General features: G+C 63.8%; 53 protein-coding genes, 1 pseudogene and 2 riboswitches. Of the genes and pseudogenes, 39 read left to right on the forward strand and 15 right to left on the reverse strand.

What is annotated here, in order from left to right; translation table 11 throughout:
• From RIF85_RS02505 to RIF85_RS02515, 3 genes and pseudogenes are all read right to left on the reverse strand, one after another.
• Positions 1–253 (reverse strand): annotated as a pseudogene (locus RIF85_RS02505) (ABC transporter substrate-binding protein); the annotation flags it as partial.
• An 84-nt stretch (positions 254–337) separates the two neighbouring features.
• Positions 338–2,065, reverse strand: coding sequence for a lipid II flippase MurJ (murJ, locus tag RIF85_RS02510; protein WP_309070334.1), 1,728 nt, complete (start codon positions 2,063–2,065; stop codon positions 338–340).
• A gap of 70 nt (positions 2,066–2,135) precedes the next feature.
• Positions 2,136–2,615 (reverse strand): NUDIX hydrolase, encoded by a 480-nt coding sequence (locus RIF85_RS02515; RefSeq protein ID WP_309070384.1) that lies wholly within the window; start codon positions 2,613–2,615, stop codon positions 2,136–2,138.
• Between the two features lie 223 nt (positions 2,616–2,838).
• Here RIF85_RS02515 and RIF85_RS02520 point away from each other — a divergent pair, with 223 nt between their 5' ends.
• Together RIF85_RS02520 and RIF85_RS02525 are read left to right on the forward strand one after the other, a co-directional pair.
• Entirely contained in the window at positions 2,839–4,284 is a 1,446-nt protein-coding gene (locus RIF85_RS02520) for a CCA tRNA nucleotidyltransferase (RefSeq protein WP_309070335.1), read from the forward strand.
• Positions 4,281–4,928: a histidine phosphatase family protein gene (locus RIF85_RS02525; protein WP_309070336.1), complete on the forward strand. Its 648-nt coding sequence runs from the start codon at positions 4,281–4,283 to the stop codon at positions 4,926–4,928. Before RIF85_RS02520 ends, RIF85_RS02525 begins: the two co-directional genes overlap by 4 nt.
• On the opposite strand, the gene RIF85_RS02530 is transcribed toward RIF85_RS02525, so the two are convergent.
• A complete protein-coding gene (locus tag RIF85_RS02530) occupies positions 4,925–6,085 on the reverse strand; it encodes a DUF418 domain-containing protein (protein ID WP_309070337.1) in 1,161 nt (386 codons plus the stop codon). The two genes, RIF85_RS02525 and RIF85_RS02530, sit on opposite strands and share 4 nt — an antisense overlap.
• Positions 6,086–6,217: 132 nt before the next feature.
• Here RIF85_RS02530 and RIF85_RS02535 point away from each other — a divergent pair, with 132 nt between their 5' ends.
• From RIF85_RS02535 to RIF85_RS02570, 8 genes are all read left to right on the forward strand, one after another.
• Entirely contained in the window at positions 6,218–6,937 is a 720-nt protein-coding gene (locus tag RIF85_RS02535; RefSeq protein ID WP_309070338.1) for a hypothetical protein, read from the forward strand.
• 441 nt (positions 6,938–7,378) lie between these two features.
• Positions 7,379–7,705, forward strand: coding sequence for a hypothetical protein (locus tag RIF85_RS02540; protein WP_309070339.1), 327 nt, complete (start codon positions 7,379–7,381; stop codon positions 7,703–7,705).
• 244 nt (positions 7,706–7,949) lie between these two features.
• The gene (gene mshA, locus RIF85_RS02545) at positions 7,950–9,197 is read left to right on the forward strand and encodes a D-inositol-3-phosphate glycosyltransferase (protein WP_309070340.1); all 1,248 of its coding nucleotides are present in this window, start codon (positions 7,950–7,952) and stop codon (positions 9,195–9,197) included.
• A gap of 47 nt (positions 9,198–9,244) precedes the next feature.
• Complete coding sequence (locus RIF85_RS02550) at positions 9,245–10,012, forward strand: phosphatase (RefSeq protein ID WP_309070341.1); 768 nt, start codon at positions 9,245–9,247, stop codon at positions 10,010–10,012.
• A 121-nt stretch (positions 10,013–10,133) separates the two neighbouring features.
• Positions 10,134–11,825 carry a formate--tetrahydrofolate ligase gene (locus tag RIF85_RS02555; protein ID WP_309070342.1) on the forward strand — a complete coding sequence of 564 codons (1,692 nt, stop codon included), beginning with the start codon at positions 10,134–10,136 and terminating at the stop codon, positions 11,823–11,825.
• A gap of 65 nt (positions 11,826–11,890) precedes the next feature.
• The gene (tdh, locus tag RIF85_RS02560; RefSeq protein WP_309070343.1) at positions 11,891–12,934 is read left to right on the forward strand and encodes an L-threonine 3-dehydrogenase; all 1,044 of its coding nucleotides are present in this window, start codon (positions 11,891–11,893) and stop codon (positions 12,932–12,934) included.
• Between the two features lie 10 nt (positions 12,935–12,944).
• Positions 12,945–14,144: a glycine C-acetyltransferase gene (locus RIF85_RS02565; RefSeq protein ID WP_309070344.1), complete on the forward strand. Its 1,200-nt coding sequence runs from the start codon at positions 12,945–12,947 to the stop codon at positions 14,142–14,144.
• Positions 14,145–14,266: 122 nt separating this feature from the next.
• A complete protein-coding gene (locus tag RIF85_RS02570) occupies positions 14,267–15,160 on the forward strand; it encodes a polysaccharide deacetylase family protein (protein ID WP_309070345.1) in 894 nt (297 codons plus the stop codon).
• Positions 15,161–15,201: 41 nt separating this feature from the next.
• On the opposite strand, the gene RIF85_RS02575 is transcribed toward RIF85_RS02570, so the two are convergent.
• Positions 15,202–15,693 carry a DUF2306 domain-containing protein gene (locus RIF85_RS02575; RefSeq protein WP_309070346.1) on the reverse strand — a complete coding sequence of 164 codons (492 nt, stop codon included), beginning with the start codon at positions 15,691–15,693 and terminating at the stop codon, positions 15,202–15,204.
• Between the two features lie 29 nt (positions 15,694–15,722).
• On the opposite strand from RIF85_RS02575, the gene RIF85_RS02580 reads away from it, so the two are divergent.
• Positions 15,723–16,394 (forward strand): MerR family transcriptional regulator, encoded by a 672-nt coding sequence (locus RIF85_RS02580; RefSeq protein ID WP_309070347.1) that lies wholly within the window; start codon positions 15,723–15,725, stop codon positions 16,392–16,394.
• A gap of 15 nt (positions 16,395–16,409) precedes the next feature.
• On the opposite strand, the gene RIF85_RS02585 is transcribed toward RIF85_RS02580, so the two are convergent.
• Entirely contained in the window at positions 16,410–17,414 is a 1,005-nt protein-coding gene (locus RIF85_RS02585; RefSeq protein WP_309070348.1) for a putative sulfate exporter family transporter, read from the reverse strand.
• 102 nt (positions 17,415–17,516) lie between these two features.
• Complete coding sequence (locus RIF85_RS02590) at positions 17,517–18,602, reverse strand: inositol-3-phosphate synthase (RefSeq protein ID WP_309070349.1); 1,086 nt, start codon at positions 18,600–18,602, stop codon at positions 17,517–17,519.
• A gap of 206 nt (positions 18,603–18,808) precedes the next feature.
• Between RIF85_RS02590 and RIF85_RS02595 the strand changes: the two genes are divergently transcribed.
• From RIF85_RS02595 to RIF85_RS02625, 7 genes are all read left to right on the forward strand, one after another.
• Positions 18,809–20,278, forward strand: coding sequence for a hypothetical protein (locus tag RIF85_RS02595; protein ID WP_309070350.1), 1,470 nt, complete (start codon positions 18,809–18,811; stop codon positions 20,276–20,278).
• Complete coding sequence (locus RIF85_RS02600) at positions 20,275–21,369, forward strand: peptidoglycan bridge formation glycyltransferase FemA/FemB family protein (RefSeq protein WP_309070351.1); 1,095 nt, start codon at positions 20,275–20,277, stop codon at positions 21,367–21,369. Before RIF85_RS02595 ends, RIF85_RS02600 begins: the two co-directional genes overlap by 4 nt.
• 2 nt (positions 21,370–21,371) lie before the next feature.
• Positions 21,372–22,817, forward strand: coding sequence for an NAD(P)/FAD-dependent oxidoreductase (locus RIF85_RS02605; RefSeq protein WP_309070352.1), 1,446 nt, complete (start codon positions 21,372–21,374; stop codon positions 22,815–22,817).
• Between the two features lie 78 nt (positions 22,818–22,895).
• Positions 22,896–22,999, forward strand: a riboswitch (glycine riboswitch).
• Positions 23,000–23,103, forward strand: a riboswitch (glycine riboswitch). It abuts the riboswitch before it with no gap.
• Positions 23,104–23,153: 50 nt separating this feature from the next.
• Entirely contained in the window at positions 23,154–26,000 is a 2,847-nt protein-coding gene (gene gcvP, locus RIF85_RS02610; protein ID WP_309070353.1) for an aminomethyl-transferring glycine dehydrogenase, read from the forward strand.
• A gap of 9 nt (positions 26,001–26,009) precedes the next feature.
• Positions 26,010–27,122 (forward strand): glycine cleavage system aminomethyltransferase GcvT, encoded by a 1,113-nt coding sequence (gcvT, locus tag RIF85_RS02615; protein ID WP_309070354.1) that lies wholly within the window; start codon positions 26,010–26,012, stop codon positions 27,120–27,122.
• The gene (locus RIF85_RS02620; RefSeq protein WP_309070355.1) at positions 27,119–28,492 is read left to right on the forward strand and encodes an L-serine ammonia-lyase; all 1,374 of its coding nucleotides are present in this window, start codon (positions 27,119–27,121) and stop codon (positions 28,490–28,492) included. Before gcvT ends, RIF85_RS02620 begins: the two co-directional genes overlap by 4 nt.
• Positions 28,493–29,254 carry a methylenetetrahydrofolate reductase gene (locus RIF85_RS02625; protein WP_309070356.1) on the forward strand — a complete coding sequence of 254 codons (762 nt, stop codon included), beginning with the start codon at positions 28,493–28,495 and terminating at the stop codon, positions 29,252–29,254.
• A gap of 8 nt (positions 29,255–29,262) precedes the next feature.
• Here RIF85_RS02625 and RIF85_RS02630 read toward each other — a convergent pair whose 3' ends face one another.
• Positions 29,263–30,432 (reverse strand): RtcB family protein, encoded by a 1,170-nt coding sequence (locus tag RIF85_RS02630; protein ID WP_309070357.1) that lies wholly within the window; start codon positions 30,430–30,432, stop codon positions 29,263–29,265.
• A gap of 122 nt (positions 30,433–30,554) precedes the next feature.
• Here RIF85_RS02630 and RIF85_RS02635 point away from each other — a divergent pair, with 122 nt between their 5' ends.
• From RIF85_RS02635 to RIF85_RS02645, 3 genes are all read left to right on the forward strand, one after another.
• Positions 30,555–30,788, forward strand: coding sequence for a hypothetical protein (locus RIF85_RS02635; RefSeq protein ID WP_309070358.1), 234 nt, complete (start codon positions 30,555–30,557; stop codon positions 30,786–30,788).
• A gap of 164 nt (positions 30,789–30,952) precedes the next feature.
• Positions 30,953–32,635 (forward strand): ATP-binding cassette domain-containing protein, encoded by a 1,683-nt coding sequence (locus tag RIF85_RS02640; protein WP_309070359.1) that lies wholly within the window; start codon positions 30,953–30,955, stop codon positions 32,633–32,635.
• A 98-nt stretch (positions 32,636–32,733) separates the two neighbouring features.
• Positions 32,734–33,909: an MFS transporter gene (locus RIF85_RS02645; protein ID WP_309070385.1), complete on the forward strand. Its 1,176-nt coding sequence runs from the start codon at positions 32,734–32,736 to the stop codon at positions 33,907–33,909.
• Between the two features lie 77 nt (positions 33,910–33,986).
• Here RIF85_RS02645 and RIF85_RS02650 read toward each other — a convergent pair whose 3' ends face one another.
• Positions 33,987–34,406: a hypothetical protein gene (locus RIF85_RS02650; RefSeq protein ID WP_309070360.1), complete on the reverse strand. Its 420-nt coding sequence runs from the start codon at positions 34,404–34,406 to the stop codon at positions 33,987–33,989.
• Positions 34,407–34,648: 242 nt separating this feature from the next.
• Here RIF85_RS02650 and RIF85_RS02655 point away from each other — a divergent pair, with 242 nt between their 5' ends.
• The 3 genes from RIF85_RS02655 to RIF85_RS02665 all read left to right on the forward strand — a co-directional run bounded on the left by RIF85_RS02655 (position 34,649) and on the right by RIF85_RS02665 (position 37,143).
• Positions 34,649–35,242, forward strand: a complete 594-nt coding sequence (locus RIF85_RS02655; RefSeq protein WP_309070361.1) for a hypothetical protein — start codon at positions 34,649–34,651, stop codon at positions 35,240–35,242.
• An 81-nt stretch (positions 35,243–35,323) separates the two neighbouring features.
• Entirely contained in the window at positions 35,324–36,313 is a 990-nt protein-coding gene (locus RIF85_RS02660) for an ATP-binding cassette domain-containing protein (RefSeq protein WP_309070362.1), read from the forward strand.
• Entirely contained in the window at positions 36,310–37,143 is an 834-nt protein-coding gene (locus tag RIF85_RS02665; protein WP_309070363.1) for an ABC transporter permease, read from the forward strand. The genes RIF85_RS02660 and RIF85_RS02665 overlap by 4 nt, the downstream gene beginning before the upstream one ends.
• Positions 37,144–37,204: 61 nt before the next feature.
• On the opposite strand, the gene RIF85_RS02670 is transcribed toward RIF85_RS02665, so the two are convergent.
• Both RIF85_RS02670 and RIF85_RS02675 read right to left on the reverse strand, forming a co-directional pair.
• Complete coding sequence (locus RIF85_RS02670; RefSeq protein WP_309070364.1) at positions 37,205–37,831, reverse strand: response regulator transcription factor; 627 nt, start codon at positions 37,829–37,831, stop codon at positions 37,205–37,207.
• On the reverse strand, positions 37,828–38,970 hold the full coding sequence (locus RIF85_RS02675; RefSeq protein ID WP_309070365.1) for a sensor histidine kinase: 1,143 nt from the start codon (positions 38,968–38,970) through the stop codon (positions 37,828–37,830). Before RIF85_RS02675 ends, RIF85_RS02670 begins: the two co-directional genes overlap by 4 nt.
• A gap of 189 nt (positions 38,971–39,159) precedes the next feature.
• On the opposite strand from RIF85_RS02675, the gene RIF85_RS02680 reads away from it, so the two are divergent.
• The 12 genes from RIF85_RS02680 (at position 39,160) to dnaB (ending at position 50,099) form a co-directional block, all read left to right on the forward strand.
• The gene (locus tag RIF85_RS02680; protein ID WP_309070366.1) at positions 39,160–39,777 is read left to right on the forward strand and encodes a heme-binding protein; all 618 of its coding nucleotides are present in this window, start codon (positions 39,160–39,162) and stop codon (positions 39,775–39,777) included.
• Between the two features lie 223 nt (positions 39,778–40,000).
• Entirely contained in the window at positions 40,001–40,987 is a 987-nt protein-coding gene (locus RIF85_RS02685; RefSeq protein WP_309070367.1) for a hypothetical protein, read from the forward strand.
• Positions 40,988–41,111: 124 nt separating this feature from the next.
• Entirely contained in the window at positions 41,112–42,071 is a 960-nt protein-coding gene (locus RIF85_RS02690) for an ABC transporter ATP-binding protein (protein WP_309070368.1), read from the forward strand.
• 2 nt (positions 42,072–42,073) lie between these two features.
• Positions 42,074–42,964: an ABC transporter permease subunit gene (locus tag RIF85_RS02695; protein WP_309070369.1), complete on the forward strand. Its 891-nt coding sequence runs from the start codon at positions 42,074–42,076 to the stop codon at positions 42,962–42,964.
• 34 nt (positions 42,965–42,998) lie between these two features.
• Entirely contained in the window at positions 42,999–44,255 is a 1,257-nt protein-coding gene (locus RIF85_RS02700) for a sensor histidine kinase (protein WP_309070370.1), read from the forward strand.
• Positions 44,252–44,935, forward strand: coding sequence for a response regulator transcription factor (locus RIF85_RS02705; protein WP_309070371.1), 684 nt, complete (start codon positions 44,252–44,254; stop codon positions 44,933–44,935). Before RIF85_RS02700 ends, RIF85_RS02705 begins: the two co-directional genes overlap by 4 nt.
• A gap of 27 nt (positions 44,936–44,962) precedes the next feature.
• Positions 44,963–46,243, forward strand: coding sequence for a M18 family aminopeptidase (locus RIF85_RS02710; protein WP_309070372.1), 1,281 nt, complete (start codon positions 44,963–44,965; stop codon positions 46,241–46,243).
• Between the two features lie 178 nt (positions 46,244–46,421).
• Positions 46,422–46,727, forward strand: coding sequence for a 30S ribosomal protein S6 (gene rpsF / locus RIF85_RS02715; protein ID WP_309070373.1), 306 nt, complete (start codon positions 46,422–46,424; stop codon positions 46,725–46,727).
• A 53-nt stretch (positions 46,728–46,780) separates the two neighbouring features.
• Positions 46,781–47,329 carry a single-stranded DNA-binding protein gene (locus RIF85_RS02720; RefSeq protein WP_309070374.1) on the forward strand — a complete coding sequence of 183 codons (549 nt, stop codon included), beginning with the start codon at positions 46,781–46,783 and terminating at the stop codon, positions 47,327–47,329.
• Between the two features lie 100 nt (positions 47,330–47,429).
• Positions 47,430–47,669: a 30S ribosomal protein S18 gene (rpsR, locus tag RIF85_RS02725; RefSeq protein WP_005273147.1), complete on the forward strand. Its 240-nt coding sequence runs from the start codon at positions 47,430–47,432 to the stop codon at positions 47,667–47,669.
• A 15-nt stretch (positions 47,670–47,684) separates the two neighbouring features.
• Positions 47,685–48,134, forward strand: a complete 450-nt coding sequence (gene rplI, locus RIF85_RS02730; RefSeq protein ID WP_309070375.1) for a 50S ribosomal protein L9 — start codon at positions 47,685–47,687, stop codon at positions 48,132–48,134.
• Between the two features lie 588 nt (positions 48,135–48,722).
• Positions 48,723–50,099, forward strand: coding sequence for a replicative DNA helicase (dnaB, locus tag RIF85_RS02735; RefSeq protein WP_309070376.1), 1,377 nt, complete (start codon positions 48,723–48,725; stop codon positions 50,097–50,099).
• Positions 50,100–50,112: 13 nt separating this feature from the next.
• Here the strand turns inward: dnaB and RIF85_RS02740 are convergent, their stop codons facing one another.
• Positions 50,113–50,682 carry an MOSC domain-containing protein gene (locus RIF85_RS02740; protein ID WP_309070377.1) on the reverse strand — a complete coding sequence of 190 codons (570 nt, stop codon included), beginning with the start codon at positions 50,680–50,682 and terminating at the stop codon, positions 50,113–50,115.
• Between the two features lie 103 nt (positions 50,683–50,785).
• Between RIF85_RS02740 and RIF85_RS02745 the strand changes: the two genes are divergently transcribed.
• Positions 50,786–51,985, forward strand: coding sequence for a CHAD domain-containing protein (locus RIF85_RS02745; protein ID WP_309070378.1), 1,200 nt, complete (start codon positions 50,786–50,788; stop codon positions 51,983–51,985).
• Here RIF85_RS02745 and RIF85_RS02750 read toward each other — a convergent pair.
• Positions 51,982–52,269 carry a ubiquitin-like small modifier protein 1 gene (locus RIF85_RS02750; protein WP_309070379.1) on the reverse strand — a complete coding sequence of 96 codons (288 nt, stop codon included), beginning with the start codon at positions 52,267–52,269 and terminating at the stop codon, positions 51,982–51,984. The two genes, RIF85_RS02745 and RIF85_RS02750, sit on opposite strands and share 4 nt — an antisense overlap.
• Positions 52,266–53,375 carry an exo-alpha-sialidase gene (locus RIF85_RS02755; protein ID WP_309070380.1) on the reverse strand — a complete coding sequence of 370 codons (1,110 nt, stop codon included), beginning with the start codon at positions 53,373–53,375 and terminating at the stop codon, positions 52,266–52,268. Before RIF85_RS02755 ends, RIF85_RS02750 begins: the two co-directional genes overlap by 4 nt.
• A gap of 184 nt (positions 53,376–53,559) precedes the next feature.
• Here RIF85_RS02755 and RIF85_RS02760 point away from each other — a divergent pair, with 184 nt between their 5' ends.
• A complete protein-coding gene (locus RIF85_RS02760; RefSeq protein ID WP_309070381.1) occupies positions 53,560–54,438 on the forward strand; it encodes a DUF4031 domain-containing protein in 879 nt (292 codons plus the stop codon).
• On the opposite strand, the gene RIF85_RS02765 is transcribed toward RIF85_RS02760, so the two are convergent.
• Positions 54,425–54,859, reverse strand: a complete 435-nt coding sequence (locus tag RIF85_RS02765; RefSeq protein ID WP_309070382.1) for a GNAT family N-acetyltransferase — start codon at positions 54,857–54,859, stop codon at positions 54,425–54,427. The two genes, RIF85_RS02760 and RIF85_RS02765, sit on opposite strands and share 14 nt — an antisense overlap.
• Before the next feature lie 6 nt (positions 54,860–54,865).
• Between RIF85_RS02765 and RIF85_RS02770 the strand changes: the two genes are divergently transcribed.
• On the forward strand, positions 54,866–55,122 hold a 257-nt coding region (locus RIF85_RS02770), incomplete at its 3' end, for a helix-turn-helix domain-containing protein (protein ID WP_309070383.1).

The following is a 55,122-nucleotide window of genomic DNA, read 5'->3' on the forward strand; positions in this document are numbered from 1 at the left end:
GGTACGTGCCGGCGTCGGTGATTCCAAGATCGAGCACCTGGATGTTTCCTGGCCGCTCGCCGGTGGCAACTTCTCGCGCGCTGGTAGCAACCTGGCCGGCATTGGAGGGCGATGCCACGAGTATGCTTACCGGCCGATTCAATACCTGATCGACGCCGTCCAGCACCAGGTCCTTCTCAGCAGAGGACAGTACATAAGCGGTGACCTTATAGCGGCCGCCCAGTACTGAACCAACATCTACTGCTTCTGGCACGTGTTCCTCCCGGATGTGGATACTTTGTACCAATGCTACCGGTGACTCCCGGGCCAATTTGCGTCTATGCCCCGGTGTCGCCCTCTAGCGCCGTTTGAAGCGAGACAGGAGCGGAGCAAGGAAGTCACTCAGCTCTGTGACTCGCAGGACCTTCAGCATGGTTACGTATACGGCCACCATCAGGGGACCTGCCACCAGAAGTACGACGGTGGCACTGCCGACAGACTGCCACACGAATCCATTGGGCTGGTAGCCACCGAAGAGCCAGAGGATGCCGGCGCCGACAGCGGCTGATACCAGCCCGGCGATGCTAAGCCGCACGTGGACGTCGTAGATGTGTCCGGCCCCGTAGCTCCCGATCTGCCGCACAAGGAAAAAATGACTGACGATGACGGCGATGATGTTGCCGACCGTGAAGCTCAGGGCAAGCATCGGGACGATCAGGGCTGGTTCGAACAGGCTCGCCGTGAGAGCCAGGGCTACCCCTGCCACAGAGAGAATGAGCTGGACCTTGAGCGGGGTGATCGCATCTTCAGCGGCGTAGAACACCCGGTTCATGAAGAAGTTGGCACTGAGGAAGGGTGCACCAACGGCAAGAAGGGTGATGATCAAGGCGTTGAGGGCACCGCCTTCGCGGATGCCACCGGAGAAGACCATGCCGAGGGGCGCTGCCAGTGCCAGAAGGGCTGCAGCACCGAAGACAGTCGCAACGCCGATGGTCCGCAGGCCAAGCGAAAGAGTTTCCTTCGTGGTTTGCAGATCGTTCTCGGCATGCGCCGCGGCGAGGCGGTTGAACATGACGGTGGCCAGGGAAAGAGCGATCACCGAATGCGGCAGGACGTAGACAAGCGAACCGATATCCAGGTTGGTGAGGCCGGCGATGTAGGTGTCGTCGGGGAGGTCGGTTCGTGCCTCGGTAGCGATGGTGGCAACCCACTGGTTGACCATGTACAGGCCGTTGCCGATCAGCATCGTCACGATGGTGATGGAAGCCAGGCGGCCGGTTTTCCCCAGCCCGACACCGCGCCACCTGAACCTGGGACGGAGGCCGAGGCGCAGGCGGCGCAGCGGCACGATGAGCACGAGCGCCTGGACGATGATTCCGAGGGTGGTTCCTCCCGCGAGGAGCAGGGTATGCGTGGGCGTCCACGTGTCCGGGGTGTGGCCCGTAGTCCGTTCAGCGCCCATCAGGGTGATGAAGGCGATGAGGAACCCGATGGAGACGATGTTGTTCACCACAGGAGCCCACATGTAGGGACCGAAGGATCCGTTGGCGTTGAGGACCTGTCCGATGATCGAGTACAGGCCGTAGAAGAAAATCTGTGGCAGACACCAGTAGGCAAAGACCGTCGTCAAGGCCAGCGCATCCCCGGATACATTCGTCAGCAGATCCGCAAGGAAGGGCGCCGCCAGTGTGATGAGTACCGTCAGGACGAACAGGACGATGACCGAGAGCGTCATGAGCCGGCTTACGAAGTCCGCTCCACGGTCCTCCTGCTGGCTGGCACGGATGATCTGCGGCACCAGCACCGCATTGAACACACCGCCTGCGATCATCAGGAAGATATAGGTCGGCAGGTTGTTGGCCGCGGGAAAGAGGTCCGACACCGCACCGGCTGTGCCGATCGCCGTTGCGAGGAGCGCCACCCGAACGAGGCCGAGTATGCGCGACACCAGCGTGCCTGCAGCCATGATTGCGCTGGAGCGTGCGGTTGAATCGGTGGGCGGAACTTCGCCCGCCGGGGTGGGACGGCGGCTGGGAACCACGCCCGCATCCTGGACGGGTATTGAGGCGGTGTTGGTATCAGACATCGTTACTCATCGTCTCACCAATACGCTCCCACGCCGGTCACCCGCCGTCGGTGCCCGGGAGGCAACCCACTTACAGGTACTGCGGAAGCACCTCTCGGGCAAGGTCGGCGATCCGGCGCTCATTCGGGAACGAGAGCTTGCGGCCAAGATCCGCGAGGGGAACCCACGCCACATCCACGGCCTCATGATCGGGATCGTTCTCGATGGTGAGGTGTCCACCGGTCGAGACCAGCAGGAAGTGATGAACCGTCTTGTGAACGCGGTGCCCGCTGACGGTGAACCAGTAGTCGATGCTGCCCAGCGCTGCAAGGACACGGCCGCGAATGCCTGTTTCCTCTTCGATCTCACGCACCGCTGCCTGCTCGTTGTTCTCCTGGTTTTCCGGGTGCCCCTTGGGCAGGCACCACTCGAGGCGTCCACCCCGGTTCAGACGGGCGATGATCGCGACATTGAGCAGGTCGGTTGACGTGTCGACGACGATTCCGCCGGCCGATACTTCCTCCACTGTCGGAAGCGTCTGGTGGATCATGGGCGCGCTCGTCCGGCCCATTGACGCTGTCAATGGGGTGCGCTTGGGGGCGCTGGGAACGGGTCGGTCCATGTCCCCACTCTAACGACCTTTGCGGGGCGATGATGACGTGACGCCCGGGGCGGACGCGGCGGCGCGGAACGTGCGGCGTGTTGCCGTGCGCGAGCCGACGATTGGGGACGGATGCCCATCCTTGCTTCCCCGTAATGGTGTTTGGGCTGATCTCTGGCACGCTTAAACCACTATGGTGCACCTGTTGGAAAACTCCCCGCTGACCGCCCCGCTTCCGGCGGTGGTCACCGAGCTCGGTCGTCTCTTCGCCGATGCCGGCCACGAACTCTCTCTGGTGGGCGGCCCGGTCCGCGACCTTTTCCTTGGGCGCTCCTCGCCGGACCTGGATTTCACGACGGACGCCGACCCGGACCAGACCATCGCTGTCATTCGCCGCTGGGCTGACGCTTTCTGGGAGATCGGCCGGGAATTCGGCACGATCGGCCTTCGCAAGGACTCGTTCACGATCGAGGTCACCACCTACCGGGCGGAAGCCTACGATCCATCCTCCCGCAAACCCGTGGTGGCGTTCGGTACGAACCTGGAGGATGACCTTCTCCGCCGGGACTTCACGATCAACGCCATGGCGCTCCGGCTTCCCTCGTTGGAACTCGTGGACCCCTACGGCGGCGTCAAGGACCTCCACGCCGGCCTGCTGCGCACCCCGGGTGCGCCGTCGTCGTCGTTCTCTGATGATCCGCTTCGGATGATGCGCGCGGCGAGGTTCGCATCCCAGCTGGGAGTGGAAGTTGCTCCGGAGGTGCGTGGAGCCATGACGGCAATGGCCGAGCGCATCACCATCATTTCCGCGGAGCGGGTGCGTGACGAGCTGACGAAGCTGATCAACGGGGCGCACCCCCGCCGCGGGATCGACATCATGGTGTCCACCGGATTAGCCGACCACGTTCTGCCGGAGGTGCCCGCGCTTCGCCTCGAGATGGACGAGCACCACAGGCACAAGGACGTCTACCAGCACTCCCTGACCGTGCTGGAGCAGGCCTGTGAGCTGGAAACCGACGATGACGGTGCGGTGCCGGCTCCCGACTTCGTGCTGCGGTTCGCTGCACTGATGCACGACGTCGGCAAGCCGGCTACGCGGCGCTTCGAACCGTCAGGTGCGGTGAGCTTCCGCCACCACGACGTCGTCGGAGCGAAGCTAACGGCGAAGCGGATGAAGGCGCTTCGCTTCGACAATGACACGATCAAGGCTGTGGCCCGCCTCGTGGAACTGCACATGAGGTTCTACGGATATGGCGAGGCGGGCTGGACTGACTCAGCGGTCCGCCGCTACGTCTCCGACGCCGGCCCCCACCTTGAGCGGCTGCACCGGCTGACGCGCTCGGACGTGACAACCCGCAACCGCCGAAAGGCTGAGCGGCTCGCGTTCGCGTATGACGACCTCGAGGGACGCATTGCTGCGCTCGCCGAGCAGGAAGAACTGGCGGCCATACGGCCAGACCTGGACGGAGAACAGATCATGGCCCTTTTAGGCATCCGGCCGGGTCCCGTCGTGGGGCGGGCCTACCGCTACCTGCTGGAGGAGCGAATGGAGCACGGCCCGCACACCCCGGACGAGGCTGAGGCGAAACTGCGCACCTGGTGGTCCAGCCAGCCCGAAGCCGCCGGGGATGAGTCGTGAGCCAGCCGGGCGCCGCTGCCGCCGACCTCACGCCCGCCGGCACGCCGCTGCCGAACCTTTGGCTCCTGCGACACGGCGAGACCGAGTGGTCGCGGGACGGCAACTACACGGGACTCACGGACCTTCCGCTGACCGAGGGCGGGGAGCAGCAGGCCCGCGACGCCGCCGGCCGGCTGACCGGCGTCGACTTCGACGTGGTCTTCACGTCGCCGCTGCAGCGTGCCCGGCGGACAGCAGAGCTGGCGGGCTTCCCGAACGCGGAAGTACTGCCGCACGCTCATGAATGGGACTACGGCGACAACGAAGGCCGCAACAGCGTGAAGGTGCGCGAGGAGAATCCCGGGTACCTCATCTGGAAGGACGGCGCGCCGAACGGCGAGACGCTCGCCGAGGTGGGAGCTCGCGCCGACAGAATCATCTCCCGCGTCCAGGCGGGCTGCGGAACGCCCGCGGATCAGGATCCGAACGCCGTTCCCGTCCGCAACGCACTTCTGGTCGCGCACGGGCACTTTCTTCGCATTCTCACCGCGCGCTGGCTGGAGTTCGACGCCGTTGAAGGACGGCGCTTCATCCTCGGTACCGCTGCGGTCTGCGCCCTCGGCTGGGACAAGCACACGCCGGCCATCCTGCGTTGGAACATCTAATTCCGCACAGCCTGTGCCCTGCGCGCGCCGTAAGTGATGCGGCGCATCAGCCACTCCATCGGACCCATTGAGACCCGTGAGAGCAGGATCCGGCTGAAAACCAGCTGGGCTGCATAAATAACGACGGCGATGCCTGCCACCGCGGCGGCGGGCAGCTGGTCCGATAGACGCAGCCCGTAGGCCGTGAAGAGGAAGGCCATGATCAGCGATTGCATCAGGTAGTTGGTGAGCGCGATGCGGCCGGCGGGGGCGAGGAAGTCACGGAACCTGCCTCCCGTCGTCGTGCGGAAGAACAGCAGGAGGAGGCTGACATATCCGGCCGTCAGCAAGGGCGCGGTGAGCGTCGAGATCCCGACCGCTAGAACGCTGAACTGCTCAGCGTCCACATAGTTGGTGAGGTAGGCCTGGATCGCCCCGGCGGTGAGGCCAACCGGGAGGGCTACTGACGCCGTCGTCGTGAGAGCGCGGCGGGAAAGCTGCCCTGAGAGGAGTCCAACCCTTCCGGCTGCGAGACCGAGGTAGAACATCGCCAGGGAGAGGGGGCCCTGGAACAGCACGACTCCGGCAACGTTGTTCAGGAAATTGTCGACGTTGGCGAAGAATGCGGAGCCTGGGCTCTGCACGAGCGCGTCTGCGTCGACATCGAAACCCACCGGCGGGAGGCCTACCGAGGCTACGGCGACGAAAAGTCCCACCACCAGAATGGCCGATCCGACGATTCCGATCAGGGCACTGCCCGCGATGACGGCTGCGGATGTCCGGATGGAGTACGTCGCCAGCAGAATGAAGCCCATCAACGCGTACGTGAGCAGGATGTCTCCGAAGAACAGAAAGGTCCCGTGCAGCAAACCGAGGACAAGCAAGGCGGTCAATCGGCGCGACATCCGCTGAACCGGGGAGGCGGACGCAGCAACGGCCGCTTGCCACTGCAAGACGAAGCTGTATCCGAACAGGAAAGAAAAGAGCAGATAGAACTTTGCTTCGAACAGCGCTGCGACGGTGAACCGAACCGTCACATCGGCAGGAGAGTCGTGGGCGGGGCTGATTTCGCCGGCGACGGTGAACGGGTCGGCGAAGTACCAGATGTTGACCATGAGGATGCCGCCAAGCGCGAAGCTGCGCAGCGCATCCACCTCGCGAAGGCGCTTCAGCTTCACCGGTGCTTCCTTACGCCCGTCCGGAACTCTCATATCACTCTCATATTGGCCCACTAGAATCGATCTTCATCACGAGATACCGGGAACCGGTTGATTATTCGGCGGCGCCGTCTTGTGAAGGTCTCAGGAGGTATGGCAATCGTAATGGGAAAGCTGATTTCGACGCTCGGGTGGGCCGGCGCCGCCCTGCTGGCGGTAGGGGCGATTATTGATGCTTTCTCGCCTGTCTTCGAAGGTGGGGGACGCATCTCCGCGGCCTTTTTCATGATCCGCGACATGACTTACGCGTCCAGGGAAGACAGTGTGTGGACCTGGTACTCCGTGCTCTTGCTTGCAGCGGTAGGTGTGGTTTTTGCGACTCTGGCGTTGATTCGCCGGTCAAACGGTGAAAGTTCCATCCCCTACTTCTGTTTCGCGGTGGTGGCAGCAGGCATGTCAATCGACGAAGCCACCCTGTTCCATGAGAAGTTTGCGATCGCCGCCCGGTTGATGGGGTTGTCCCTGCCATTTACATTCAGTTGGCTCATCATTGGCATCCCTTTCGCAGTCACCGCGGGTGTGATCCTTCTGCTGCTTGCCCGGCGAATAGATGCCACGCTGCGCCGTCGGCTCATCGTTGCGGGGGCTGTTTTTCTCCTGGGGGCTGTCGGGTTCGAACTGCTGGGTGGAATCATCGTGAACTTCTCTGACAATCTCGCGGCGCCCGGGAGTCGATTGCTGTACCAGTTCGTCGCCATGCTTGAAGAGGGTTTGGAGCTCACCGGATCGCTGATTGCGCTATGGGCTGGCTTGAAAGCCGTCGACTTACAGTGGATCGCGCAGCGCCTGAGTAGGAAGCACGCCGTCTCCTGAGCGGCCCGGGGTGCTAAGGGAAGCCCGACCTTTGACAGCGTAATCGCCCCGCAATTTTCGCGCCAAAAAGATTTCAGATATTCCCCGAAAAGAGCTAGGCGAAGGGCCTTCCTTTGCGGTAGCTTTGAGAAGTGGCATTGGGAGATCTCAATCTCCCGGCTTTTTGCACAGTCCAGGTAAGCGCTAGATAGAAGTGGAGGTGGGATTCGGTGATTAACTTTCTCGGCGGCATGATGGCCGCGCGAACCCGCCCAGCCTCCGCCGTCGCAGCGCACTAATTTCCTGCTGAAACTGGCACTTCTCTCCTAATTACTTCTGCGAGAAGTTTCTTTCACTACTTGTGTGCCAGGCGTAGTCCGCCTCTCTTTTTCGTGCCCCCTTTAGGGGATGTGCTTTTACGCGCCATTTCCACTTCATGCACCACAATTCCAGGAGATATCCATGCCTGCTTCTCAGGTCCTATCTGTCCCCATTTCCACAGAACGCACCGCGACGCAGGTCGACGAACAGCCGCGTTCTCAGGGGGAATTCATCATGTCAGGCAATCTCACCCGCCTCGACGGCAGGGCAGGCGATCCCAGCCCTGAAGCGATCGATTCTGCAGCGGTGATGCCCGACTTCATGCAGCGAAAGGAGGTGTACCTCATGATCAAGAAACTCCGCGAAAGTGTTTCCTTCTGGAAGCGAATACAGGAATTGTCGGTCGATAGCGCCTGGGACAACGCCCAGTCCTACGCCCTGCCACAGCATCACCTGTTCATCAAGTAGCAGCGTCCATGCGGCTGTGTAGCTGCGTCCTGTCGATCCGCGAAGGAGGGTCCGATGCAAGTCATCGATCCCATTCCAGGAGAAGCCCGCGCTTCCCAGCGCGGGCTTCCGCCTTTAACGGAGCAGCAGCCCCAATTCGCCGCACCTGTCACGGAATGTAGCGGCTGTTGTGCGCGTTATATGGTCAAAGATGGTTAGCGGGCAAGAGCAGGTGTGCCCTTAAGTGACAGTGAAGGGAGGGTGCGTGGCCCCCGTGAAGCGCGTTGCGATGCTGTCGCTTCACACATCGCCCTTCGACCAGCCCGGTGGCGGAGACGCCGGCGGGATGAATGTCTATGTCCGGTCAGTGGCGCTCGAACTTGCGAAGGTCGGCATCAACGTCGAAATCTTCACGCGTGCAGCCGCCGACGGGCAGCCCCACATTGAGGAACTTGGCCCGGGTGTCCTGGTGCGCCACCTCATTGCCGGGCCTACCCGACGGGTGCCCAAAGAAGTGCTGCCCCAGCTATCCGATGACCTCGCGGACGCTATAGCGGACGCCACGGACCTCCTTGCCGACGGGCATTTCGACGTTATCCACTCGCACTATTGGGTGTCCGGGATAGTGGGCCTTACCGTTGCGAAATCACTCAAGTTGCCGCTGGTGCACTCGATGCACACCATGGCAAAGGTAAAGAACCTCAGGCTCCATGCCGGCGGCGTGATGGAACCCGAGTCCCGTATCGCCGGTGAGCACTCCATCGTCGACGGCGCCGACCGCCTCATCGCCAACACGAGTACGGAGGCTGCCGAACTCGAGTCACTCTACGGAGCCGCCGCCGAAAAGGTCGATATAGTCGCTCCGGGCGTCGACCTCGATGTCTTCCACGCACTGCATCGCCCCGCTTCCCGGGAGCGTCTCCAGTTCCCGGCCGAGGCGTTCCACGTGGTCTTCGCCGGCAGGATTCAGAAACTGAAAGGTCCGCACCTGCTCGTGGAGGCTGCCGCGGATCTGCTCGCCAGGCGCCCTGACATTCCGCTGCAGGTCAGCATTATCGGCTCAGGCAGCGGGCCGGAGGCGCTGGAACTCCAGCCGCTGATCGACCGGCTTGGACTGCACGACGTCGTCAGGCTCTACCCTCCCGTCCTGCCCGCCCAGCTTGCGCACTGGTTCCGTGCAGCCGATGTCGTGGCCATGCCCTCCTACAGCGAGTCCTTTGGTCTGGTTGCCCTGGAAGCCCAGGCCTGCGGTACGCCCGTGCTCGCAGCCAACGTGGGCGGGCTGCCCCAGGCCATCAGCGATGGACGCACCGGCATCCTGGTGGATGGTCACGGTGTTGCCTTGTGGTCAGCCGCCCTGGAGGTCCTGCACGACGACGGCGACATGCGCCGCACGCTCGGCGCCCACGCTGCGGTACACGCGCTCGCCTTCGGGTGGCAGCGCACAGCACTGTTCACAGCGCAGAGTTACCGCACCGCCGTCGAGCAGTATGAGGCCGCTCCCGCCCTCTGAACCGCGAAGGCGGCCCGCGAGCCCCCGGGTGTGCCTACGATGGAGTGGTGAATGCCGCCGAAGAACTCGCCAGTTATCTCGACTCTGTAGGTATCACCGGTAAGGTTGCCACGCCCCGACAGGACAACCTGCGGCACATGCGGCTGTTCCTTGAGGGCAATGAGCACCTCGAGTTCGGCGTGCGGCTCACACGTGAGTGGACGTTCGACGAGGTGTTCGACCTGATGCACGAGCGCGTCGGCACCAGCGCCGACCCTGCACTGCTCGAGGGTCAGGACACCATCGACGCCGGTAAGTGCGTTGCGGCGCTCGACCGTTTCGCGGACCGGTTGGGGGATGCTGTTCGCGCGAAGGGTCGCATTCTGTTCGCTACCGGCCATCCCGCCGGCCTGCTGCCCGTTCATGCTGCGCTCGCTTCCGCCGCTGAGCGGGGCGGAGCCACAGTGGTGCGGGTGCCGGAAGGCCAACCGTTCCGGGACGGTGACATTCGGCAGCTCTTCGGCGTCCTGGCATGGCACCAGTACGGCGGACTCGTCCACACCCATTACCCGGAGCCGATGAGGCTCAGCCTCGAATTGTTGGCCTCGCAGGGTGCGCTGCCGCCACAGCTGGTGGTGGCCGATCACGGCTGGGCCGGACATGCCGCGTCCGAAGGAATACCGACCCTGGGGTTCGCCGACTGCAACGATCCCGGCCTGTTTGTCTCCGAAGCGCAGGGACAGCTCGAGGTTGCGGTTCCCCTGGACGACAATCTGTGTCCGGGGCTCTATGAGCCGATGACCCGGTACATTCTCGAGCGGGCGGGACTGTCCTGACTGATGGCGACGAACGCATGTGATGCGCGGCATAACCGTCGCTCGCCCCGCTGGTAGATTGGTCGTGAGCTCACACCCGAGCCGCCCATAGTCCTGCCAGCACCCCGGAGGGATTCAGACGATGACGTCTATCCACGCCCCAGTGTCCGACCTCGACATTGCACGAGCCGCCCGCATGCGCCCCATCGAGGACATTGCAGCGACGGCGGGTATTCCTGCTGAGGCGTTGGAGTTGTACGGGCGGTACAAGGCAAAGATCGATCCCGCGCGATTACCTCGCGTCCCGGGCAAGGCGCCGGCAAGGGTGGTGCTGGTGAGCGCCATGAGCCCCACGCCAGCCGGGGAGGGCAAGTCCACCTGCACGGTGGGACTAGCTGACTCCCTGGCGAGGGCAGGTCAACGCGTGATGGTTGCGCTCCGTGAACCTTCCCTGGGTCCGGTGATGGGTATGAAGGGTGGCGCCACCGGGGGCGGCTACTCGCAGGTCCTGCCGATGGAGGACATCAACCTCCACTTCACCGGCGACTTTCACGCAATCACCAGTGCCAACAACACCCTGATGGCTCTGGTGGACAACTCGATCTACCAGGGCAATCCCCTCAATATCGATCCCCGCAGAATCACGTTCAAACGCGTGCTCGATGTCAACGACCGCGCGCTGCGGGAGGTGGTGATCGGACTCGGGGGTCCCGCGCAGGGGATCCCGCGCCAGGACGGGTTCGACATCACGGTGGCCTCGGAGGTCATGGCAGTGTTCTGTCTCGCGACCGACCTTGCCGACCTGAAGCGACGGCTCGCCGCGATGACTGTCGGTTACACGTATGACAGGAAACCCGTGACCGTGGCGGACCTCGGGGTTGAGGGTGCCCTGGCGCTCCTGCTGAAAGACGCGATCAAACCAAACCTAGTGCAAACAATCGCCGGCACGCCCGCGCTGGTACACGGTGGGCCGTTCGCCAACATTGCGCACGGCTGCAACTCGGTGATTGCCACCCGGACAGCCCGGGAGATGGCGGACGTTGTCGTAACTGAGGCCGGGTTCGGTGCTGACCTTGGCGCTGAGAAGTTCATGGACATCAAGGCGAGGTCGGCGGATGTGGCGCCGGACGCCGTCGTACTTGTGGCGACCATCCGCGCGCTGAAGATGCACGGAGGCGTGGCGAAGGATGATCTACGGGCGCCGAATGTCCCGGCGCTTGAGCGCGGAGTGGTCAACCTGCAGCGGCATGTGACGAACGTGCTGAAGTTCGGAATCACGCCCGTGGTGGCGATCAACAAGTTCGCTACGGACTCCGATGAGGAACTGGCCTGGCTGTTGCAGTGGTGTGCCGGCAAAGGTATCAGTGCTGCCGTTGCGGACATCTGGGGTGAGGGCGGTGGCGGTCCCGGCGGAGATGAGCTCGCCGCGAAAGTCCTGGAGGCCCTGGAGGCCCCCCGGTCGTTCCGTCACCTCTATCCTTTGGACCTTCCGGTGGACCAGAAGATCCGCACGGTGGCCCAGGAAATCTACGGGGCCTGTGACGTCGAATTCGCTCCTGCAGCGTTGCGCCGCCTGGCGGAGATCCGCGCCAACGGGTGGGACCGGCTGCCGGTCTGCATGGCGAAGACCCAGTACTCCTTCTCCGATGACGCCACTCTGCTGGGTGCGCCCGAGGGCTTCACTCTCCATGTGCGCGACCTGATGCCGAAGACCGGCGCCGGGTTCATCGTGGCCCTCACGGGCGCCGTCATGACCATGCCCGGACTGCCCAGGGAGCCGGGCGCCCTGCGCATGGACGTCGACGACGACGGCGGCGCAGTAGGTCTGTTCTGAGTAACACCGTCTCCGGCTCCATCCCGTCGGTACCCCACCTCGCGAACCTGACGAAAGGACTTTGAGTGAAGGCGCTCTATAAAGCCGGTTCCCAGACCGGTTTTGACCTCGTCGACAGACCGGAGCCCGTCCCCGGTATCGGGGAGGTGAAGATCCGCGTGCTGACCACGGGAATCTGCGGAACAGACCTCCACATCGAGTCATGGGACGCCTGGGCGGCTGGGATCATCCGGGCACCGCTGATTCCGGGTCATGAGTTTTACGGCGAGGTGGTTGAGCTTGGTGACGGTGTCCACGATGTGCGGGTGGGAGACCGGGTATCCGGTGAGGGCCACATTGTGTGCGGTATCTGCCGCAACTGCCGGGCCGGACGCCGTCAGATGTGTATCAGGACCGTCAGCGTCGGTGTGCAGCGTGACGGCGCCTTTGCTGAATTCGTGGTCCTTCCCGAAACCAACGTCTGGGTGCACCACGACGGCGTGACGCCCGAGTTGGGTGCGGTCTTCGACCCGTTTGGGAACGCTGTTCACACCGCGTTGAGCTTCCCCCTGGTCGGCGAGGACGTTCTCATCACCGGCGCAGGACCCATCGGGCTGATGGCCATTGCCGTAGCCCGTCATGCGGGTGCCCGCAATATCGCGATCACGGACGTCTCTGAGCCGCGCCTTGATCTCGCCAGATCCATCGGGGTCGATCTCGCCGTCGATGTGAGCAGGATGAGGATCACGGAGGCGCAGCGGGAACTGCACATGGTGGAAGGCTTCGACGTCGGGCTTGAGATGTCCGGACACCCCACTGCATTGCCCGAGATGATCGACAACATGAACCACGGCGGCCGGATTGCGATGCTTGGGCTGCCCGCGCAGGACATCACCATCGACTGGGGGAAGGTCGTCACGCACATGCTCACCCTGAAGGGCGTGTACGGGCGGGAGATGTTCGAAACCTGGTATGCGATGAGCGCCATGCTGCAGTCCAATCATCGGCTGCGTGATGCTGTGGCGAGTGTAGTGACGGACGTGCTGCCGGCGTCGGACTGGCAGAAAGGTTTCACGATCGCGCGCAATGGGCGCAGCGGCAAAGTCGTACTCGACTGGTCGTCAATTTAGGGAGTTGGGAATGTTTGCTTCAGTCAAGGATCAGTTGCAGTCAGAGCTGCAGGAGATTCGGGATGCCGGTCTGTACAAGCGGGAAAGGACCATCTCGTCTCCGCAGTCCAGCGCGATCCGAGCCGCCCTCGGGAACGGTGAAGGAGCGCGGGTTCTGAACTTTTGCGCCAACAACTACCTCGGCCTTGCCGATCACCCCTCGATCATCGAATCCGCGAAAGGCGCGCTCGACGACCGCGGCTTCGGCATGGCGTCGGTGCGTTTCATCTGTGGAACCCAGGACCTGCACCTGGCGCTCGAACAGCGGGTCTCCCGGTTCCTCGGGACCGATGACACCATTCTCTTCAGTTCCTGCTTCGATGCGAACGGCGGAGTGTTCGAATCACTGCTGGGCGCTGACGACGCCGTGATCTCCGATGCCCTGAACCACGCCTCAATCATCGACGGGATCCGGCTGAGCAAGGCGCAGCGGTTCCGCTACGCGAACCGCGATATGGCGGATCTGGAAGCGAAGCTGCAGGAAGCCTCCGGCGCCCGCCGCCGGCTCGTCGTCACCGACGGTGTCTTCTCGATGGACGGTTACCTTGCTCCGCTGCAGGAGATCTGCGACCTGGCAGAGCGGTACGACGCCATGGTGATGGTGGACGACTCACACGCCGTCGGATTCATGGGCACCACCGGCGCCGGAACACCCGAGCATGCCGGTGTATCCGATCGCGTCGACATCTATACCGGTACCTTCGGTAAAGCCCTCGGTGGAGCATCGGGCGGCTATGTGTCCGGACGCCGCGAGATCGTTGAACTGCTCCGGCAGCGAGCGCGGCCGTACCTGTTCTCCAACTCGCTCGCCCCGTCGATTGTCGCAGCCACTCTGACGGCGCTGGACCTGGTGCAAAACAGCGCGGATCTTCGCGTGCGGCTGAGCGAGAACGCGGCGCTGTTCCGGAGGCGGATGACCGAGGAGGGCTTCGACCTGCTGGAGGGCGAGCATCCCATCATCCCGGTCATGTTCGGTGACGCGGCTGTGGCCGCCCGGGTGGCCGACAACATGCTGGAGCATGGTGTCTACGTGGTCGCGTTCAGCTACCCGGTGGTACCCAGGGGCGCGGCGCGTATTCGCGTCCAGCTTTCGGCCGCACACAGCGCCGAGGATGTTGAGGCGTGTGTTTCGGCCTTTGTGACGGCCCGTCAGGCGGTGGTCCAGCAGTAACGTCGTGAACGTCCTTCCAACAGACGCCCCGGGGCGACACACTTCAGTGGGTGACGTCATACATCGCTGCGGAGATGGTCAATGCCTACACTGACGAGGATCACCCAGCCTGAAGGAGTCCTATGCCGTTCGACGCGGGCCGCCGAGCCTTCATTCTGGCCGGTCTTGGTATGACGCTGGCGGGATGTGCGGCAAAGGCGCCGCAGACCCTGCCGACCGAGAGCACGTTCCCCGCACTGACGCCCTCTACGGCGCCGTCACCGACACCACGACCCACACTCACGAGTCCGCCGCCGGAGCCGGAGCCGGCGCTGCCTACACGGGACGAGATCATCTCTACTTTCTCAGGTCTCGCTCCCCAGCACTGGGGGCTGGATGTCCCCGGAGTGGCCAGTCGTCTGCCCACAACTGCCGGAGGCGCTGCTCTGACCCTCGATTACTGCGGAGGGCCGGGAGGAAGCCAGACAGACCATACGATCCTGGATCTCCTGCGCCAACACCAGGTACAGGCCACACTGTTCCTCAACGCTCGGTGGATTGCCGGTAACCCGGGTCTGGCGAAGGAACTGGCGGGCGATCCGCTGTTCGAAATCGCCAACCATGGCACGCAACATCTTCCGTTGAGCGTGAACGGACAGAGCGCCTACGGCATACCCGGTACAACCGGACCGGGCGAGGTATACGACGAGATCATGCAGAACACCGAGGTAATCTCCGAACTCGCCGGCAAGCCGCCGCGCTTCTTTCGGTCCGGGACCGCCCATTTGGACGACGTAGCCTCCCAGATCTGCCTTGCCCTCGGCCAGACTCCGACCGGATTCAGCATCAACGGCGATGCGGGAGCGACGCTTTCGGCGCAGGCGGTCACGCAGGAAGTGGTCAGGGCTCAACAGGGTGACATCATCATCGCTCACGGCAACCAGCCGGCGGCGGGCACGGGCGCAGGGCTCGCGGCGGCAATACAGTTCCTTCAGACCGAGTTCGTTGCACTGGAGTCGCTCAAACACCCGGTGTAGGCCACTTCATTCGCCCGCCGGTGACAATGGACGGGAAGTGCCTATGCCGGCGTCTTACGTGGCCGAACGAGGACCTTCGGTGCCTTTGACCGAGGTCGGACTGCGAGATACAGGGCGCCCGCGGTCAGGAGGACCAGGGCAGCGACGACGAGCGCGGTGGCCGGGTCATCAGCCAATAGCAGTGGTATCGCGCGCCCGGGCACGGTGGCCGCGAAGACGAAGGCAACAGCGATCCCGATATAGCTGCCGATCATGTTCGCCCGGTGGGCCACGATGTTGCGGCGGATGGCGGATACCAGACCGAGCGTCACGGTGACGATGGTGAACGCAGAGAGGCCGTGTAGCCAGCTGAACTGCCCGTCGGAGACGATCCAGAAGCTGCTGATGCAGACGAAGTACATCGCGGCTACCCACGTATATCCGATGATTCGATGTGTCCGGTCGCGGCGTCGCCGGAAGATATTGATCGGCCCGAGCACCAGTACGTAAAGCGCCGCGATCACGTGGGCGGTTATCAGCGGGCTCCAGTCCATGCCTATAAGATAGGCGCACTATCCTATGAATGTATATCTGGATAGTTGCTGCCGATCTACTATCCGATGAGGAGCACCCGATGCAGCTGAACGAACTGAGCGCCGCAACGGGTGTCAGCACGGCAAGCATCAAGTTCTACCTCCGCGAAGGTCTCCTGCCCCGCGGAGACGAGATTCATCCCACCCGAGCCGAGTATGGGCCCAGGCACACCGAACGTCTTGAGTTGATCACCGGGCTTCGATCGGTCGTGGGGCTTCGGATTGACCAAATCCGGTCCCTGATCGGGCTGATCGACGATCCTGCCGTCACCCGGCTCGAACTGCTCGGCAGGACCCAGGCAATGGTATTGGGAGCACCGCCGCAGACCCTGCCCGATCTTCCGCTCGTCAGGGAACTGCTGGACGCATATTCCTGGCCGGACGTACCAACTGACGCACGCGCGGTGCTCAATGGAACGCTTCGCGAAATGGAGGCGATGGGACTGTCGGTGAGCGCCGACGTCGTACTGGGTTACGCACGCGCAGCAGATCAGGTGGCGAAGCAGGACCTGGGAGTGGTGTTCGACGAGAAGTCCCGGGACAGGACGGTGCTCGCCGTGGCGGTGGGTGTGCGTGCCTATGGCAAGTTGCTGCTGAGTCTGGTGGCACTGGCCCAGGCGTCGCGCAGCATTCAGCGTCTCGGCGGTGAGGAATCCACATGACCCTACGCAGGCTGTTCAGGGTCGCGGCGCCGCCACCATTACGGTACCGGTCAGAGACACCGCAAGGATGACCCCGGTCGCGAGCAGGCCAAGCAGAACCGGTCGGTGGCCCACTCGCAGCAGGCTCCGCAAGTGCACGCCGAGACCGAGCGCGAACATCGCTGCGGCAAGCATGAACGTCTGCACAAGCTGCGCCAGTTCCAGAGCACCTGGGGGAAGGGCGCTGACGCTGCGCACCAGCATTGCCCCGACAAATCCCAGTATGAACAGGGGGACTACGGGCGGCAGCGAAGCACCGGTCCGCGGGTCCGTCCGGCGCTGGTACATCGTGATTCCGGCGATGATCGGGGCCAGCGTCAGCACCCGGGCGAGCTTGACCGTGACGGCTACGGCCAGTGCCGTGCCGCCAACAGCTTCGCCCGCTGCGACTACCTGCGCTACCTCGTGGGTCGACGCACCTATCCAGATCCCGAGAGCCCTGTCGGATAGTCCCAGAAGTTCCCCGAGGAAGGGGACGGCGGGAATCATGAGGGTCCCGAAGAGTACTACGAGCCCGATGGCGGTCGCGACGTCTGTTTTGCGGGCTCCGGCCGCGCTCTCCGTCGCCGCTACGGCGGCCGCGCCGCAGATTGAGAATCCGGACGCGATCAGTAGGCGCTGGGAAGGCGCGACCCCCAGAAGCTTGCCGAACCAGACGGTAGCTGCGAAGGTCACCCCAACCGATGCGAGAACGATCAACAGCACACCCGGGCCAAGCCCGAGAACCGCCGAGAACGGTAGCTGGAGTCCCAGCAGCACGATTCCGCCCCGCAGAAGGTGTTTGGCGCTTACGGCGATTCCCTGGAAGAAGATCGCCGGCATGGGTAGGACATTGCCCAGTACTGCGCCGAGCAGGATGGCTATCAGGAGGGGGCTGGCACCCGGGATCACGTTGCTTCCCAGCCACGACAGGGCAGCAGCGGCAAGGCAGAATGCGAGGCCGGGAAGTATGGGCAGCAGACGCCCCGAGCGATTGCTCATGTCAACAATCTCTCACGCATCGCGGGCCGCACTAGCCAAATCCTCCTGTGAACACGAAACGCTCCCGGCATGACCGGGAGCGTTTCGTCGAAGGAGCGTCGTTTAGCGCTCAACCTCGCCGCGGATGAAGGCTTCAACCTTCTCGCGGGCGATGTCATCGTTGTACTGCTCCGGCGGCGACTTCATAAAGTAGCTCGACGCCGACAGGATGGGGCCGCCGATCCCGCGGTCTGCGGCAATCTTCGCTGCGCGGATTGCATCGATGATCACGCCGGCCGAGTTCGGGGAATCCCAAACTTCCAGCTTGTACTCGAGCGACACCGGAGCGTCTCCGAAGTTGCGACCTTCAAGCCGGACGAAAGCCCACTTGCGGTCGTCGAGCCAGGCGACGTAATCGGATGGACCGATGTGGACGTCGTCGGCGTGAAGTTCGGCTTCCACGTTGGAGGTGACAGCCTGCGTCTTGGAAATCTTCTTGGACTCGAGGCGATCCCGCTCAAGCATGTTCTTGAAGTCCATGTTGCCGCCGACGTTGAGCTGGTATGTGCGGTCCAGCGTCACTCCACGGTCTTCGAAAAGCTTCGCCATGACGCGGTGCGTAATGGTTGCGCCGATCTGGCTCTTGATGTCATCGCCCACGATGGGGACACCGGCTTCGGTGAACTTGTCGGCCCACTCCTTGGTGCCGGCGATGAAGACCGGCAGGGCGTTGACGAATGCGACACCGGCATCGATGGCGCACTGGGCGTAGAACTTCGCAGCCGCTTCGGATCCAACAGGGAGGTAGCACACCATGACGTCGACCTGCGAAGCCTTGAGCTCGGCCACAACGTCAACAGGCTCGGCGTCGGACTCCACGATGGTCTCGCGGTAGTACTTGCCCAGACCGTCCAGGGTGTGGCCGCGCTGCACCTTGACGCCCGTTGCCGGCACATCCGCGATCTTGATGGTGTTGTTTTCACTGGCACCGATCGCATCAGCAAGATCCAGGCCGACCTTCTTGCCATCAACATCGAAGGCAGAGACGAACTGGACGTCGCCGACGTGGTACTTGCCGAATTCCACGTGCATCAAGCCCGGGATGGTGGCCGTTGCATCCGCATCCTTGTAATACTGCACACCCTGTACAAGTGATGCTGCACAGTTTCCGACACCGACAATTGCTACCCGAATGGGGTTAGTTCCCACTGTTCTCCTCTTTACGCGCATTCTGAACCGCTCAGACTGAGGTTATGTTGCCTTTGCCCGCGGCGAAATCCACAGCTCACACAGTCTACTTGTTATTGCCAACACGCGTTGTGGCTCGCGCATTCCGTCGCTGTCCAATGGGAACGGGCGAAGCGGCACATCGCGGGGAGGCGCCGTCGTCGTAGCGGTTCGCTAGGCTTCGGTACATGGAGCACGAGGAGAGCCCGCGCCGCCCGGTGAGCATCTCGGTGCCCTCCCGTAAAGATCCCCTCTTGAGGCAGCTCACCGAGTCCGTCGGGGGACCGCTGGGCAGGCATGCCGCGCCCGGCCGCGTACGGCCGGCAATCTTCACCGTCGAGCGGGTTCTCATTCTCATGACGACGGCGGCGGCCCTCCTTGCAGTGTTGGTCAAGGTGCCCTGCCGAACGGATGGTTGGGCACGTCCGGAACAGTTCTACCGCGCCTGCTATTCGGACTGGACCGAAGCGTTCAGGTTCCAGGGCATCGGGAGCGGACTGTCTCCGTTCGCGGAAGGATCCGCCTTCGATGGCCCATTGCTGGTCGGGGTGGTTGCGGGACTGACGGCTCTGCTGGTTCCGACGTCTGCGGATGGAATAGTGCAGACGCAGTCAGTGGTGCAGTACTTCGATGTGAACGCTGTGGTGATTGCAGCGGCGTGGCTGGGGACCGTTGTTGCGACGATGCGGCTGGCCAGCAGGCGGCCCTGGGATGCAGCGATTGTGGCCGTTGCGCCGATCGCCGTTCTGACCGCGACCTCGAGCTGGGTGCTGCTGTCGGTTCTTCTGAGCATCCTGGCTGTCAGGGCGTTCGCCCGGCACCACTACGCGGTGGCAGGAATACTGCTCGGATTCGGTGCCGGATTCAGCGTTCACGTTGTGCTTGTTCTTGCGGCGGTGGTTCTTCTGGCCGCACGTACCGGGCGGTTCAGGGGAGCGCTGGTAACCGCAGGTGCCCTTGCCGCGGTCTGGATTATTACCGTTCTCCCATTCGGCCCTTCGCAGGCGCTCGCCCTTCCATGGGAGTACGACCCCCCGCACCTGGGTATCTCGTCCTCCGTGTGGGGGGCGTATAACCTCCTTGCGGATCGGCTGGGACTGCCTCCCATGCCGCCCGGTGCGGTGGGGGTGGCAGGATCCGTCGGCTTCGTAGTGCTGGCGGCGCTCATTGTGCTGCTGGTGCTGCGCGCTCCGCGGCGCCCCCGGCTCCCACAAGTGATATTTCTCCTCATTGGCGCCCTGGTGCTCATCATTCCCGACTATGGTCCTGAGCTCAGCCTCTGGCTACTGCCCTTTCTTGCGCTCTCCTATGTCGACTGGAGAATACTTCTTGTCTGGCAAGTGGCGGAGGTGCTGCACTGGTGGGCGCACTGGATGTTCGCCGCGCGAGAGGCCTCCGCTGGAGCTGTAGCCAACAACATCGATCCGCTGTACGTGGCTTTGGCCGTCCTCGCGCGGCTACTGGTCACCGGCTATCTGATGTACCGAGTTGCCCAACATATACTTGAACCCGAATACGACCCGGTTCGCACACTCGGAATCGACGATCCGGCGGGCGGCCCCTTCGACGGCGCTTCGGATCGGATTCACCATGCTCGGGTAGGCTTGAGGGCGTCCGCTCAGGACCCGCCGATTCCCGCACCGAAAGACCCACAGTGACACGTTCCGTCTTCCGCAGCGAACGCCTGACGCCTGAAGCTTTTGAGACGATTGCATCGGCTCACCCAGGCGTCGTCATCCCCCTGGAGCAGACCCCGCAGTGGGCTGACTTCGAGCGGAGCCTCGGCCGGGAACCGTATGGGCTGTGGGCTTACTACGACGACGACGGCGCGCCGGCCGTGTTGATGAGCCTGCTCCGGGTGCGGCGGCGATTCCGCGAATCCCTGGTGGCCATCAACGGCCCCGTCTGGTTGGGGGACCGCTCGCCGGACGCGGAGCTTCGCCTCATGCGGACGGTCCAGGCGCAGTTCGACGAGGACGTCGATACCGATCCCCTCTACGTCCGGATGCAGGTCAAGCATCCCCAGGCTCCTGCTGACGGCCCGATCGAGCACGGCTGGTACGAGCGCGAGATCGTGGTGGACCTCACGCCCAGTGAGGACGCCATCTTCAAGTCCTTCCGACCAAACGCACGCAACAGCATCAGGCGGGCTGAGCGTTCGGGTGTCGAGATACGGACTATCGAGCGGCCCGAGTGGGTCGATGTGTTCCGGCGGGACCTTTATCCGATCCTGCAGGAGACAGCTGAACGGGACGGCTTCGCAAGCTTCGGTGCTGAATACTACGAGAAGCTTCTGGATCAACTGGGCGACTATCTGCGCCTCATGGTGGCGTACGTCGAAGGCCGCGCGGTGAGTTGGCTGATCACCACCGAGTACCGTGGCTACTCGGTGTATTACTTCGCGGGCAGCACGCACGATGCCCGGAAGACGTTCGCCCCCTACCTGCTCCTGTGGGAGGCGTTCAAGCAGCTCAAGGCTGCCGGCAACACCGCATGCGGCCTCACCGGGATCGTGAGCGAGAACTATCCCCAGCTGGTTAATGTGACCACCTTCAAGCGGAATTTCTCGAAGAACGTGGTCGAAATTCCCACCACCTACGACATCCCCCTCAACCCGGGAAAATACCGGGTAGTTGCAGGGCTGCTGACGTTCCGCAGGACAGCACCGGCGAAGGGTCGCGCGCTGCTGATGGGGGCGGCGGCGTCGTTGTCGAGGCTGCGGACAGACCGCTCCGAGGCAAGGAACTAACCATGACTGACGTCGCGATTGTCGGTGCCGGACCCAACGGGCTGGCGGCCGGCGTCGTGATGGCACGGGCGGGACTCAGTGTCGAGGTGTTCGAGGCTGAGCATGCTATCGGCGGCGGCTCCCGCTCCATGGAGCTGCTCGAACCGGATCATCGCCATGATGTCTGTTCAGCGGTGCACCCGATGGCGTTGGCATCGCCCTTCTTCCGTGATTTCGCCCTCTCTGACCGCGTTCCCTTCGTTGTGCCGGCGCTGTCATATGCCAACCCGCTCGACGGCGGAAGGGCGGGGCTCGCGTACCGGGACCTCGGACGCACCGCCATGGGGCTGGGCAAGGACGGGCAATCCTGGCGGCGTCTGATGCGCCCGCTCGTGCAGCACATAGAGGGCGTGGTGGACACGGGCCTTAATTCGTTCCTGCGTGTTCCACGGAATCCTGTGGCCGCGGCCTTTCTGGGCCGGGCGACGCTTGAGCAGGGAACACCCCTGTGGGGCTTACGTTTTTCAACCGAAGAGGCAGCGGCATTGTTCACCGGCGTGGCCGCCCACGCCGTCTCCCCCCTTCCCACCCTCGCGGCCGCCGGAGCCGGCCTCACCCTGGGAGCGTTGGCGCACACGGTGGGTTGGCCGATCCCGGTGGGTGGGTCGCAGGCGCTGGTGGATGCCATGGCGGAAGATATCCGTGCGCACGGAGGGAGAATCCACACGGGCCGCCCGATCACATCGGTGAGCGAGTTCGACGGCGCACGCGCAGTCCTGCTCGACGTTTCACCCCGGGTTGCGGCCGATCTGGCCCGAGACCGGCTGCCTCAGCGCTACCTTTCCGCGCTGGAGGGCTTCCGATACGGCGACGGAGCGTGCAAGGTCGACTTCATCCTCTCTGGTCCAGTGCCATGGGCAAATGAAGAAGTACGATCGGCCGGAACCGTTCATGCAGGCGGCAGCCGCCGGGAGGTTGCGGCGTCCGAGGCTGACGTCGCTTCCGGCCGACATCCGGAGAAGCCCTATGTCCTGGTATCGCAGCCCTCTGTATTCGACTTCACCCGCGCTCCGCACGGACGCCAGATCCTCTGGACTTACTGCCACGTCCCCAACGGATCGACGCGGGATATGACTGAGGCCATCGTGCGGCAGATCGAACGTTTCGCACCGGGGTTCCGCGACGTCGTCGTCCGTTCGCACGTGATGACAGCGGCGGATCTGGAACAGTACAACGCCAATTACGTGGGCGGGGATTTCAGCGGCGGGGCGGTCACCATCCCGCAACTGCTCGCGCGCCCCTCCTTCGGACCCAACCCATGGCGCATGCCGGTTGACGGTCTGTACCTGTGCTCTGCGTCGACACCTCCGGGGCCCGGTGTTCACGGAATGGGCGGGTACCACGCGGCCAGATTGGCGTTGAAGGACGTCTTCGGGCTGCCGGTGCCGGAGTTGGGGATGCGCCGTTGAACTGGTCCTGACCGGACCATTTCCGGCTCAGGAAGCGCAAGAGTAAGCTTGATCACGATCGCAACTAAATAACGCCCTTGACCCGCAGCGGGAGAGTTCTGCCGTTGACTTCACACACCGGTAGGCGCCGTAGGAGCAAACCCTCCCCAGGAATCTCTCAGGCCCAGCACCGCAGCGGAAAGGCAACTCTGGAAAGCAGGACAGCCGAGCCCGGCTGTCCTCACCGACGGTGCAATGCGGACCTCGCGTTCGCGGAATCTCTCAGGTCCAATACAGAGTGGGGAGGAACTCGACCCTGGTTCGCGCATGTTGCGCACACTGATCTACGGAGTTCCCATGACCCACCTGACGGAATCAACCTTCTCCGACCGACACATCGGTCCCCGCTCCGATGATGCCGAGCAGATGCTGAAGGTTCTCGGCTATCCCTCTCTGGACAAGCTCGTCGATGTCGCCGTGCCGGCGAGCATCCGCATCGACGAAGGCCTGGACCTTCCCTCCGCGCTCAGTGAGCCGGAAGTTCTGGCCGAACTGCGCCGCATCGCGTCGAAGAACAAGACCGCCGTCCAGATGATCGGGCAGGGCTACTACGACACCGTGACACCACCGGTGATCCGCCGTAACGTTCTTGAGTCGCCGGCCTGGTACACCGCGTACACGCCCTACCAGCCGGAGATCTCCCAGGGCCGCCTCGAAGCGCTCCTGAACTTCCAGACCATGGTGCAGGACCTCACCGCGCTGCCCATCGCCAACGCCTCACTGCTCGATGAAGCGTCCGCGGTTGCCGAGGCCGTCCTGCTCATGCGCCGGTCGGGCAAGAACAAGGGCAGGACAGTGGTGGATGCGGATTGCCTGCCGCAGACCATCGCCGTTGTCAGGGGTCGCGCGGAAGCGCTCGGCTTCGAGGTGGAGATCGCGGACCTGTCCGAGGGTCTTCCTGACGGTGACATCAACGGCGTGGTGCTGCAGCAGCCCGGTGCTTCCGGCGCGCTGTGTGACCACACCGGCATCATCGCCACGGCGCACGACAATGGTGCGCTGGTGACGGTTGCCGCTGACCTTCTGGCGCTGACCCTGATCACTCCTCCCGGTGAGCAGGGTGCGGATATCGCCGTCGGCTCTGCACAGCGCTTTGGCGTTCCGCTCTTCTTCGGCGGACCGCATGCCGCGTACATGGCTGTCCGCAAGGGTCTCGAGCGGATGCTCCCCGGCCGGCTGGTCGGCGTGTCCAAAGATTCCGACGGCGCTCCCGCGTACCGCCTCGCGCTCCAGACACGCGAGCAGCACATCCGCCGCGAGAAGGCGACTTCCAACATCTGTACGGCCCAGGCACTACTCGCCATCGTCGCGAGCATGTACGGCGTCTACCACGGACCTGACGGGCTGAAGGCAATTGCAGAGCGCGTGCACGGGAAGGCTGCGAAACTTGCCAGGGCACTGCCCGGAACTGTTCACACCTCCTTCTTCGACACCCTCCTCGTGAAGGTCGACGGCGGCGCCAAAGACATCGTCACCAAGGCGGAAGAACGCGGGATCAACCTGCGCTTCGTCGATACCGACCATGTCGGTATCTCCTGCGACGAGACCACCACGGATGCACACCTGGAGATCCTCGCCGGAGTGTTCGGCGCGGACCTTCCGGATGGAGCCGAGGGAACCATTCCCGCGGAACTGAAGCGGACGTCGTCGTACATGACCCACCCGGTGTTTTCGCTTCACCGCTCCGAGACGCAGATGCTGCGCTACCTGCGCGGTCTCTCCGATCGGGACCTCGCGCTTGACCGCACCATGATCCCCCTCGGTTCCTGCACCATGAAGCTGAACGCGACGGTCGAAATGGAGCCGATCTCCTGGCCCGAGTTCGCAACCATCCACCCGTTCGCGCCGGAGCACCAGACCGAAGGCTGGCGTGAGCTCATCGGTGACCTCGAAGCGCGCCTCGCAGAGATCACCGGCTACGCCGGGGTGTCCATCCAGCCCAACGCAGGATCGCAGGGAGAGCTGGCCGGACTCCTGGCCATCCGGAACTATCATCTGTCCCGCGGTGATGAAGCCCGTAACGTCTGCCTCATCCCGTCGTCGGCGCATGGAACAAACGCAGCGTCCGCTGTGCTCGCCGGCATGAAGGTGGTGGTGGTCAAGACAGCGCAGAACGGCAACATTGACCACGACGACCTCCAGGCAAAGATCGAAGCGAACAGCGATTCCCTGTCCGCGATCATGATCACCTACCCCTCAACGCACGGCGTCTTCGAGGAGGACGTGCGCTGGGTGTGCGACCAGGTGCACGCCGCCGGTGGCCAGGTCTACATCGACGGTGCCAACCTGAACGCCCTCGTCGGTCTTGCCAAGCCCGGTGAATTCGGCGGCGACGTCTCCCACCTCAACCTGCACAAGACCTTCTGTATCCCGCATGGAGGCGGGGGACCGGGCGTCGGTCCGGTAGCCGTAGCGGAGCACCTGGTGCCGTTCCTGCCCGGAGACCCGAACAGCACGCAAAGTGCAGCGGGCGTTCCCATCTCCGCCTCACGGTTCGGTTCGGCAGGCGTGCTCCCCATCTCCTGGGCCTACATCGCCCTGATGGGCAGTGAGGGACTGACTGCTGCCACCAAGTCCGCCCTCCTCGCGGCCAACTACGTTGCCGCCCGCCTGAACGAACACTTCCCGGTGCTCTACTCGGGTGAGAACGGCCTGGTTGCGCACGAGTGCATCCTTGACCTCCGGGACCTGACGGCCAAGACCGGCGTCACCGCAGAAGACGTCGCGAAGCGCCTCATCGACTACGGCTTCCACGCGCCGACCCTGAGCTTCCCCGTTGCCGGCACGCTCATGGTCGAGCCCACGGAGTCAGAGGACCTCGCAGAGCTCGATCGTTTTGTGGACGCGATGATCGCGATCAAGGGGGAGATCGACCGCGTAGCAACGGGCGAATGGCAGCTCGAGGAGAGCCCGCTCCGCCAGGCGCCGCACACCGCGCAGGCACTCATCAGCGACGACTGGGCCCAGGCCTACTCGCGTGAAGAGGCAGCATTCCCGCTGCGGTCCCTGCGCCATGACAAGTACTTCCCGCCGGTCCGTCGTGTCGACGGCGCCCATGGAGACCGGAACCTCGTGTGCTCGTGCCCGCCCCTCGAAGCTTTCGAGGACAACGCCGAGTCCCTTCACGAGAACACCGGAAACTAAGGAAGTCTCATGACCAAGCAGACAGCGCTCTACGCGCAGCATCAAGAACTCGGCGCCGCCTTCACCGACTTCGGCGGCTGGCAAATGCCCCTGAAGTACCGGAGCGAGCTGGAGGAACACCATACGGTGCGGCGTGCGGCGGGCATCTTCGACCTTTCACACATGGGCGAGGTGAAGGTGAGCGGAGCGCAGGCGGTACAGTTCCTCAACTACGCACTCGTCGGCAACTTCGCAGTCATGCCGGTAGGCAAGGCCAAATACTCCCTGATCTGCACTGAGGACGGCGGAGTCATCGACGATCTCATCGTGTACCGCCTGGAGGAGGACGAGTTCCTGGTTGTTCCGAACGCCTCGAACTCCGACACCGTCGCCGCGGAGCTGCAGCGCCGGGCGGCTGACTTCGAGGTGAAAGTTCAGGACCAGTCGGAAGATACAGCCCTGATCGCGGTACAGGGGCCTAACGCCGAGGCGATCCTGCTCGGTATGGCCGGCGCAGCAGACGCCGAGGCGATCACTTCACTGAAGTACTACGCCGCCGTCACAGTGGAGCTGGCAGGGCTCACGGTTCTCCTCGCCCGGACCGGTTATACCGGCGAAGACGGGTTTGAGCTCTTCATCGAGAACGGGCAGGCGCTGCAGTTGTGGAAGGCCGTGACCGAGGCCGGCGCTGAACACGGCCTTGCGCCCTGTGGGCTGGCTTCGCGGGACTCGCTCCGGCTGGAGGCAGGCATGCCGTTGTACGGACACGAGCTGGGGCTGGATACCAACCCCTTCGAGGCCGGCCTCGGCGGCGTCGTCAGCTTCAAGAAGACCGAGGACTTCGTGGGCCGCGCCGTGCTCGAACCACTCAAGGGCGGAACTCCCAGCCGGAAGCTCGTGGGTCTCCGTGGATCCGGAAGGCGTTCTGCCCGCGCCGGGTACGGCGTCGTTCAGGACGGACGCACGGTTGGAACAGTGACGTCCGGCCTGCCAAGCCCGACGCTCGGCTACCCGGTGGCGCTCGCCTACGTGAACTCCGAGCTGAGTGAACCCGGTACGGAACTGGAGGTGGACCTGCGCGGCCGCCCCGAAGGATTCACCGTGGTGGAGTTGCCCTTCTACAAGCGTCCGGACCGCTCGTGACCATCAGCGCCTTCGACCTGTTCAAGATCGGGATAGGACCGTCTAGCTCGCATACCGGTGGACCGATGACCGCGGCATACCTGTTCACCAGGCTGCTGGCGGAGCAGGAGCAGATGGGGCAGGTCACGCGGATCTCGGCTGAACTGTTCGGTTCCCTCGGTGTCACCGGTCATGGCCACGGGACGGTCAAGGCCGTTCTGCTCGGCCTTGAGGGTGAGCAACCCCATCTCACCGATCCCGAGCGCGCGGAACCGCGGGTCGGCGAAATCGAGTCGTCCAGGACACTGCGGCTCGGCGGGGTTCGGGATATCAGCTTCGACCCGGAAGTTGACCTCGTCCTGCACCGCAGGCAGCGCCTGGATTACCACACCAACGGCATGCGTTTCACGGCATATAACGCTTCCGGAATGTCTCTACTGGCCCGCGAGTACTACTCAGTCGGCGGCGGTTTCGTCCTGGATGAGGATGAAATCAACTCGGACGTATCCGTCGGCTCGACTGTTCCTCTGCCCTACCCCTTCGAATCGGGGGCCCAGTTGCTGGACATTGCGGCAGCAACAGGTAAGCCCTTCTCCGGCATCGTCTTTGCCAACGAATTGGTCTCCCGGTCCGAGGAGGAGGTCCGAAGCGGCTTGCTCGAGATCTGGGACGTCATGCAGGACACCATCCGCCGGGGGTCCTCGACCAGCGGCATCCTTCCAGGTGGGCTGCATGTCCGACGCAGGGCGGCACGGCAGCTGGAACTGCTCCGTAAGGAAGCGGACCCGAACGATCATCTCAGCACCATGGAATGGGTCACCCTGTTTGCGCTTGCGGTGAATGAGGAGAACGCGGCAGGCGGCCGCGTAGTCACCGCACCCACCAACGGTGCCGCCGGCATCATTCCCGCCGTTCTGAAGTACTACACCGATTTCGTCCCGGGAGCCGACGACGACGGCGTCATCCGCTTCCTGCTTGCCGCCACTGCCGTCGGCGTTCTCTTCAAGAAGAATGCGTCTATCTCCGGCGCAGAGGTGGGCTGCCAGGGGGAGGTCGGCTCCGCTTGTGCAATGGCGGCGGCAGGGCTCGCGGAAGTGCTCGGAGGCACTCCCGAACAGGTGGAGAACGCTGCCGAGATCGGCATCGAACACAATCTGGGACTCACGTGTGATCCGGTGGGTGGACTGGTGCAGATTCCGTGCATCGAGCGAAACGCGGTCGGTGCGATGAAGGCGATCACCGCCGCCCGCATGGCCGTGCGCGGGGACGGTCAGCATTTCGTGTCGCTCGACGCCGCCATCAAGACGATGCGCGAAACGGGTGCGGACATGATGGACAAATACAAGGAAACGGCCCGCGGGGGGCTGGCCCTCAACGTGGTGGAATGCTGAATGGCGCTACCGACGCGGGTCGAGATTGTCCCTGGGGGCGGCGTCGTCGACCGTCTGCAGGGACTTGTTGCTCCTCCGGCAACGATCACGGTCACCTGCCTTCCACACCATGGTCCGGAGGAGACCGTTGGCCTCGCCGTGGAGCTTTCGGGTCTCGGCTATCGCGCGGTGCCGCATCTCGCGGCCCGTACGCTCACGTCCCGTCGGCAACTCATGCACTTCACGACGCGCCTCGCTGACGCCGGGGTGCGGGACATTTTCGTGATCGCCGGCGATGACAAGGACCCGGAGGGACCCTACGGCTGGAGCATGCCGGTCATGGAGGAGATCGCGGACGTCGGCGGGTTCAATACCGGTTTCGCGGCCTACCCCGAGGGTCATCCCTCAATTTCTGAACCGGAATTGACCCAGTTACTGCTGAAGAAGCAGCAGCTGGGCAGCTGGGCCGTCACCCAGATGTGTTTCTCGGGCGATGTCCTCAACCGGTATGTCGCCCGACTGAGGTCCGACGGTGTGACTGTGCCGGTGTGGGCAGGGGTCCCGGGGCGGGTGCGGCGGACCCGGCTCATTGCGTTGGCCGGTCGAATCGGCGTCGGTCCGTCACTGAAGTTCGCCAAGCGCAGCGGATCGCTGCTCCGTTCTGTTCTGGCGCCGTCGTCGTACGATCCGGCGCCGTTGGTTCGGTCCATCGAACGCAGTAACGCGTTCGCCGGGGTGCACGTCTACAGCTTCAACGACTTCTCGGGGATTCCCCGGGCCTGAGCCCGGATTCAGTCGCCCTTCACGTTCACGATCTGGCGGAGGGTATGCCGGATGCGGACCAGGTCCCGGGCGTCCTCCATCACCACGTCGATGTCCTTGTACGCCGCCGGGATCTCATCAATGAAGGCATCTGTATCGCGGTATTCGATGCCTCGCATGGCTTTCCTCAGTTCCTCACGGGAGAAGGTGCGACGCGCGGCGCTTCGGCTGTATTCACGGCCCGCACCGTGCGGAGCGGAATTCAGGGCCGGTGCGAAACCGAGGCCCTCCACCACGTAGGACGCAGTGCCCATGGACCCTGGAATGAGCCCGGGGCGGCCGGGGGAGGCATCGATCGCACCCTTGCGGCTCAGCCAAACCTGCTTGCCGTAGTGCGTTTCCTGGGCGGTGTAGTTGTGGTGACAGTTGATGCGCTCGAGTTCCCGCACTTCACCGTCGGTCCATCGGGCGAAGCACCCAATGACGCGGTCCATCATTTCCTCGCGGTTCAGCAGGGCGAAGTCCTGGGCCCACCGAAGCTGGCGGATGTATTCCTCGAACTCTTCATCACCCTCCGTGAGATAGGCCAGATCGTTGTCCGGCAGGGAGATGCGGCGTTTGTCGCACAGATCCAGGGCGACCCTGATGTGCCGCTGGGCGATCCGGTTTCCCACACCGCGTGATCCACTGTGCAGGAAAAGCCACACATTGTCGTTCTCATCGAGGCTGACCTCGATGAAGTGGTTGCCCGATCCCAGCGACCCGAGCTGCAATGCCCACTGCTTTGAATACGACGCCGGATCGAAACCCGCGCGCTCAGCGTCCCGTGCCAGCCGATCGACACGCGGCTGCGCGGAGTCAAGCACGCGCTTGTTGCTGTGACCGGCGGAGAGCGGAATGGCCCGCTCGATGGACTGACGAAGTACCTTGCGGTCCAGCCTAGCCAGGTCTTCAAGGGTGAATTGGGTTCGTACAGCGATCATCCCGCAGCCGATGTCCACGCCCACCGCAGCTGGAATGATCGCGCCCAGGGTGGGGATGACCGAACCTACGGCGGCGCCCTTCCCGAGATGCGCGTCCGGCATGCTCGCCAGATGAGGGTAGATGAACGGCATAGAGGCCGTCTTCAGGTTCTGCGCCCGAGTCTGGTCATCGAGGATGCTGGCGAAGTTCACGTACGTGGGGCTGACGTTTTCCATGATCGTCCCATCGTCCTTCACCTGCACCAGAGCTTCAACCAACCTTTCCCCAAGGCCTGCGGGAAATCATGAAGCGATTCCTTCCCAGTGGCGGCTGGGAAGACCCGTCCGCAGGAGGATCCATGGATATTGAGATAGTCGGCGCCCTGGCGATCATGGCCGTGGCAGCCGCCGTTGGCCTGACAACCCGCCTTGCAGCGACGAGTCAGCGCCGGATCACCCCTGAACCTGCAGAGCTGTCCTCTGCCGACCGTCGCCTGCTCCCGTACCTCAAGCTCACTCCGGCGCAGTGGCTATCGCTCACGGACTTCCAGCGTGCCAACCTGCGCGAGAGGGCTCACCGGACGATGAGCTAGGCCGGAACGCTGATCAGTCGTCGGAGACGGCTTGCTCCTTTGGTAGTGACGGGGATCACCACTTCAAGAGGATTGGCACCAGCCCCGGAGCCGCCGAGTGCCTTCGGTGCTGCAAACGCAACTCTTTGCGCCGGGCTTGGGCTCACGGGTGCAAGACTTAAGCTGTGGCACACCTTGACGTTTCCAACATCGATTACTTCCTCTCCGACGGCCGCCAGCTGCTCAACGGCGTCTCCTTCAAAGTGGGCGAGGGCCACAAGACTGCGCTCATCGGCCCCAACGGAACGGGAAAGACCACCCTCCTGCGTATCGTTGCCGGTGACATCACCGCCGATGAGGGGGCCGTGACGAGGTCCGGCAGCATGGGCATCATGCGTCAGTTCGTTGGCCAGGTCCGCGACGACACCACCGTCCGTGACCTTCTGGTGTCGGCCGCCCCGCCGGTGCTCGCCGCAGCTGCCAAGCGGATCGATGACGCCGAGCTGGCCATGATGGAGCACGACGACGAACCCACCCAGATGCGCTACGCCCAGGCAATCGCCGACTGGGGAGACGCCGGCGGGTATGAGCTCGAGACGACCTGGGACGAAGTCACGATGGCGGCCCTGGGCGTGCCCTATGATCGCGCCCAATACCGTGCAGCGTCGTCGCTGTCGGGCGGTGAGCAGAAACGGCTGGTGTTGGAGGCCCTCTTCGCCGGACCAGATGAGTTGCTCCTCCTGGACGAACCCGACAACTATCTCGACGTACCCGGCAAACGCTGGCTGGAAGCAAAACTGAACGAGTCGAGCAAGTCCGTGCTCTTCGTCAGCCACGACCGCGAACTGCTCGACAATGCGGCGACGCGCATTGTGACGCTGGAGCCCGGGGCCCTAGGTGCTTCCAGTTGGGTGCACGGCGGCGGCTTCAGCACGTATCTCCAGGCGAGGGCCGATCGCAACGCACGGTTCGAGGAGCTCCGGCGTCGCTGGGATGAGGAGCACATCAAGCTCAAAGAGCTCGTGAACATGTACAAGAACAAGGCAGCGTTCCGCTCGGACATGGCCAACCGGTACCACGCCGCCCAAACGAGGCTGGCGAAGTTCCTTGAGGCCGGCCCGCCGGAAGCGATCCCCATCGAGCAGAACGTCAACATGCGGCTCAAGGGCGGACGCACCGCCAAGCGGGCGGTGGTGGCACAAAAGCTCGAACTGACCGGGCTGATGAAACCGTTCAGCACGGAGATCTGGTTCGGTGACCGCGTCGGCGTCCTCGGTTCCAACGGCTCCGGCAAATCACACTTTCTGCGGTTGCTTGCAGCAGGCGGAAGCGATCCCGACAAAGAACATGAGCCGGTCTCCGAGGTGAGCATCGCTCCGGTGCCGCACACCGGCGTCGTGAAGCTGGGAGCACGCATCCGGCCGGGGTTCTTCGCCCAAACCCACGTCCGTCCGGACCTCCTGGGGCGCACCCTGCTCGACATACTGCACCGCGGCGACGATCACCGGTCCGGGCTGGGGCGCGAAGCCGCTTCCGCAGTATTGGACCGCTACGGGCTCGCAGGGCAGTCGGAGCAGTTGTACGACTCCCTGTCCGGCGGACAGCAGGCGCGATTGCAGATCCTGCTGCTTGAGCTCTCCGGTGCGACCCTTCTGCTCCTCGATGAGCCTACGGATAACCTCGACCTCCATTCGGCCGAGGCGCTGGAACGGGCTATCGACGCCTTCGAGGGAACCGTGCTCGCAGTGACGCACGACCGCTGGTTCGCCCGCGGCTTCGACCGGTTCCTGGTGTTCGGCGAAGACGGCAAGGTGTACGAGTCCGAGACCCCGGTGTGGGACGAGGGCAGGGTGCAGCGCGCCCGGTAGGTGCATGGGCAGTTAGGTCCTGATACGCCGTGCTGTGTGTAGACCGACCCGGTCACGGCACATAGGGTTTATGGGTGCAGAACAACGTCAACCCCGCCATGTGGGCAACCTTTGCAATCTTCGGACTCAACGGCCTGGTCTTCGCCAGCTGGGCGGCGCGAATTCCGGCCGCCTCCGACGTCCTCGGACTGAGTGACGGTGCTACGGGTGCGCTGCTTCTGGTCGCCGCCATCGGTTCAATGATTTCCCTCCCACTGTCCGGGGGAATCGCGGCCCGGATCGGAACCGCCAACACCGTGAGGGTCGGCGGAGTAGCCGCAACCATTGCGGCCTCAACGATCGCCGCAGGACTGATCGCGGAGTCGGTTCCCCTCGCAGCAACCGGCCTCTTCATCTTCGGCCTCGGTATCGGCTTGTGGGATGTCGCGCAGAACCTTGAGGGAGCCGACGTCGAACGCCGGCTCATGCGCACCATCATGCCCAAATTCCATGCAGCCTTCAGCGGTGGTGCCTTCATCGGTGCGCTCGCCGGTGCCGGGCTCGCTGCCGCCGGCGTGGAACTATCCACACATCTTGTGGGTGTTGCGGTTCTGGTGCTGATCATCTCGCTGTGGATTCCGCGTTACTTCCTGCCGGAGCACTCCCACGAGGAAAAGCACGACGACGGGGCCTCCCGCCGCAGCGGACTCACAGCCTGGAGGGAGCCGCGCACGCTTCTCATTGGTTTGGTGGTGTTGGGTGCCGCGCTGACGGAGGGTGCCGCGAACGATTGGGTAGCGAAGGCCACGGTCGACGGGCTGGGCGCGGATGAGGCTGTCGGTGCCCTGATGTTCGGCGTCTTCGTCGCGTCCATGACCCTGTTCCGATTCATCGGTGGAGGGTTCATCGACCGGTTCGGCAGGGTCCGGGTGCTGCAGGTCAGCCTGGCATCGTCACTGGCCGGCCTGGTGCTTTTTGTTTTCGCACCGAACGTGATTCTCGCCGGACTTGGGGCCGTTCTCTGGGGAACCGGTGCCGCCCTCGGCTTCCCGATGGGTATGTCCGCCGCCGCCGATGAGCCGCGGCTTGCGGCCGCTCGGGTCTCCGTCGTGTCGACCATCGGCTACATGGCATTCCTGGCAGGGCCGCCCCTGCTTGGGTTCCTCGGAGATCAGGTGGGCATCCGTAATGCGCTGCTGGCAGTCGGCGTGGCCGTCCTGGCCTCATTCCTCGTGGCTCCCGCGGCGGCCGAGCGCAAGGCCGGGGAACCGGAAGGAAGCCGCATTCCGTCCTGATGCGGCCGCCGTCGTACTGAGGATATGACTCCAGATATGCGGAAGGGCGGGCTGCTTAGCGCAGCCCGCCCTTTTCCCTAATGGCGTCCGGGACGGCCTTGATCGGCGTCGTTCCGGCGGTCGTTGTCCCGGCGCGCGTCGTCGTTCCCCACCAGGGGATCGATTTCATCTGCGTGGCGGGCGCGATCTTCGGTTTCGCGGCGTAGTCCCTGTGCGTCCGCCTGGCGCTGTTCTGCCTCCTGGCGCAACCGCTCGGCGTCGACCTCGGCCTGCTGGGCCTCAGCGGCCGCACGGGTAGCGTGGGCCTCACGCTCGCGCGCCTCGAGGTCCTTGACCTGTGCTTCTTCACGAATCTGGTTGGCACGCTCGTGATCCTTCCGGCGCTTCTCCTGATCGTGTTGCTGCTTGCGCTTGCGTCCAAGGAAAACGATCAATCCGATGATGAGGAGCACTACGAGGATCCCGATGATGATCCATACCCATGTCATTGCGTCCATTGCCTTCGCCTTCCTGATGAATGGCTGCCACGCCGGGCGAGCCAGTATTCGGGGCGCCCGATAGGGACGTCTAGTAGTAACTCTTGACCTGTACTTGAGGGTCGTCAAGGGGTGGCTGTTATGCCGCCGTCTGGCCGCCGCCGAAGAGATCCTCCCTGAGGACGACGCCGGCAGCCGGCGTCGTGGCTATGCTCAGAAACGCTGCCCTCATCCGGGCACGGTAAAGCGTGAAGGAAGAGCAAGTGGAGCACAGTGCATCGATCGAGAAGTTCTCGGTAACGCAGAAGATCACGATGATGGTGAACCGGTACGAAGTGCGTTCGGTGGACCCGAGCGGCAATCCCGGTCAGCTCATGGCCCTCGCGCAACAGAAACGCGCCGCCTTCAAGGAGGAAGTCCGCTTCTTCGCCGACGAGTCACGGCAGACGGTGTTGTTTTCCTTCAAGGCGCGCCAGCGGCTGGACCTGGGCGCGACCTATGACGTGCTGGACGCGCAGGGGAACCCGATCGGCAGTTTCCGCAAGAACTTCGGGGCGTCGCTGCTTCGTTCCACGTGGCAGCTTGATGCACCTGGTGTCCAGGCCGTCGGGAGTGAGCGCAGCCAGGGAGTTGCCATAGCGCGCAGGGTGTGGGAGATCGTTCCATTCCTTGACGCCATTCCGGCGCCCTTCCTGTTCCATTTTGACTTCCGTGACCCATCTGGGCAGCTGGTCCTCACCTCGGAGCGGCGCGCCTCCCTCCGGGACCGTTACGACGTGACGGTTCCGGGTGGTCGTTTGGACTGGCGGGTAGCGGCCGCGATGGCGGTTGCATTGGACGCATTGCAGTCCCGTTAGAGGACAGTCCAATTCGAATAGCGGACACAAGCTGTCCGTGATGTGCTTCACCCTCCCTTGCCCCGAACTTAGGTTTGACCCATGACAATCATCCAGGCCGAAGGTCTGAAGAAAACGTACAAATCAAAGAGCGGACCGGTGCATGCACTCGCCGGTCTCAACCTTTCAGTTCCCCAGGGAACGGTGAAGGCCCTGCTCGGTCCTAACGGAGCAGGAAAGACCACCGCGGTCAAGGTGCTGACCACCCTCATCAAGCCCGATGAGGGGTCGGCGCACATTGACGGCATCGATGTCGTCCGCAATCCGAAGGCGGCTCGGAGAATCATTGGAGCATCCGGTCAGTATGCGGCGGTCGATGAAAACCTCACGGGGTTTGAGAACCTGGAAATGGTGGGCAGGCTGTATCACCTGGGGGCCAAAACCGCGCGGAAGCGGGCACAGGAACTCATCGAGCAGTTCGAGTTGACCGAGGCGGGAAACCGTCCGGTCAAAGGCTTCTCCGGTGGTATGCGCCGTCGGATTGACCTTGCCGGTGCCCTGGTTATCAACCCGAAGATCCTGTTCCTTGACGAGCCGACCACGGGTTTGGACCCGCGCAGCCGGCTCGCGCTGTGGGAAATCATCACGAAGCTCGTCAATGACGGCACCACCCTCCTGCTGACCACCCAGTATCTGGAGGAGGCCGACCACCTGTCGGACGACATCGCGGTGATCGACGGCGGCAAGGTCATCGCCGAGGGCACGTCGGACGAGCTGAAGGCCCAGATCGGCGGTCACAGGGTAGTGGTAACTCTTGTCGACGAGGCCGACGCCGGAGCCGCACGCGACATCTTGGCACGCCACGGCGACGGCACGCCCCTCGTGAACGACCGCACAGTGGAGGTGTCCGTCGTCGAGGGCCCACGCGCGCTGCAGTACGTGCTGTCCGATCTGGGGCAGGCGAACATCAGGCTGCATGATGCCGGGATGCGCAGACCCACACTAGACGACGTCTTCCTCACGCTCACCGGCCACAAAGCCGAAGACGAGAAGACCCGGAAGATTGACGCTGAATTGGAGAATGCACAATGACCGCGGTCACCCAACCCGCCTATGGGAGCGTAGGGTCTCCATTGACTCAGCTGATCTCTGATGGGTGGATCGCCACCCGCAGGAACCTGATCAAGATCAAGCGGGTCCCGGAGATCCTCGTCTTCACCATTCTCCAGCCGATCATGTTCGTTCTGCTCTTCAGCCAGGTGTACGCCGGTGCCATGAACGTGCCCGACTACGTGAACTTCCTGATGGCGGGTATCTTCGCGCAGACCGTCATCTTCGGTTCCACCTTCTCTGGTGCTGCCATGGCTCAGGACCTGAAGGACGGCATCATCGACCGCTTCCGGACGCTGCCCATGAGCCCTGCAGCGGTACTGATCGGCAGGACCAACGGAGACCTCGTCATCAACAGCATCTCCATGCTGATCATGATGGGAACGGGCTGGCTGGTTGGATGGCGCGTGACCACGTCTTTCTGGGGCTTCCTGGGCGGCGTCGCGATCCTCCTCCTCTTCTCCTATTCCTTCAGTTGGGTCATGGCACTCCTGGGAATGAGTGTGCGCAGCCCGGAGGTCATCAACAACGCGTCCTTCATGATCCTGTTCCCGCTGACTTTCATTTCCAACGCCTTCGTTCCGATCCACACCATGCCGGAGGTACTGAAGAACATTGCGGAATGGAACCCCGTATCCGCCCTTGTCGAGTCGGCGCGGATGCTGTTTGGGAACACTAACCCGGAATTCCCCGAGCCCACCGCGTGGACCCTCCAGAACCCGATCATCACTGTGATCGTCGGAATTGTCGTGATGCTCACCATCTTCGTCCCGCTCTCGGTGAAGAAGTTCAAGTCAATCAGTTCCCGCTAGGACCTAGGCACGACGACGGCGGCATCCACGTGTCGCCGTCGTCGTTTCCCGGCGGCACATCTCAGGGACGGTGCCGCACCCAACCGCGGCGGCCCGCTTCCGCGATGGCAGCAGAGCGGGTCTCCACACCCAGCTTGCGGTAGATGTGCAGGAGATGGGTCTTGACCGTGGTTTCGCTGACGTAGAGCTTCCGGCCCAACTCACGGTTGCTCAGCCCTGCGGCCAACAGTTCCAGGATCTCCGCTTCTCGCGGAGTCAATGCGCCTTCGGGTTGTTGCATCCGCTTCAGAAGGACGGACGCCACCGGCGCGGACAGCGCTGCCTGACCCTGGGCGGCAGCCCGGATTGCGGCGTACAGTTCCTCCGGCGTCGAATCCTTGAGCAGATAACCCGTGGCGCCGGCGTCGATGACGCGGACAATGTCGGCGTCAGAGTCATAGGTGGTGAAGACGAGGATACGTATGCCGGGAGCGTCGGCTGTTATTCGCCGCGTTGCTTCGATGCCGTCCATTCCTGCACCGATGGCGAGATCCATGAGGACCACGTCGGGCTGCAGGGCCAGGGCCTGGCGTACGCCGTCTGCTCCGTTGGCGGCTTCGCCCACTACTTCGATATCGGACTGCGTCCCGAGGATGGCGCGTAGTCCGGCGCGCACAACGTCGTGATCGTCGATCAGCAGAATCCTCATGAGGGGTCATCCTGCCGCGGCAGCCACGCTGTGATCACTGTGCCGTCGCCGGGTGAACTCTCCACGGAAAACGTGCCGTTGAGTTGCTCCGCACGCTGGCGCATCGCGCGTAGTCCGTAGCCGTGGTGTTCAGCGGCCGGATCAAAGCCCCTGCCGTTATCGAACAAATCGAGGCTGATACCGTCCGGAACATACGTCAGGGTGAGTACCGCCGTGTCGGCGCCCGAGTGCAGCCTCACGTTCGCCGCTGCGCTCTGGGCTATGCGGAGGAGGGCATGATTGATCTCCGGGCGGAGGTCATACTCCTCTCCCGTGACGGTGACCTGAAGACCCGGCACCTCAGCTGTAGCGGACCGCAGCGCCTCGGCAAGCGTCCGGTTACTGAGTTGCGGGGAGGTGAGGTTGTGTACCAGGCTGCGTGCCTCCATCAGACTGCCGCGGACGGATGCCGTGGCCTTTCCCAGATGTGACCGCGACGACGACGGCGCGACGTCCCACAGCTGGTCTGCTGCTTCCAGAAGCAGCACCGACTGGGTCAGATCCTGAGTGACTGTGTCGTGGATTTCGCGGGCGAGCCGTTCACGTTCGGCCAGTGCGCCCTCGCGCTGCTTGCTGGTGCTGAGTTCCGCCTGCGCCTCGGTGAGCTCATCGAGAAGTTTCTTTCGTGCGAGGCTTTCCTGCTCAACCCTGTTGTACACGGCCAGCATGAGTACAGCCACAGCCACCGGCCCGACGATGAGGGTGATGTCCAGGCCGCCGGTGAGGCGTGCCAGAGCGATCATCATCACCGCGACAACCACTATCAGGGAGAGACGGGCCGCCCATCCCTTGAGGAGATGCCGGCACACGAAGAACAGGGGAAAGGCGCACCAGAGGAAGCTCGGTGCGATATAGGCGACGATTCCCCACAACAGCAACACCGCGAAAAGCCAGCCAACGGCCGTTCGACCCGTCGATAGAAAAATGCTCCCTGCGGCATATAGAACAACGAGGAGAACGGACAGGGCCAGCAGAACCACCCACTCGCCGTCCAGCCCGTGTGACAGCAGGTACCGCACCGCGGACGTTATCAGGAGCAGGTAGAAACCGGCATGCATCCACATCAGAACGGTGGCCCTGCCGGGCAACTGCAAGGTCATGGGGGGCCGATCGGTAGCGGGAACTTCTTGGATTTTAGCCTGCGGAGAATTCAACTGCCCTCGTCCAAAGGTAGGAGACGGACCTGACTGTAGGTCGTACCCAAAGGTGGTCAAACAGGGGATGTACCGATGTGTCCAGCAGCGGGACACTGGAGGTCCAGTCAGCGTCCCGACCAGTCAAGGAGTGTCATGTCCAATACTCATCTTCCCCGCGCGTCCTTCGCCTTCCTCTCGGCGGCGGCGCTTGCCGCAGCCCTCGTCTCGTGTTCGTCACCCGACACGGACACCGCCGAGCCGGCCGCAGAGGTGACCTCGGAGTCTGCAGCTCCTGCAACCGAGTCTGCTCCCGCCGAGTCCGCACCGGCTGAGTCGTCCGGTGAGGCCGTGCTCACCATGCCGCGGCTTAGCATTCAGGCAGCCACGGAAGCCGCTCAGGCTGCTCTCGCGCAGTGCCAGGAGGACAATCTCGGATTCGTATCAGTCGCGGTAGTCGACCGGTTCGGTCAGGTACAGGCCATGCTGCGGGGAGACAACGCCGGTGAGCACACCATGGAATCGGCACGGTTGAAGGGTTATACCGCCGCAGCCTTCGGCTCGAATACCTCCGAACTCACGGAACGCGCTGCAGGAGACGGTGCCACGATCCGCGACATTCCGGGCACCCTGTTCCTTGCGGGGGGCGTGAGCGTGAAGGCCGGGGAGGCGTCCATCGCCGGCATTGGAGTCGGCGGTGCCCCGTCGGGCGAGGCGGATGAGGCATGCGCCCAAGCGGGTCTTGATGCCATCGCGGACTCCCTTGCAGGCTAGGTTTGCCGGGCTGGCCTGGACGGCGTTCCTGCTGCTCAGTGTCGGCTGCACCGGCCCGGCGCCCCCCGGGCCGCCACCAACGACGACGCCGGTCGCCTCCCCAACCGCGTCGCCTACTTCGCCCGTGTCACCGTCGTCCGCAGCGTCACCGTCGTCTGCAGCGTCACCGCCGGCGCCAGCGACGACTGACGGGCCTGAAGAGGCGCCACCGGAGCCGTCGATCGTGCTTGCAACCCAGGCATCGGGAGACTCCCTCGCCTTCGTGGACCCGGCCGATCCCGCGAATCCCCTCGTGGCAAGTGTCGTGGTCGGGCAGGCACCGTGGGACGTGTTCGTCGCGGGGGGACAGGCGTTCGTCTCCACAGCGGAAGGCGTGGCGGTAGTCGATCTGGACGATCGGCGTCGTACTGGGTTGATCCCGTACGCAAACCCGGCGGGCCGTATCGAGTATGGGGAGTACCGGGCCGGCGGTACCGGCCTCGTAGCCAGCGCCGACGGCGCGTTTGTCTACGTGGCCGTGCTGCGGGCGGACGGTACCTCCGTGCTGGAGAAGATGGATGTCACGGCCGGCAGGACCGTGGATTCAGTGGAGGTGGGGCTGCGTCCTTTCGACGTCCTGCTATCGGGGGACGGTGCCCAGTTGTACACAATCGACCATGATTCCTTCTCCGTACACGTGGTCGACGCCGAGTCCCTCGCAGCACGCCGGATCGAGGTGGCGCCGTTCGGGATTCAAGGCGGATTAGCCTCCTGGGAAAAACCCCACTACGCAGCCATCGACGATGCGGGCAACCTTCTCCTGCCATACCAGGGCCTTGCGCTCGCCGTCGTCAATCCCGCTTCGGGCGCCGTGACGGTGGAGAAGATGACCGCGAACTCCCATCAGCACGGCACGGCCATCGTGGAGGACACGCTGCTGGTCATAGGGACGGGAGCGTTCGGCAACTCGACAGGCACGCCGAATTTCACCGTGCGTGACCTCGCGACGGATGCCGAAGAGATAGTGCCGCTAAAGCGGCTGCACGAAACAGTAGCGCCGTGGGTTCATCCGGAGACCGGCAGGCGTTATGCACTCCTCTCCGGCGGCTACACACGGGACGGGTTTTGGGACGGCATCACCGTCATCGACCTGGAGACATTCGAGCAGCAGGAGCTTGCAGTGCCGGGCAGGCCGCAGGCGCTCGCCGTCGTGCCCTCCGGACAGCCCTAGCAGGGGTCATCCTTTCGACGTAGTGGGTTCGGCGCAGAATCATCCCCCCGGTCGGCGCCGCGAACGGCAAAGCTTCGTAGGGTTGAAGTAGTCCAAAAATCCCCCTTCCCCAAGGATGCCCATCATGATTGAGGCAGCAGAACTGTCCAAACGCTACGGCGCCAAGACAGCAGTAGACGGTATTTCCTTCAGCGTTAAGCCGGGACAAGTGACAGGTTTCCTCGGACCCAACGGCGCCGGCAAGTCAACGACCATGCGCATGATCGTCGGGCTCGACAACCCGTCGGGCGGCGACGTACGGGTCAACGGAAAGCACTACGCACAGCACTCAGCGCCGCTGCGTGAGGTCGGCGCGCTGCTCGACGCCAAGGCTGTCCACACCAAGCGCACCGCGTATAACCACCTCCGTGCCATGGCGGCTACCCACGGCATTCCGAACAGCCGGGTCAAGGAGGTCATCGAAATGACCGGCCTGGGTCCCGTTGCGAAGAAGCGAGTAGGCGGGTTCTCCCTGGGCATGGGCCAGCGGCTCGGTATCGCTTGCGCCCTCCTCGGGGATCCGCATACGGTCATCCTCGACGAACCCGTCAACGGGCTGGATCCGGAAGGCGTCCAGTGGGTTCGTCACCTGGCGAAGGGGCTCGCCTCTGAAGGCCGCACGGTGTTCCTCTCGTCCCACCTGATGTCGGAGATGGCGCTCACCGCGGACCACCTCATCGTGATCGGCCGGGGCCGGATCATTGCGGATGCCCCGATCAAGGAAATCCTGGCCGGCCACGGTCAGACCCGCGCACGCGTCCGCACCGACCGCCCGGCGGACCTTATCCGGGCGCTTGCCGCGGACGGCGTTTCGAGCCAGCAGTTCGAATCTGACCTTCTGGAGATCACCGGGGCCGACTCCCGCCGCATCGCTGAGGTCGCCCTCAACCATCAGATCCTCGTCTACGAACTGACGCCGCTTCAGGCCTCGCTCGAGGACGCGTATATGCAGCTCACCTCCGACGAGGTCGAGTACCACTCACACACTCTTCCGCAGGCCGGCGTCACTGCCGGTGGCGGAGCCGGCCTTCAGGAAGGCAAGTAGCCATGGCACACACCGCCACCGCACCGAGCCCGCAGGGGACCACCAGCCACCGCCGACCGACTTCAGGATCCGGCGTCAATTTCGCTCGCGTCCTCAAGTCCGAGTGGATCAAGGTGACCACAGTTCCGTCCACGATGATCCTGCTATCCATCACGCTGGTCGTGATGATCGGACTGTCCGCGCTCTTCGCATGGTCAATGGCAACAAGTCAGGCCTCCGCTGAGTCATTCACGTCTTCCGACCCGGAAATCGCGGCTCAGCTCGCCGCGACCGACTACGGCGAGATGGCGCTGACCGCACCCAGTGCCGGCATCATCTTCGGCCAGCTCCTGATTGCCTCGCTCGCCGTTGTGCTGATCGCATCGGAATGGGGGACGGGGATGATCCGGTCGACGATGGTCGCCGTGCCCAAGCGAATTCCGGCTCTGCTCGCGAAGAACCTCATCATCGCCGCCATCGCCTTCGTGGTGGGCGCAGGTGCAGCCTTCATCTCCTACTTCGTGGCGCAGCCGCTCCTCGCACCCGAGGACATCGACTTCGCAATCACCACCGACGGCGTCCTGCTCAGCATCGTCAACACCGGTTCCGTACTCGCGCTGATGGCCGTAATCGCCATGTCAATCGGCGCCCTCCTGCGCAACACCGCCGGCGGCGTCGTGACGGCAATCGGCCTGCTGATGGTGCTGCCCATCATCGTCCAGATCTTCTCCGGCCTCGCGGACTGGATCCCCGACGCAGCCCGGTTCCTGCCCAGCAGCGCCGGTGAGGCGATGGTGGCCGTCACCACCGTGGAAGACGGCCTGACTCAGTGGCAGGGCGCTCTGGTGCTCGGCGGCTGGGCCCTTGTACTCCTGGTCCTCTCGCTCATCGTCACCAAGAAGCGGGACGTCTAGCGGGCTGAAGAAGCACACCCAATAAGCTCACTCCATGAGTGAAAAAGCCTTGGTGAAGGAGACGTCGGAGCGAACGGCCGCCGTCTCCTTCACCGAGATCAATGCACGACGACTCGGACCCATCCGCCGGTACTTCCGGTCGCATCCGCGGATGATGGATGCCGTCGTCGTTTTCCTGTTTCTCCTGGCCAGCCTGCCCAATGTCGTCCTGCCTGTTGAAGGCGCCCCGGGTTGGTGGGCCGCCCTACCCATTTGTGCAGCAGCACTCGTCCTGTTCTTCCGCCGCATCACGCCGCGGACAGTACTGGTAGCACTGTGCGTCATCGAACCGGTCGCCCTGCTCTACTCGGATGCCCGCTCCACCGTCGGCATCGGAATCTGGTTTGCGTTATATGCCGTCTCGGTTGCGTTTCAGCTGCGCACGGCGATCGGGGCCTTTGCCCTCGCGCTTGTCGCCTCGGTTCTGCCGCTCGCCTTCATCCCCGACATCGTCCCCGGAGAAGCTCCCTACCTGGTGTGGGTCATCATGGGCTTCGCTGTCATGTGGTACGTCGTGGCCGTCGGCGTCGGCGTGACCATCCGCCGGGAAAGGCTCCATGAGAATGAACTGCGTGAGTGGGCGGAGCGGAACGCCGAACTCGCCTCCGCCAATGAACGGAACCGGATTGCCCGGGAGATGCATGACGTGGTTGCCCACTCGCTTTCCGTGATGATTGCACTGTCCGACGGCGCCGCCGTCGTCATGAAGCGCGATCAAGACCGTGCGCGCGACGTGCTGAGCGAACTCTCGGCCACTGGGCGTACCGCGCTCGCGGACATGCGGAGGGTCCTCGGCGTCCTTCGGGAAGGACCCGACTCCGCGCCGTTGGCACCGTTGCCCGCGGGCGGTTCACTGGCGGGGCTTCTCGAGGGATTCCGCGCCGCCGGGCTGCCCATCCGCGTGCAACTCAGCGGACCCGGGCTGCCGGAAGATGCTGCGTTCCAGATGACCATCCACCGAATCATCCAGGAGTCGCTCACCAATGTGCTGCGCTACGCCAAAGCCGTGACAACGGTTGACGTGCTGATCGCGCGGTTGGGCTCCACCGTGAGGGTGCGCGTCTCCGATGACGGCCGGGGCGCCATGGACCCTGTGCCGTCGGTCGGCACCGGTCAGGGAATCGCCGGCATGCGGGAACGGGCGGCCATCTACGGCGGGACGGTAACCTGCGGACCCGGACCGTCCGGCGGCTGGATCGTCACCGCTGAACTACAGATTCCACAAGAGAACCGTCAGGAGAAGTCTGCGTGAGTGAACCGATAAGAGTCCTCCTGGTGGACGACCAGCCGCTCCTCCGAATGGGTTTCCGGCTCATCCTTGAGGGCGAGGAGGACATGCATATCGTCGGGGAAGCGTCCGATGGCGCCGAGGGGGTGCGGTTGACCGAGCGGCTGAAGCCCGACGTCGTCCTCATGGACGTGCGGATGCCAACTATGGACGGCATCGAGGCGACCAGACGCATCACTGACTCGGGCAGCTGTGCCCGGATCATCATCCTGACGACCTTCGATCTTGACGAGTACGCGTTCGCCGGCCTGCGGGCCGGGGCCTCGGCCTTTCTTCTCAAGGACGTTGCACCGAACGAGCTCGTGCACGCAGTGCGGGTGGTTGCCAGCGGGGACGCCGTCGTCGCGCCCAGGGTCACCCAGCGCCTCCTCGAGGAATATGTGCGCTCCCAGCCGAGCGCGCCGAAAACTCCGCGGGACCCGTTGCTGCAGGATCTGACCCCGCGTGAGCTCGAGGTCCTCGGCGCAATTGCCGAGGGCCTGTCCAATGCCGAGCTGGCGCACCGGTTCTTCCTCTCGGAAGCCACCGTGAAGACACACGTCCGCCGGATCCTCACCAAACTGCACCTGCGCGACCGCGTCCAGGCCGTTGTCTACGCCTACGAGACCGGCCTGGTGACGCCGAGCCAGGGACTCGATTTCTGACCCGCTGCGGCTTGTAGGCTTGCAGTCATGACTGCCGCTCATGCTCACATTGCCGATCTTGGCGCCTACGTCAGCGCTTCGCCGTCGAGTTTCCACGCAGCTCATGAAGGCGGTGCCCGACTGCGGACTGCCGGATTCACCCAACTGCACGAGGGTGATGCCTGGGACGGTGGACCGGGCCGGTATTTCGTCGTCCGTGACGGCGCCCTGATCGCATGGGTTGTTCCGTCGACGGCAACCGAGACCACCGGGTTCCACATACTGGGAGCACACACTGACTCGCCCTCTTTCAAGCTGAAGCCGAAGCCGACCACCGGACGCCACGGTTGGCTGCAGGCCGGCGTCGAAATCTACGGCGGTCCGCTGCTCAACTCGTGGCTGGACCGCGAGTTGGCACTCGCCGGGCGGCTCGTGACGCACGACGGCGTCGAGCACCTCGTGCACACCGGGCCGCTCCTGCGCTTCCCCCAGCTCGCCATACACCTCGACCGTGCCGTCAATGATGGCCTGAAGCTGGACAAGCAGCAGCACATGAACCCCGTGTGGGGCCTTGGCGATCCCGGGCGGGCTGACCTCCTGCAGCTCCTGGCCGTGGACGCCGACGTGGAGGCAGCGGATGTCGGCGGGTTCGACGTCGTCATCGCCGACACCCAGCAACCGCGGGTGTTCGGCGCGGAAGGCGAGTTCTTCGCCTCCGGTCGGCTCGATAACCTCTCCTCGGTACACGCCGGGCTCACCGCACTCATCCACGCGACGAAGGACGACGCCGGGAACGCACCGATCGCGGTGCTGGCCGCCTTCGATCACGAGGAGGTGGGCAGCGGTTCGCGCTCGGGGGCGAGCGGGCCGTTCCTGGAGGACATCCTGCACCGGATCTCGGCGGGGCTGGGCGCAAGTGAAGAGCAGCGGCGGCGCTCTTTCGCGGCCTCATTCTGTGTCTCCGCTGACGCGGGCCACGCCGTCCATCCCAATTACGCCGAACGCCACGACCCCGCAAATCATCCCGTCCTGAACGGTGGACCGCTGCTGAAGATCAACGCTAACCAGCGGTACACCACTGATGCTCCCGGCGCAGCCTATTGGGCCCGGTTGTGCCGCGACGCAGATGCTCCGTACCAGGAGTTTGTGTCCAACAACGTGATGCCGTGCGGGTCGACCATCGGACCGCTGACAGCGACCCGACTGGGCATCCGGACGGTCGACGTCGGAGTTCCGTTGCTGTCAATGCACTCCGCCCGCGAACTGTGCGGCGTGGAGGATCCCTACCAGCTGACCCGCGTTGCGCGGCGCTTCTTCACTGTTGCCTAAGCTGTAGTGCTTATCCACAGGCGGTTCGGTGACCCGTTTACAGTCCGGTAGTATTGATAAGTCCGTGCCGACGTGGAGCCGCTGGAAGTAAAGCGGTAACAGCTGCACGGGTCAACGCAAAAGAACCTCCTGTTGCGGAAGGACCGCGACCGTTTAGCCCAGAGGAGGTGGGTTCACAATGCGTGCATATGAACTGATGGTAATCATCGACCCCGATGTCGAGGAACGTACCGTTGAGCCAACACTTGAGAAGTTCCTGAACGTTGTACGCAACGGCGAAGGCACTGTAGACAAGGTGGACATCTGGGGACGTCGCCGCTTGGCCTACGACATCAAGAAGAAGTCCGAGGGCATTTACGCCGTCGTCAACTTCACCGCTACCCCGGCTATCGCAGCTGAACTTGACCGCCAGCTTGGTCTGAACGAGACCATCATGCGCACCAAGATCATCCGCCCCGAGGAGCAGAAGGTTTCTGCCGAGTAGTTTCGGCTTTCAACCACGTCCACCCCGGTGGACCAGTGACCGTAGGAGGCACCATGGCAGGCGAGACCACAATCACGGTCGTCGGTAATCTCACCAGCGACCCGGAACTTCGTTTCACCCCGTCAGGCTCCGCAGTGGCTAATTTCACCATTGCATCGACGCCGCGGACCTTCGACCGTCAGTCCAACGAATGGAAGGACGGCGAAACGCTGTTCCTCCGGGCGTCGGTCTGGCGTGAAGCGGCTGAGAACGTCGCGGAGACCCTCACCAAGGGAACCCGCGTTGTTGCACAGGGCCGCCTCAAGTCACGCTCGTATGAAACCAAGGAAGGCGAGAAGCGCACCGTCATGGAGCTGGAGGTGGACGAAATCGGTCCATCCCTGCGCTACGCATCCGCCAAGGTAAGCCGTACCCAGCGCTCCGGCGGTGGCGGCGGCTTCGGTGGGGGAGACAGCGGCGGCTTCGGCGGCGGCGGCTCCAACCAGGGTTGGGGAGGCGGCGGCCAGCAGAGCCAGCCGGCTCAGGACCCCTGGGGTGCACCGGCCGGCGGTAACTCGTCCGGTTGGGGCAGCGGCCCGGATTCGTCCGAACCGCCCTTCTAGACCTTCCACGAAGCGTCGCCGCAGCGGCGTCGTCTTCACCACGTAATTCCCATCCCGCAGAACCGTTCTGCGGGCTCCACCAGACATAAGGAGCACCACGATGGCTAAGGCTGAACTTCGTAAGCCCAAACCAAAGTCCAACCCCTTGAAGGCCGCTGACGTCACCGTCATCGACTACAAGGACGTAGCACTGCTGCGTAAGTTCATTTCCGACCGCGGAAAGATCCGTGCGCGCCGCGTTACCGGCGTGACCGTGCAGGAACAGCGCAAAATCGCCCAGGCAATCAAGAACGCCCGCGAAGTTGCACTCCTGCCTTACTCCGGCGCAGGCCGCGGCTAAGGAAAGGAACACACCATGGCAAAGCTTATTCTGACCCAGGAAGTCACCGGTCTCGGAACCGCAGGCGACGTCGTCGAGGTGAAGAACGGTTACGCACGTAACTACCTTCTGCCCCGCGGTTTCGCTCTGACCTGGACCAAGGGTGGCGAGAAGCAGGTGGAGTCCATCAAGGCTGCACGTACTGCTCGCGAGCACGCATCCCTCGAGGACGCCCAGCGCCAGGCTGCTGCCCTCCAGGCAAAGCCGGTCAAGCTGACCGTCAAGGCCGGCGAGTCCGGCCGCCTCTTCGGAACCGTAAAGGCCGAAGATGTCGCAAAGGCTGTCGAGGCCGCTGGCCTCGGCTCCATCGACAAGCGCAAGGTCGAACTGCCGGCCCACATCAAGTCGACCGGCAGCTACCAGGCGAACGTCCGTCTCCACGAGGATGTTGCCGCTGTTATCGACCTGGATGTCGTAGCCAGCTAGATCAGTTTCGCTCAGGGAAGGCCCTGCTCCTTTGGAGCGGGGCCTTTCGCGTGTACTGATGCCGAAGGGCGCATCGGTGCGCATGCCCGTCCCCGTATATGTCCGGGCCACCATCAGGGCCTGAGAATAAACGGCCGTCACGGCGCTGCCCACCCATCCCCCGCACATATACCCAGCTAGCTGTGGAGTTGTGGATATTGGGTGCATAAAGGGCCGGCCGTAGGGCCAAATTCACCTTCTGTCAACACGGAACCAGCGGGTGAATGTTGGGCTCAGAAAGTTTTTCTCCACAGGCTGTTCGGAACGTCTTGCCTAGTCAAACCGCTGTTGTGAGCGGGCGACGGAGTAAATCCACATAGATATCCCCAGCCTCTGCACACAACACGCCGAACAATTACCCACTTATGCACACCCCCTGTGGATAACTTGCTTGGCAGGGTGGCGCTTGGGCACTAGCGTTACGGGGTATCCCATCCCGCGCAAGGCTGTCGGTGGCGGCTGGTACCTATGGTTATTCAGCTCGGATCCATCGCCCCCAAGGGCTTGGGAACGGGATTTGGGGAAGTTTCGGGAAGGAAGGCCGCACTAGTGTCTTTGACTCATGCGGATACATCAGAAGATACTCGCTCCCCGGAATTCTCCCGGACACCACCGCAGGACCTGGTGGCGGAGCAGTCCGTCCTCGGCGGCATGATGCTTTCCAAAGACGCCATCGCAGACTGCGTCGAGGTACTGCGTGGAGTGGACTTCTACCGCCCGGCCCACGAGAGCATCTACGAGGCCATCATTGACCTGTATGGTCGCGGGGAGCCGGCTGACGCCGTCACCGTCTCGGATGAGCTAACCAAACGTGGCGAGATTTCACGGATCGGCGGCCCGGCTTACCTGCACACGCTGATCCAGTCGGTTCCCACCGCAGCCAACGCGGGCTTCTACGCGGAGATCGTCCGTGAGCGCGCCGTCCTGCGTCGCCTGGTGGACGCCGGGACCAAAATCGTTCAGCTCGGCTACTCCAATGACGGGGAGGTCGATGACATCGTCAACGCTGCCCAGGCTGAGGTTTATGCGGTTGCCGAGCGGCGTACGGCTGAAGACTATGTGCCCCTGAAGGACATCATCGAGGGCACGGTGGATGAGATCGAATCTGCCGGCCATCGCGGGGAGGGGATGACCGGCGTACCCACGGGGTTCTACGAATTCGACGAGCTCACCCAGGGCCTTCACGGCGGGCAGATGATCGTCATAGCTGCGCGACCAGCCATGGGTAAGTCAACATTCGCACTCGACTGGGCCCGGTCGGCTGCGATCAAGCACAACATGACCACAGTGTTCTTCTCCCTCGAAATGGGCCGGAATGAGATCGCTATGCGCCTGTTGTCCGCCGAGGCCACGATCGGGCTGCAGGACCTCCGTAAGGGCACGGTCAAAGACGAGCAGTGGGGCAAGATCGCCACCACCATGGGCCGCATGAACGACGCCCCGCTCTTCATCGATGACAGCCCGAACATGTCCCTCATGGAGATTCGTGCCAAATGCCGTCGCTTGAAGCAGAGGCACGATCTCAAGCTGGTTGTCCTTGATTACCTGCAACTGATGTCCTCAGGTAAGCGCGTTGAGTCGAGGCAGCAGGAAGTCTCCGAGTTCTCACGAGCGCTGAAACTGTTGGCCAAGGAACTGAACGTCCCCGTCGTCGCCCTGTCACAGCTGAACCGTGGCTCGGAGCAGCGTACTGACAAGCGGCCCATGGTGTCTGACCTTCGTGAATCCGGATCGATCGAGCAGGACGCTGACATGGTCATCCTGCTCCACCGTGACGACGTCTACGACAAGGAGTCGCCACGCGCCGGTGAGGCGGATGTCATCGTTGCGAAGCACCGTAACGGACCTACCAAGACGCTTGTGGTCGGATTCCAGGGGCACTATTCGCGCTTCAACAACATGGCGGCTGACACCGGCGGGTTCTAACCAATTCAGTCCGTCAGGGCAATCGGCTCGGTTTGAGGCGGTGCGGCACGCCAGCCTGTGCCGGAACGAGTTCTACGGGGCTCACGAGCACGGCCGCGCCAGTATGCAAGGAACCGGTGGAGAGCGGCTGACATCGAACGCCACCGCGCCCGCGCATTGCCGCATGTGCTCCGGGGGCGAGCATCCTATCCATCCATACACACGGGTGGGCCGGCCTGCCACCCCTCAAAGTGACGCTGTCTCCGCCGGACTCCAGTGCGAACTCCTGCCCGATGAGCGGTGCCAGGTGTGCACCCCTCAGAATCACATTGCGGCGCGTCAGCAGGGGATCGAAGGGACCGGCTCCCAGTTCCGCTGCGATAGCTTCCAGGGCTTCGACCGGGAACAGGGTTACGGCCGCGTCCATGTGTGCGGCCTTTCCGAAGAACCTGTCACCCACGATGCCCTTGCCCGCTACTACATCGGCTTTGTCGGCGTCGAGGGTGCTGACCTCGGCAGCGCCGTCGCGGGCCCTGCCGAAGTAGGCGTGCTGCGGCGACACCAGCAGATGAAGTATTTCGACGTTGTACCGGTACTCGGACATGTACACAAACTAGCGGTTCACCGGGAGGAGGACCGCCATGGGGGATCGGGCAGCCTCTGCAGCAAGCCGCTGCGGAGACGGAAGCAACGTGCATGATGGACTCATGAGCGTCGAGGCGTCTGCAGCAGACCCCGCGGACACACCCTACGACACCGCAGGGAATGCACTCGGCCGTCGATCAGTGGAGTTGGTCCGACGCGTCCAGGATGATTCGGCCCGCTGGATCATCAGGCTGATGCTCGCCGGGCAGCACCATGAGGTGACTTTCGCCGGCCTGAAATCGCGGCCCCTGGATCTCCCGGTTGCCCTATCGCGTCACCTTGTCGGCTTCACCGGCGGTGAGGAGCTCGCACCGGTGCGACCGAGCGGCAGCTCGGGAGCTGCCGGCAGTACATCCCTCGCACAGCGCGCAGGAGCACCTGCGGCGTTGTCGGCCATGCTCCGGCATCTCTCGGACCAACTCCTCGTGGGAGACCTCGCCGTCCGGCTTGAACTGCCCGATGCCATTCACCAGCTACGCGTGACCTGCCGATCCCTGCGGGCCCTGCTGAAGGCCGCGGCACCGTTCCTGGAGCGCAGCCGCAGGCGGGAAGCTAGTCAGCGGCTGAAGACTCTCGCCAGGGTATGCGCACCGGCGCGTGATGCTGAGATCACGGCACAGTTGCTCACCATGGGCCTAGATTCACTTACCCCTGTGAACGAGGACCTGATCACCCATCTGCAGGAGCTTGCCTTCGCTCAATACACCGAGGGGTCCCGCGCTGTCAGGCAGGTCCTGCAGCAGAAAGAACACCATGATCTGTTGACGGAGATGAGCGCCTTCGCGCTGAATCCGCCGCTGACCGACAAGGTGACCGGCCTGACCGCCCGTCAACTTGCCAACAAACTCCTCCGACGAAGCCTGCGGGGCGTCCTGGAAAGCGCGGCTGAGCCGCCGGACCACGCCCTGTCTTCGGATGAGGCGGTGCTACAGCGCGCACACAACGTCCGCAAAGCCGCCAAAGCGGTCCGTTATGTTGCCTCGGTGCTGCACGGCGCGGGAATCAAGCCGCAGAAGGACCTACACAGGGCGGCGAAGACCAGCAAGCGGTACCAGCGTGAACTCGGCGCCATCATCGACTCCTGGGTGGTGCTCAGGTGGCTCTCGAGCACCGCAGACCGCCAGGCCGGTGAGGGTGACCGCTACGACCTGGGTCTGATCCAGGGAGTCGCGGCCGCCCGGTACCGGGACAGCCTCCGGCATTCCGGGGAACTGATCGACGAATTCCTCTCGCAACTGGCCGACGGCTCACCCGCGTCCTAGCCGCCGGCGACGGACTGGATGATCATCACCTCTGATCCGGGGGTGACGGATGTGGCAAGCCCGTCCACCCGGCGGACGTCCTCGCCGTCCACGTAGACGTTCACGTACCGGCGCAGTGCGCCTGTCTCGTCGCGGATGCGTCGCGCCAACACGGGCCTGCCCTCTGAGAGGGCGTCGAGTACGGCGGACACCGTCGCCGGTGCGTCGACCGGAACCTCGACGGCCGACCGGTCCTCGACCAGTGGCCGCAACAGCGTCGGGATGAGCACCGTCACTGCACTCATGGCGAGGGGACAGGTGCAGTAGCCCCGACGACGACGGCGGCACGTACGCACAGTACGTCCGGCAGGTGCGCTGCCACTTCCGTGAAGGTCTGGCCCTCGTCAGCGCTGGCGTAGACCGTTCCGCCGCGGGTGCCAAAGTAGACGCCGACTGGTTCTGCTGTGTCCACGCCTGCGGCGTCGCGCAACACGGCGTTGTATTCGCTGGAGGGTAGGCCGTTGTCGAGGCGGGTCCAGGTGGCTCCGGCGTCGTCTGTGCGGTGAACGGCAAGGCGCGCATCCGGTGGGATGCGCTCGCCGTCGGCCTTGAGCGGGATTACCCACGCTGTACCACCGCGCCGCGGGTGGGAGAGCATCACGAATCCGAAGTCCGCGGGCAGTCCGTCGGCGATCGATTCCCACGTTTCCGCACCGTCATCGGACCGGTAGACACCGTGGTGGTTCTGGGCATAGAGCCGCTCCGGGTTTTCCGAGTCGCGGGCGATCTTGTGAACGCACTGGCCGAACTCCGGATTCGGGTCAGGCATGAAGTAGGCCGAGATGCCCTTGTTGCGGGGTTCCCAGGACTGACCGCCGTCGATGGAGCGGTAGACGCCGCCGGTGCTCATGGCCACGTGGACGGTGTCGTCCACCGGGTGCGGTATGACGGTGTGAGCTGCCGCCCCGCCGAATCCGGCTCCCCATTCCGAGCGATGCGGGTGGTCCCATAGCCCCCGGTTGAGCTCGAAGTGCTGTCCGCCGTCGGTGGATTTCCACACCGAGATCGGTTCGCAGCCGGCCCAGACAACGCCGGGGCGGTCTTCGGAGTCCGGCTGCAACTGCCAGATCCGGCCAAGGGCGGTCTCGTCTGATTCGGCGAACTTGATGGCACCCTGCTCGGGTTCGGACCAGGTGGAGCCGAGATCGTCGGAGTAGACAACAGTTGGGCCCCAGTGCCAGTCCATCATCCCGACGAGGATTCTCGTCCTGCCGCCGCGCGTATCGATACCGATGCTCGGGATCTCCGACATCAGATGGTGAGGCTGGGACAGGGTCCAGTTCTGCCGGTCCGTGCTGGTAGCCAGCCACAGACCCTTTTTGGTGCCGATGGCAATGACGGTGGTTTCCATGAGTACTCGATTCACCGGAAGAGGAGTACGCGGCCGCCGTGGACACACCATCACATGACCGACCGCATGTGGACACTGTAAACAATGGCACAGCCGCCTTGGGCTGTACAGAGGTTTTTGAAGGAGAGGTCCCCTACAGTCCGGGCGCCGCTCGCCGGAACCGTAGGCCGATAAGCTTCTGCCCATGGCCGTGTACATTGATCCTCCCCTCTGGCCTGCGCACGGAACCGTTTTTTCCCACCTGATCTCGGATGCCTCGCTGGAGGAACTGCACGCTTTCGCAGCGGAAGCCGGCATCCCGGAGCGGGCCTTTGACCTTGACCACTACGACGTGCCCGCCCGCCGATACCGCCAACTCGTCACGCTCGGCGCACGGGAGGTCGACGGCGGCGCCCTGGTTCGTATCCTCATCGCGAGCGGATTGCGGGTTCCCGCACGACGAAGGCCTGCCAAAATCCAGCAAGCCCTGCAGGCTCGCTGGGAGCAAACCCTGCCCGGTGCGCAGCGGCTGGGGTCAGAGCTCCTGAGCCGGTGGTCTGAGCCGCACCGTCGCTATCACACGCCCGAGCACCTGCTCGATGTGCTGGAAGCGCTGGACCTCCTCTTCACCGAGAACGACGACGCCGACACCCGCCTTCAGGTCCGGCTCGCCGCCTGGTTCCACGACGCAGTGTATGCGGGCGAGGCCGGGAGGGACGAGGAAGCGTCCGCCGCGCTCGCGCAGGCCCGCCTTGCACGCCACCTCGAGCAGCCCGCCGAGGTTCAACGGCTGGTGTTACTCACCGCCACCCACGCGCCAGGCCAAGGGGACCGGCCCGGGGAACTGCTGTGCGACGCTGATCTTTCCGTGCTGGGCCGTCCGCCGGGCGGATACCGGCGCTACCTGTCAGCCGTCCGCCAGGAGTACGCCCATGTGCCGGACGAGGACTTCGCCCGCGGTAGGGCCGCCGTCGTCGACCGTCTGCGGTGCCTTGACCCGCTGTACCGGACAGGGGAGGGGCAGCGGCTATGGGCGGACCAGGCCCAGCAGAACCTGCGGGCTGAGGCCCTTACGCTGCGCTGAGGGGAGGCAGGGTGCAGCGGTAGCGTAAACGTCCGGGCCATCTCGGGTCGGGAGGGGCGGTCTCGACGGTGAAGCCGAGCCGGTGGTAGAAGCCGGCGGCGTCATCGTCGGTTTCCGCGATGAGGGGCATCCCCGGATCCTCGGCCCTGATGAACCGGATGAGAGCAGTTCCCGCGCCGCGTCCGCGGTGGGAAGCACGGACCGCAAGGTACTCCAGCATATTCGCCCTACCGTGAGCACGGTAGCTTGCGAATGCGACAGGTTCCGCGTCCTCAAGCACGCCTATGGTCGCCATCACCGGAAGAACGTCTGCAATCAAACGGTGCAGCTCCTGATCCTCCTGCCCGGCCGCGTCCCGCAGTAGGGCGACGAATGCCTTGGTGCGCAGGGAATCGTCAGGAAGAGCTTCGATCCGGTGCATGAGATCATGGTGGCACATCTTGTTTACAGTGTTTACATTCGGCGGGAGCTGCACAGTTTGGTCGCCGAGCAGCAAGGAGGTGGGGTGTCGCACCGGAAGCGCAATACCTATCGTCACGGCGACCTTCACCGCGCGTTGGTAGCAGCTGGCACTGACCTTGCCCGGGAAGGCGGGCCGTCCGCCGTCGTACTTCGTGAAGTGACGCGCCGCACCGGGGTGACACCGAATGCTGCCTACCGGCACTTCGCCGACAAGCGGGCCCT

Origin of the sequence: Arthrobacter sp. (assembly GCF_031179385.1) — a bacterium.
Classification (GTDB): domain Bacteria; phylum Actinomycetota; class Actinomycetes; order Actinomycetales; family Micrococcaceae; genus Arthrobacter_D.

Excerpts from the sequence above, each read along its gene's own strand:
- RIF85_RS02675 (WP_309070365.1), bottom strand. The coding sequence starts at position 38,970 with ATGACCTTGCAGTTGCCCGGCAGGGCCACCGTTCTGATGTGGATGCAT.
- RIF85_RS02520 (WP_309070335.1), top strand. The coding sequence starts at position 2,839 with ATGGTGCACCTGTTGGAAAACTCCCCGCTGACCGCCCCGCTTCCGGCG.
- RIF85_RS02740 (WP_309070377.1), bottom strand. The coding sequence starts at position 50,682 with ATGTCCGAGTACCGGTACAACGTCGAAATACTTCATCTGCTGGTGTCG.
- RIF85_RS02690 (WP_309070368.1), top strand. The coding sequence starts at position 41,112 with ATGATTGAGGCAGCAGAACTGTCCAAACGCTACGGCGCCAAGACAGCA.
- RIF85_RS02535 (WP_309070338.1), top strand. The coding sequence starts at position 6,218 with ATGGCAATCGTAATGGGAAAGCTGATTTCGACGCTCGGGTGGGCCGGC.
- RIF85_RS02710 (WP_309070372.1), top strand. The coding sequence starts at position 44,963 with ATGACTGCCGCTCATGCTCACATTGCCGATCTTGGCGCCTACGTCAGC.
- RIF85_RS02570 (WP_309070345.1), top strand. The coding sequence starts at position 14,267 with ATGCCGTTCGACGCGGGCCGCCGAGCCTTCATTCTGGCCGGTCTTGGT.
- RIF85_RS02575 (WP_309070346.1), bottom strand. The coding sequence starts at position 15,693 with ATGGACTGGAGCCCGCTGATAACCGCCCACGTGATCGCGGCGCTTTAC.
- RIF85_RS02645 (WP_309070385.1), top strand. The coding sequence starts at position 32,734 with ATGTGGGCAACCTTTGCAATCTTCGGACTCAACGGCCTGGTCTTCGCC.
- RIF85_RS02540 (WP_309070339.1), top strand. The coding sequence starts at position 7,379 with ATGCCTGCTTCTCAGGTCCTATCTGTCCCCATTTCCACAGAACGCACC.
- RIF85_RS02680 (WP_309070366.1), top strand. The coding sequence starts at position 39,160 with ATGTCCAATACTCATCTTCCCCGCGCGTCCTTCGCCTTCCTCTCGGCG.
- RIF85_RS02745 (WP_309070378.1), top strand. The coding sequence starts at position 50,786 with ATGAGCGTCGAGGCGTCTGCAGCAGACCCCGCGGACACACCCTACGAC.
- RIF85_RS02755 (WP_309070380.1), bottom strand. The coding sequence starts at position 53,375 with ATGGAAACCACCGTCATTGCCATCGGCACCAAAAAGGGTCTGTGGCTG.
- RIF85_RS02750 (WP_309070379.1), bottom strand. The coding sequence starts at position 52,269 with ATGAGTGCAGTGACGGTGCTCATCCCGACGCTGTTGCGGCCACTGGTC.
- RIF85_RS02670 (WP_309070364.1), bottom strand. The coding sequence starts at position 37,831 with ATGAGGATTCTGCTGATCGACGATCACGACGTTGTGCGCGCCGGACTA.
- gcvP (WP_309070353.1), top strand. The coding sequence starts at position 23,154 with ATGACCCACCTGACGGAATCAACCTTCTCCGACCGACACATCGGTCCC.
- RIF85_RS02515 (WP_309070384.1), bottom strand. The coding sequence starts at position 2,615 with ATGGGCCGGACGAGCGCGCCCATGATCCACCAGACGCTTCCGACAGTG.
- gcvT (WP_309070354.1), top strand. The coding sequence starts at position 26,010 with ATGACCAAGCAGACAGCGCTCTACGCGCAGCATCAAGAACTCGGCGCC.
- RIF85_RS02650 (WP_309070360.1), bottom strand. The coding sequence starts at position 34,406 with ATGGACGCAATGACATGGGTATGGATCATCATCGGGATCCTCGTAGTG.
- RIF85_RS02625 (WP_309070356.1), top strand. The coding sequence starts at position 28,493 with ATGGCGCTACCGACGCGGGTCGAGATTGTCCCTGGGGGCGGCGTCGTC.
- RIF85_RS02630 (WP_309070357.1), bottom strand. The coding sequence starts at position 30,432 with ATGGAAAACGTCAGCCCCACGTACGTGAACTTCGCCAGCATCCTCGAT.
- RIF85_RS02765 (WP_309070382.1), bottom strand. The coding sequence starts at position 54,859 with ATGCACCGGATCGAAGCTCTTCCTGACGATTCCCTGCGCACCAAGGCA.
- RIF85_RS02695 (WP_309070369.1), top strand. The coding sequence starts at position 42,074 with ATGGCACACACCGCCACCGCACCGAGCCCGCAGGGGACCACCAGCCAC.
- RIF85_RS02660 (WP_309070362.1), top strand. The coding sequence starts at position 35,324 with ATGACAATCATCCAGGCCGAAGGTCTGAAGAAAACGTACAAATCAAAG.
- RIF85_RS02605 (WP_309070352.1), top strand. The coding sequence starts at position 21,372 with ATGACTGACGTCGCGATTGTCGGTGCCGGACCCAACGGGCTGGCGGCC.
- rpsR (WP_005273147.1), top strand. The coding sequence starts at position 47,430 with ATGGCTAAGGCTGAACTTCGTAAGCCCAAACCAAAGTCCAACCCCTTG.
- RIF85_RS02760 (WP_309070381.1), top strand. The coding sequence starts at position 53,560 with ATGGCCGTGTACATTGATCCTCCCCTCTGGCCTGCGCACGGAACCGTT.
- RIF85_RS02635 (WP_309070358.1), top strand. The coding sequence starts at position 30,555 with ATGGATATTGAGATAGTCGGCGCCCTGGCGATCATGGCCGTGGCAGCC.
- RIF85_RS02595 (WP_309070350.1), top strand. The coding sequence starts at position 18,809 with ATGGAGCACGAGGAGAGCCCGCGCCGCCCGGTGAGCATCTCGGTGCCC.
- rplI (WP_309070375.1), top strand. The coding sequence starts at position 47,685 with ATGGCAAAGCTTATTCTGACCCAGGAAGTCACCGGTCTCGGAACCGCA.
- RIF85_RS02700 (WP_309070370.1), top strand. The coding sequence starts at position 42,999 with ATGAGTGAAAAAGCCTTGGTGAAGGAGACGTCGGAGCGAACGGCCGCC.
- RIF85_RS02585 (WP_309070348.1), bottom strand. The coding sequence starts at position 17,414 with ATGAGCAATCGCTCGGGGCGTCTGCTGCCCATACTTCCCGGCCTCGCA.
- RIF85_RS02555 (WP_309070342.1), top strand. The coding sequence starts at position 10,134 with ATGACGTCTATCCACGCCCCAGTGTCCGACCTCGACATTGCACGAGCC.
- RIF85_RS02565 (WP_309070344.1), top strand. The coding sequence starts at position 12,945 with ATGTTTGCTTCAGTCAAGGATCAGTTGCAGTCAGAGCTGCAGGAGATT.
- RIF85_RS02580 (WP_309070347.1), top strand. The coding sequence starts at position 15,723 with ATGTATATCTGGATAGTTGCTGCCGATCTACTATCCGATGAGGAGCAC.
- rpsF (WP_309070373.1), top strand. The coding sequence starts at position 46,422 with ATGCGTGCATATGAACTGATGGTAATCATCGACCCCGATGTCGAGGAA.
- murJ (WP_309070334.1), bottom strand. The coding sequence starts at position 2,065 with ATGTCTGATACCAACACCGCCTCAATACCCGTCCAGGATGCGGGCGTG.
- RIF85_RS02665 (WP_309070363.1), top strand. The coding sequence starts at position 36,310 with ATGACCGCGGTCACCCAACCCGCCTATGGGAGCGTAGGGTCTCCATTG.
- RIF85_RS02720 (WP_309070374.1), top strand. The coding sequence starts at position 46,781 with ATGGCAGGCGAGACCACAATCACGGTCGTCGGTAATCTCACCAGCGAC.